At 69.8% G+C, this 57671-nt stretch carries 47 protein-coding genes and 1 tRNA gene (1 of these 48 running past the window's edge); 31 read left to right on the top strand and 17 right to left on the bottom strand.

Features of this window, described 5'->3' with window-relative positions; translation table 11 throughout:
• The first annotated feature begins 96 nt into the window (after positions 1-96).
• The 12 genes from bldG to ACH4TV_RS39505 all read left to right on the top strand — a co-directional run bounded on the left by bldG (position 97) and on the right by ACH4TV_RS39505 (position 17529).
• A complete protein-coding gene (gene bldG / locus ACH4TV_RS39450) occupies positions 97-438 on the top strand; it encodes an anti-sigma factor antagonist BldG (protein ID WP_009189842.1) in 342 nt (113 codons plus the stop codon).
• Between the two features lie 124 nt (positions 439-562).
• Entirely contained in the window at positions 563-997 is a 435-nt protein-coding gene (locus tag ACH4TV_RS39455) for an ATP-binding protein (RefSeq protein WP_398406162.1), read from the top strand.
• A 314-nt stretch (positions 998-1311) separates the two neighbouring features.
• A complete protein-coding gene (locus ACH4TV_RS39460; protein ID WP_398406163.1) occupies positions 1312-3714 on the top strand; it encodes a sodium-translocating pyrophosphatase in 2403 nt (800 codons plus the stop codon).
• 229 nt (positions 3715-3943) lie between these two features.
• Positions 3944-4540: a small secreted protein gene (locus tag ACH4TV_RS39465; RefSeq protein ID WP_398406164.1), complete on the top strand. Its 597-nt coding sequence runs from the start codon at positions 3944-3946 to the stop codon at positions 4538-4540.
• A gap of 117 nt (positions 4541-4657) precedes the next feature.
• Entirely contained in the window at positions 4658-6181 is a 1524-nt protein-coding gene (locus ACH4TV_RS39470) for a methyltransferase (protein ID WP_398406165.1), read from the top strand.
• 530 nt (positions 6182-6711) lie between these two features.
• A complete protein-coding gene (locus ACH4TV_RS39475; RefSeq protein ID WP_398406166.1) occupies positions 6712-6909 on the top strand; it encodes a hypothetical protein in 198 nt (65 codons plus the stop codon).
• Between the two features lie 269 nt (positions 6910-7178).
• The gene (gene topA / locus ACH4TV_RS39480) at positions 7179-10031 is read left to right on the top strand and encodes a type I DNA topoisomerase (RefSeq protein ID WP_398406167.1); all 2853 of its coding nucleotides are present in this window, start codon (positions 7179-7181) and stop codon (positions 10029-10031) included.
• Between the two features lie 200 nt (positions 10032-10231).
• Positions 10232-13516: a dTMP kinase gene (tmk, locus tag ACH4TV_RS39485; RefSeq protein ID WP_398406168.1), complete on the top strand. Its 3285-nt coding sequence runs from the start codon at positions 10232-10234 to the stop codon at positions 13514-13516.
• A gap of 111 nt (positions 13517-13627) precedes the next feature.
• Positions 13628-14833, top strand: coding sequence for a DNA polymerase III subunit delta' (locus ACH4TV_RS39490; protein ID WP_398406169.1), 1206 nt, complete (start codon positions 13628-13630; stop codon positions 14831-14833).
• Between the two features lie 94 nt (positions 14834-14927).
• On the top strand, positions 14928-16508 hold the full coding sequence (locus tag ACH4TV_RS39495) for an alpha/beta hydrolase (RefSeq protein ID WP_398406170.1): 1581 nt from the start codon (positions 14928-14930) through the stop codon (positions 16506-16508).
• 137 nt (positions 16509-16645) lie between these two features.
• Positions 16646-16719: transfer RNA gene (locus tag ACH4TV_RS39500), tRNA-Thr, on the top strand.
• Between the two features lie 288 nt (positions 16720-17007).
• Positions 17008-17529 carry a hypothetical protein gene (locus ACH4TV_RS39505; RefSeq protein ID WP_398406171.1) on the top strand — a complete coding sequence of 174 codons (522 nt, stop codon included), beginning with the start codon at positions 17008-17010 and terminating at the stop codon, positions 17527-17529.
• Positions 17530-17602: 73 nt separating this feature from the next.
• Here ACH4TV_RS39505 and ACH4TV_RS39510 read toward each other — a convergent pair whose 3' ends face one another.
• The 3 genes from ACH4TV_RS39510 to ACH4TV_RS39520 all read right to left on the bottom strand — a co-directional run bounded on the left by ACH4TV_RS39510 (position 17603) and on the right by ACH4TV_RS39520 (position 20632).
• Positions 17603-18193, bottom strand: a complete 591-nt coding sequence (locus ACH4TV_RS39510; protein WP_398406172.1) for a tyrosine-type recombinase/integrase — start codon at positions 18191-18193, stop codon at positions 17603-17605.
• Positions 18194-18390: 197 nt separating this feature from the next.
• Positions 18391-20295, bottom strand: coding sequence for a tachylectin-related carbohydrate-binding protein (locus ACH4TV_RS39515; protein WP_398406173.1), 1905 nt, complete (start codon positions 20293-20295; stop codon positions 18391-18393).
• A complete protein-coding gene (locus tag ACH4TV_RS39520; RefSeq protein WP_398406174.1) occupies positions 20285-20632 on the bottom strand; it encodes a hypothetical protein in 348 nt (115 codons plus the stop codon). The genes ACH4TV_RS39515 and ACH4TV_RS39520 overlap by 11 nt, the downstream gene beginning before the upstream one ends.
• Positions 20633-22407: 1775 nt before the next feature.
• Between ACH4TV_RS39520 and ACH4TV_RS39525 the strand changes: the two genes are divergently transcribed.
• Both ACH4TV_RS39525 and ACH4TV_RS39530 read left to right on the top strand, forming a co-directional pair.
• Positions 22408-26037 (top strand): LamG domain-containing protein, encoded by a 3630-nt coding sequence (locus ACH4TV_RS39525; protein WP_398406175.1) that lies wholly within the window; start codon positions 22408-22410, stop codon positions 26035-26037.
• Between the two features lie 146 nt (positions 26038-26183).
• Positions 26184-32702: an RHS repeat-associated core domain-containing protein gene (locus ACH4TV_RS39530; protein WP_398406176.1), complete on the top strand. Its 6519-nt coding sequence runs from the start codon at positions 26184-26186 to the stop codon at positions 32700-32702.
• Positions 32703-32810: 108 nt separating this feature from the next.
• Here ACH4TV_RS39530 and ACH4TV_RS39535 read toward each other — a convergent pair whose 3' ends face one another.
• The 5 genes from ACH4TV_RS39535 to ACH4TV_RS39555 form a co-directional block, all read right to left on the bottom strand.
• Entirely contained in the window at positions 32811-33362 is a 552-nt protein-coding gene (locus tag ACH4TV_RS39535; protein WP_398406177.1) for a hypothetical protein, read from the bottom strand.
• 202 nt (positions 33363-33564) lie between these two features.
• Positions 33565-34113: a hypothetical protein gene (locus tag ACH4TV_RS39540; RefSeq protein WP_398406178.1), complete on the bottom strand. Its 549-nt coding sequence runs from the start codon at positions 34111-34113 to the stop codon at positions 33565-33567.
• Between the two features lie 429 nt (positions 34114-34542).
• Entirely contained in the window at positions 34543-35178 is a 636-nt protein-coding gene (locus tag ACH4TV_RS39545) for a hypothetical protein (protein WP_398406179.1), read from the bottom strand.
• Positions 35179-35282: 104 nt separating this feature from the next.
• Positions 35283-35954 carry an SDR family NAD(P)-dependent oxidoreductase gene (locus ACH4TV_RS39550; RefSeq protein WP_398406180.1) on the bottom strand — a complete coding sequence of 224 codons (672 nt, stop codon included), beginning with the start codon at positions 35952-35954 and terminating at the stop codon, positions 35283-35285.
• A 140-nt stretch (positions 35955-36094) separates the two neighbouring features.
• Positions 36095-37138, bottom strand: a complete 1044-nt coding sequence (locus tag ACH4TV_RS39555) for an NAD(P)-dependent alcohol dehydrogenase (RefSeq protein WP_398406181.1) — start codon at positions 37136-37138, stop codon at positions 36095-36097.
• Positions 37139-37349: 211 nt separating this feature from the next.
• On the opposite strand from ACH4TV_RS39555, the gene ACH4TV_RS39560 reads away from it, so the two are divergent.
• The 7 genes from ACH4TV_RS39560 (at position 37350) to ACH4TV_RS39590 (ending at position 43012) form a co-directional block, all read left to right on the top strand.
• Positions 37350-37700 carry a DUF2255 family protein gene (locus tag ACH4TV_RS39560; protein ID WP_398406182.1) on the top strand — a complete coding sequence of 117 codons (351 nt, stop codon included), beginning with the start codon at positions 37350-37352 and terminating at the stop codon, positions 37698-37700.
• A 217-nt stretch (positions 37701-37917) separates the two neighbouring features.
• Entirely contained in the window at positions 37918-38274 is a 357-nt protein-coding gene (locus ACH4TV_RS39565) for a PRC-barrel domain-containing protein (protein ID WP_398406183.1), read from the top strand.
• Between the two features lie 36 nt (positions 38275-38310).
• Complete coding sequence (locus ACH4TV_RS39570) at positions 38311-38481, top strand: hypothetical protein (protein WP_398406184.1); 171 nt, start codon at positions 38311-38313, stop codon at positions 38479-38481.
• A gap of 75 nt (positions 38482-38556) precedes the next feature.
• Complete coding sequence (locus ACH4TV_RS39575) at positions 38557-39387, top strand: DUF1206 domain-containing protein (RefSeq protein ID WP_398406185.1); 831 nt, start codon at positions 38557-38559, stop codon at positions 39385-39387.
• 173 nt (positions 39388-39560) lie between these two features.
• Positions 39561-40802 carry a hypothetical protein gene (locus tag ACH4TV_RS39580; RefSeq protein ID WP_398406186.1) on the top strand — a complete coding sequence of 414 codons (1242 nt, stop codon included), beginning with the start codon at positions 39561-39563 and terminating at the stop codon, positions 40800-40802.
• Between the two features lie 61 nt (positions 40803-40863).
• Positions 40864-42312, top strand: a complete 1449-nt coding sequence (locus ACH4TV_RS39585; RefSeq protein ID WP_398406187.1) for a histidine kinase — start codon at positions 40864-40866, stop codon at positions 42310-42312.
• Between the two features lie 46 nt (positions 42313-42358).
• Positions 42359-43012: a response regulator gene (locus tag ACH4TV_RS39590; protein WP_398406188.1), complete on the top strand. Its 654-nt coding sequence runs from the start codon at positions 42359-42361 to the stop codon at positions 43010-43012.
• Between the two features lie 252 nt (positions 43013-43264).
• Here the strand turns inward: ACH4TV_RS39590 and ACH4TV_RS39595 are convergent, their stop codons facing one another.
• The 4 genes from ACH4TV_RS39595 to ACH4TV_RS39610 form a co-directional block, all read right to left on the bottom strand.
• Positions 43265-44074, bottom strand: a complete 810-nt coding sequence (locus ACH4TV_RS39595; protein ID WP_398406189.1) for an NAD(P)-dependent oxidoreductase — start codon at positions 44072-44074, stop codon at positions 43265-43267.
• A 105-nt stretch (positions 44075-44179) separates the two neighbouring features.
• Positions 44180-44647: an SRPBCC family protein gene (locus ACH4TV_RS39600; RefSeq protein ID WP_398406190.1), complete on the bottom strand. Its 468-nt coding sequence runs from the start codon at positions 44645-44647 to the stop codon at positions 44180-44182.
• Positions 44629-46518 (bottom strand): SpoIIE family protein phosphatase, encoded by a 1890-nt coding sequence (locus ACH4TV_RS39605; protein ID WP_398406191.1) that lies wholly within the window; start codon positions 46516-46518, stop codon positions 44629-44631. Before ACH4TV_RS39605 ends, ACH4TV_RS39600 begins: the two co-directional genes overlap by 19 nt.
• 89 nt (positions 46519-46607) lie before the next feature.
• Positions 46608-47621 carry an Lrp/AsnC family transcriptional regulator gene (locus ACH4TV_RS39610; protein ID WP_398406192.1) on the bottom strand — a complete coding sequence of 338 codons (1014 nt, stop codon included), beginning with the start codon at positions 47619-47621 and terminating at the stop codon, positions 46608-46610.
• Positions 47622-47894: 273 nt separating this feature from the next.
• Between ACH4TV_RS39610 and ACH4TV_RS39615 the strand changes: the two genes are divergently transcribed.
• The 7 genes from ACH4TV_RS39615 to ACH4TV_RS39645 all read left to right on the top strand — a co-directional run bounded on the left by ACH4TV_RS39615 (position 47895) and on the right by ACH4TV_RS39645 (position 54256).
• A complete protein-coding gene (locus tag ACH4TV_RS39615; RefSeq protein ID WP_398406193.1) occupies positions 47895-48380 on the top strand; it encodes a flavin reductase family protein in 486 nt (161 codons plus the stop codon).
• 139 nt (positions 48381-48519) lie between these two features.
• A complete protein-coding gene (locus ACH4TV_RS39620) occupies positions 48520-49074 on the top strand; it encodes a nucleoside 2-deoxyribosyltransferase (protein ID WP_398406194.1) in 555 nt (184 codons plus the stop codon).
• 48 nt (positions 49075-49122) lie between these two features.
• Complete coding sequence (locus ACH4TV_RS39625; protein WP_398406195.1) at positions 49123-50007, top strand: dihydroorotate dehydrogenase; 885 nt, start codon at positions 49123-49125, stop codon at positions 50005-50007.
• Positions 50004-50843, top strand: a complete 840-nt coding sequence (locus ACH4TV_RS39630; RefSeq protein ID WP_398406196.1) for a creatininase family protein — start codon at positions 50004-50006, stop codon at positions 50841-50843. The genes ACH4TV_RS39625 and ACH4TV_RS39630 overlap by 4 nt, the downstream gene beginning before the upstream one ends.
• A complete protein-coding gene (locus tag ACH4TV_RS39635; protein WP_398406197.1) occupies positions 50840-52153 on the top strand; it encodes an NtaA/DmoA family FMN-dependent monooxygenase in 1314 nt (437 codons plus the stop codon). Before ACH4TV_RS39630 ends, ACH4TV_RS39635 begins: the two co-directional genes overlap by 4 nt.
• 129 nt (positions 52154-52282) lie before the next feature.
• The gene (locus ACH4TV_RS39640; RefSeq protein WP_398406198.1) at positions 52283-53821 is read left to right on the top strand and encodes an MFS transporter; all 1539 of its coding nucleotides are present in this window, start codon (positions 52283-52285) and stop codon (positions 53819-53821) included.
• Positions 53822-53875: 54 nt separating this feature from the next.
• Complete coding sequence (locus ACH4TV_RS39645) at positions 53876-54256, top strand: antibiotic biosynthesis monooxygenase family protein (RefSeq protein WP_398406199.1); 381 nt, start codon at positions 53876-53878, stop codon at positions 54254-54256.
• Positions 54257-54265: 9 nt separating this feature from the next.
• Here ACH4TV_RS39645 and ACH4TV_RS39650 read toward each other — a convergent pair whose 3' ends face one another.
• From ACH4TV_RS39650 to ACH4TV_RS39660, 3 genes are read right to left on the bottom strand one after another with little or no spacing between them, the layout of a single operon-like run.
• On the bottom strand, positions 54266-54553 hold the full coding sequence (locus ACH4TV_RS39650) for a hypothetical protein (protein WP_398406200.1): 288 nt from the start codon (positions 54551-54553) through the stop codon (positions 54266-54268).
• Positions 54546-54761, bottom strand: coding sequence for a DUF397 domain-containing protein (locus ACH4TV_RS39655; RefSeq protein WP_398406201.1), 216 nt, complete (start codon positions 54759-54761; stop codon positions 54546-54548). The genes ACH4TV_RS39650 and ACH4TV_RS39655 overlap by 8 nt, the downstream gene beginning before the upstream one ends.
• Positions 54758-55624, bottom strand: a complete 867-nt coding sequence (locus ACH4TV_RS39660; RefSeq protein WP_398406202.1) for a helix-turn-helix domain-containing protein — start codon at positions 55622-55624, stop codon at positions 54758-54760. The genes ACH4TV_RS39655 and ACH4TV_RS39660 overlap by 4 nt, the downstream gene beginning before the upstream one ends.
• 190 nt (positions 55625-55814) lie before the next feature.
• Here ACH4TV_RS39660 and ACH4TV_RS39665 point away from each other — a divergent pair, with 190 nt between their 5' ends.
• Genes ACH4TV_RS39665 through ACH4TV_RS39675 form a run of 3 tightly spaced genes read left to right on the top strand, consistent with a single transcriptional unit; the run spans position 55815 to position 56918 of the window.
• On the top strand, positions 55815-56252 hold the full coding sequence (locus ACH4TV_RS39665) for an ATP-binding protein (RefSeq protein ID WP_398406203.1): 438 nt from the start codon (positions 55815-55817) through the stop codon (positions 56250-56252).
• On the top strand, positions 56240-56533 hold the full coding sequence (locus tag ACH4TV_RS39670) for a hypothetical protein (protein WP_398406204.1): 294 nt from the start codon (positions 56240-56242) through the stop codon (positions 56531-56533). The genes ACH4TV_RS39665 and ACH4TV_RS39670 overlap by 13 nt, the downstream gene beginning before the upstream one ends.
• Before the next feature lie 46 nt (positions 56534-56579).
• A complete protein-coding gene (locus ACH4TV_RS39675; protein WP_398406205.1) occupies positions 56580-56918 on the top strand; it encodes a hypothetical protein in 339 nt (112 codons plus the stop codon).
• Between the two features lie 236 nt (positions 56919-57154).
• Here ACH4TV_RS39675 and ACH4TV_RS39680 read toward each other — a convergent pair whose 3' ends face one another.
• Positions 57155-57478: a hypothetical protein gene (locus ACH4TV_RS39680; protein WP_398406206.1), complete on the bottom strand. Its 324-nt coding sequence runs from the start codon at positions 57476-57478 to the stop codon at positions 57155-57157.
• On the bottom strand, positions 57479-57671 hold the 3' portion of the coding sequence (locus tag ACH4TV_RS39685) for a hypothetical protein (protein WP_398406207.1). It continues 35 nt past the right edge of the window; only the last 193 of its 228 coding nucleotides appear in the window; the start codon falls outside the window, past its right edge — the gene reads right to left on this strand; the stop codon is at positions 57479-57481.

Consider the following 57671-nt stretch of genomic DNA (forward strand, 5'->3'; position numbering starts at 1 on the left):
AGTGATTGAATGCCATCGCGGCTGGCGAACCGTCCTGGGGACTCTGCCGAGGTGTCCCTTGGGATGACCGCTCGATAGCAAGGTGCTGGAGGATCCGTGGACCTGTCCCTGTCGACCCGTACCGTCGGCGATCGTACGGTCGTCGAGGTCGGTGGCGAAATCGACGTATATACCGCGCCCAAGCTGCGTGAGCAGCTGGTCGAGCTGGTCAACGACGGGAATTTTCACCTCGTCGTCGACATGGAGGGCGTCGACTTCCTCGACTCCACCGGGCTCGGCGTTCTGGTCGGCGGCCTGAAGCGGGTGCGTGCTCATGAGGGCTCGCTCCGCCTGGTGTGCAACCAGGAGCGCATTCTGAAGATCTTCCGCATCACCGGTCTCACCAAGGTGTTCCCGATTCACACCTCGGTCGACGAAGCGGTGGCGGCCACCGACTGACGGCCGTTCGGGACGCATGTGCGGTCAAACGTATGTGCGCCCGTGACGGAAGAAGTTAACGAGGGGGGTCCGGGTCTCGGCGGCTCGGCCCCCTGATCGCACGCCCGTATTCCGAGGGGGATGCATGGCCACCGTTGAACTCCGCTTCAGCGCGCTGCCCGAGCACGTCAGGACCGCCCGACTGGTGGCGGCAGCGGTGGCGCGCAGGGCCGGAGTGGACGAGGCCGTACTCGACGAGGTGCGACTCGCTGTCGGCGAGGCCTGCACCCGTGCCGTCGGACTGCACCAGAGCAACAGCATCCTGGCGCCGGTGTGGGTGACGCTGATCGAGGAGGAGAAGCAGTTCTCCATCGAGGTCGGCGACGAAGCACCCCGCTCGGTTCCCGGTGACAAGGCTCCGGGTGCGGACGGCGACGTGGACGTGGATGCCGAGGAGGACGAGATGGGCCTCGCGGTCATCAGCGGCCTCGTCGACGACGTCGAGGTCACCGCAGGGGAGAACGGCGGATCGATCCGCATGAGCTGGCCGACCACGCCGCCGGTCACGCTCCTTCCCTGACCCCGACCTCACCCCCGTACAGCCTCAAGGGCCCTGCTCAGGCAGGGCCCTTTGGCGTTTTTGCCGGCGGGTTCCGGAATTCGTGAAGGTATTCACGATGACTTCGTGAAGGTATTCACGATCATTCGCGCGATAATTCGATCAACAGTCAATGTGCCTGCGGCATTACATCATCCGGGCCATTGGATCTCCAGCCGATCATTTGCTGAATAGCATGGGGCGATCTATTCCGTTTCCGCGTACTGTTTTGATCAGCTTGCGGTACCTACAATCCGTCCACATCTTGAGCTCAGCCCAAGCGTCAAGGAGGACGAATGGCGGGGCTTTCTACCCCTCATCGGTTCGACCAACCCACAACCTTCGCAGCCGCAGTACTGACCGACGACAACCGTCTGATCGTGATGGTCATCGGGGTCGTCGCCCTGGCGGCGCTCGTGGTCGCCGGGGTGCTGGTGCGCCAGGTGCTCGCGGCGGGCGAGGGCACCGACAGCATGAAGGAGATCGCGGCGGCCATCCAGGAAGGCGCGAACGCCTATCTGGCACGGCAGTTGCGCACGCTCGGCGTATTCGCCGTGATCGTTTTCTTCCTGCTGATGCTGCTGCCCGCGGACGACTGGAATCAGCGCGCCGGACGGTCGGTGTTCTTCTTGATCGGCGCCGCCTTCTCGGCGGCCACCGGTTATGTCGGCATGTGGCTCGCCGTACGCAGCAATGTGCGTGTGGCGGCCGCTGCCCGGGAAGCGACTCCGGCGGAAGGCGAGCCGGAAAAGGATCTCACCGACGTCTCCCACAAAGCGATGAAGATCGCTTTCCGTACGGGCGGTGTCGTCGGCATGTTCACGGTCGGCCTCGGCCTGCTGGGCGCCTCCTGCGTGGTGCTGGTGTACGCGGCCGACGCGCCGAAGGTGCTCGAAGGCTTCGGTCTCGGCGCCGCTCTCATCGCCATGTTCATGCGGGTCGGCGGCGGCATCTTCACCAAGGCCGCCGACGTCGGCGCCGACCTGGTCGGCAAGGTCGAGAAGGGCATCCCGGAGGACGATCCGCGCAACGCCGCGACCATCGCCGACAACGTGGGCGACAACGTCGGCGACTGCGCGGGCATGGCGGCCGACCTCTTCGAGTCGTACGCCGTGACACTCGTCGCCGCGCTGATCCTCGGCAAGGTCGCCTTCGGCGACGCGGGACTGGCGTTCCCGCTGCTGGTGCCCGCGATCGGTGTGCTCACGGCGATGATCGGCATCTTCGCGGTGGCGCCCAGGCGTACCGACCGCAGTGGCATGAGCGCGATCAACCGCGGCTTCTTCATCTCCGCGGTGATCTCGCTCGTACTCGTCGCGATCGCCGTCTACGTCTACCTGCCGTCGTCGTACGCCGATCTGGACGGGGTCACCGACGCCGCCATCGCGGCCAAGGACGGCGATCCGCGGATCCTCGCGCTTCTCGCGGTGGCCATCGGCATCGTGCTGGCGGCCCTGATTCAGCAACTGACCGGCTACTTCACCGAGACCACCCGCCGGCCCGTACGGGACATCGGCAAGAGCTCACTCACCGGCGCGGCCACCGTCGTCCTCGCCGGTATCTCCATCGGGCTCGAATCGGCCGTCTACACCGCCCTGTTGATCGGCCTCGGCGTGTACGGGGCGTTCCTGCTCGGCGGTACGTCCATCATGCTGGCGCTGTTCGCGGTGGCGCTGGCCGGCACCGGGCTGCTCACCACGGTCGGTGTGATCGTGGCGATGGACACCTTCGGGCCGGTCTCCGACAACGCGCAGGGCATCGCCGAGATGTCCGGCGACGTCCAGGGCGCGGGCGCGCAGGTGCTCACCGACCTGGACGCCGTCGGCAACACCACCAAGGCCATCACCAAGGGCATCGCCATCGCCACCGCCGTCCTGGCGGCGTCGGCGCTCTTCGGGTCGTACCGCGACGCGATCACGACCGCGGCGCGCGAGGTGGGCGAAAAAGTCGGCGAGGGCGGGCCGATGAACCTGGTGATGGACATCTCGCAGCCCAACAACCTGGTCGGCCTGATCGCGGGCGCGGCGGTCGTCTTCCTGTTCTCCGGGCTGGCGATCAACGCGGTCTCGCGGTCGGCGGGGGCCGTGGTCTACGAGGTGCGGCGGCAGTTCCGCGAACATCCCGGGATCATGGACTACACCGAGAAACCGGAGTACGGGCGCGTCGTCGACATCTGTACCAAGGACGCGCTCCGGGAACTCGCCACGCCCGGACTGCTGGCCGTCATGGCACCCATCGCCATCGGGTTCACGCTCGGCGTCGGCGCGCTCGGCGCGTTTCTCGCGGGCGCGATCGGCACCGGCACGCTGATGGCGGTGTTCCTCGCCAACTCCGGTGGTGCATGGGACAACGCGAAGAAACTGGTCGAGGACGGCCATCACGGCGGCAAGGGCAGCGAGGCCCACGCCGCGACCGTCATCGGCGACACCGTGGGCGACCCGTTCAAGGACACCGCGGGCCCGGCCATCAACCCGCTGCTGAAGGTGATGAACCTCGTCGCGCTGCTCATCGCGCCCGCGGTGGTCAAGTTCAGCTACGGCGACGACGAGAACCTCGGACTGCGCATCGCCATCGCCGTACTGGCGTTCGCGGTGATCGTGGGCGCGGTGTACGTCTCCAAAAGGCGCGGGATCGCGGGCGACGACGAAGAGGAGGCGGAGCGGGCGGCCAAGTCGGCTGATCCCGCGGTGGTTTCGTAACCGGTTCCCCAGCCTGTTTCTGACCTCCGGTTTCCTACGGCTGGTCAGACCCGGCCAACGAGCGGGCGGGCGGCGCGTTTTGACGCGTCGTCCGCCCGCTCGGCGTGGGTTGCACACCATTTCCGTGAGCCTTCTCTCTCTTGGTGCAAATGGCTTCAACAGCACATCAAACGGATGTCCGTCACGCTGATGTCGCCCAGATGGCGTGTATGTTCCGGGGCCGAGAGCCATGGAAGGGACCAATCCGGTGAACAAGAAGCTCGCGGTCGCACTGTCCGGCGGTGCGGTACTGGTACTGGCGCTGTCGGGATGCAGCAGCGACGACGGCAACGAGAAGCTGGATGCCTGGGCCAAGCAGGTGTGCGACGCGGTGAAACCGCAGGCGCAGAAGATCGAGGCCGCCAACTCCGCGATCCAGAAGGAGACCTCGGACAACAGCACGCCGCAGGACGTCCAGAAGACCGACGCGCAGGCCTTCCAGGACATGGCGGACGCCTACAAGGCGATCGGGACCGCAGTGAACACCGCCGGTGCGCCCAACGTCGACGACGGCGAGACGAAGAAGACGAACGCGGTCAAGGAACTCAACGACATCTCGGCGTCCTACGCGAGCCTGAAGAAGCAGGTGGACGCGCTCGACGTCAAGGACCAGGCGAAGTTCGCCGACGGTCTCAAGGGCGTCGCCACGCAGCTGGACAAGCTCAGCCAGAGCGGGAACGACGCGCTGAAGGCCCTGGAAGAGGGCGACGTCGGCAAGTCGATGGCCAAGCAGGAGAGCTGCAAGTCGACGACCGTCACCCCCTCGGCCTCCTCGGCGGCCAGCTGACCGTTCGGGCCGGGCTTCCGGCACTCGGGCGCGAGTTTTCCACAGGCGTACGGGATGTCTGCCCGCGTCTGTCCACAGGCGTGCGCGGCGGAGCGGTAAGGCGGACACAATGGGGGCGTGAGTAACGCCAGCCTGCACGCCCTGCCCTCCGCCGACCGCCCCGACATCGCCAAGCGCCTCCGGGACGCCCTTCTGGCCGCCGACTTCACGGCCGACGGGCTGCTCGACCTGCTCGGCGCGCCCGCGTACGCCGCGCTGGCGCGCAGCGAGGCCGTGCCCGCGCTCCGGGCGACCCGTGGGGACACCCCGCTGGAACTGCTCGTACGGCTGTTCCTGTTGCAGCAGCCCGTGCCCCACGCGCGCGTGGGGGGCGTGCTGCCCGTCGACGACTGCCTGGAGACCGGGTGGCTCGTCACCGCCGACGGTGGAGAGGTGGCCGCCGCCGTCGACGTACGGCCGTACGGCGGGCCGGACGGCGAGGACTGGTTCATCGTGTCCGACCTGGGGTGCGCGGTCGGCGGGGCCGGTGGTATCGGCAGTCGCGATGAGGGGGTCGTGCTGGGGGTGGGCGGGGCCTCCACGACCCTCGCCGGCATCACCGTGCGTACGCCGGTCGCCTCCGCCCTCGACCTCGGCACCGGCTCCGGGATCCAGGCGCTGCACGCCGCTCAGCACGCCACGCGCGTGACCGCGACCGACCTCAACCCCCGTGCCCTGCACATCACCGCGCTGACGCTCGCGCTGTCCGGCGCTCCGGCGGCCGACCTGCGCGAGGGCTCGCTCTTCGAGCCGGTCCGCGAGGACGAGACGTACGACCTGATCGTGTCCAACCCGCCGTTCGTGATCTCGCCGGGCGCGCGGCTCACCTACCGGGACGGCGGGATGGGCGGGGACGATCTGTGCCGCACGCTCGTTCAGCAGGCGGGGGAGCGGCTGCGTGAGGGCGGATTCGCACAGTTCCTCGCCAACTGGCAGCACGTGGAGGGGGAGGACTGGCACGACAGACTGCGGTCCTGGGTGCCGCGCGGGTGCGATGCGTGGATCGTGCAGCGTGAGGTGCAGGACGTCACGCAGTACGCCGAACTGTGGCTGCGGGACGCCGGCGACCACCGTTCGGACCCGGCGGAGTACCAGGAGCGGTACGGCGCGTGGCTGGACGAGTTCGAGGCGCGCAAGGTGCGGTCCGTCGGGTTTGGCTGGATCACGCTGCGGAGGACGGGGGCGGCTGAGTCTTCGATCACCGTGGAGGAGTGGCCGCATCCGGTCGAACAGCCGCTCGGAGAGACGGTCCGGGCGCACTTCGACCGCGTGGACTACCTCCGCGGGCACGACGACGCGGCCCTGCTCGCCGCGCACTTCAGACTGGCGGGCGAGGTCGTGCAGGAGCAGGTCGGGCTGCCCGGGGCCGAGGACCCGGAGCACGTGGTGCTGCGTCAGAACCGTGGGATGCGCCGGGCCACCAAGGTGGACACGGTCGGCGCGGGCTTCGCAGGCGTGTGCGACGGCACGCTGAGCGCGGGGCGGATTCTGGACGCCATCGCCCAACTGGTCGGCGAGGACCCGGTGTCGCTGCGGGACCGGACGCCCGCGCAGATCCGGTTGCTGGTGGAGCAGGGGTTCCTGGAACCGTCGGGCAGGTGAGCGCTGCCGTGCGGTTGTCGTCTACGCCGTGACGACCACGCGAGAGGGGGTCGCCGCGGCCGATTCGGGTACGGCAGGTCCCGTACGCCTCGGCCATACGGCGGCGGGAGGTGCGGGGACGGCGCGGGAGGCGCGGGGAAGCCTGCGGGCGGCGTGGGCGGGCCGTGCGCTGACCACGTGTGACGCCGTGCCGACTTGTCGTACCGGCGGGGAGTGGTCGTATCGAGTGGGTGAGCGAGTGTCCGGGCGGCGCAGTTCGAGCCGGGGCGGCATATTCGCGTCGAGTTCGGGTGGCCGGTCCGGGCGGGTCCCACGTACCGGCTGTGAGATTCGTAGGTGCTCCGCGGCGACGGACCGTGGTCGGCCGGCCTGTTCGCTCAGGTGCTCCGAGGCCGTACGGCGGGTGTGCGCCGCGGCGCGTGGCTGCCGTCCGCCCGGCGTTCACCCTGGGTTCGCGCGGGCGCTTCCCTGGCGTGGCAGCCTCCCGGGTCCGGGGACTCCCGGGCGGGAGGAAAGGGGCGCGCAGGGCTATGGAGAGCGAACCGGCGATCTTCGCGGGAATGGTGTTCGCCCTGTTCGGGGGCGGACTGCTGGTGTGGACCGCGACCCGGGTGAGGCACCGGGCGCCCGTCGCCCACGGTGTGAGCCCCGTCGCATCGGCGGCCCTCGTGGGCGTCGCCGCGCTGATCGCTCTCGGGGTCGGCGCATGGTGCTTCACCCTGGTGTGAGGTGGGTGTCATGGGCGTAGGAGGCACCTGCGGCGGGGTGCCTCCGGTATTCGGTAGGTCACCCTCCGGATAGGTCCGAAGAGGCAGGTCGACACTCCGGGCGGCAGGAATGGCGGTAGTCGGGTTACCGTTCGAGTGGCCGTTGCGGGCTTTTCCCGTTTGACACGGGGGCGGGATGTACCGTCACACTCCGCAGCGTCAGCATGACCCGACCCCGGAAGCAAGGCAGCCGGGGGAAACCCCAGTGTCGACCGGAGAGAAGAGCGAAGTTGTCCCCGACCAGCGAGACCGCACACGGCGGCCGCCGACTCGTCATCGTCGAGTCGCCTGCCAAGGCGAAGACGATCAAGGGCTATCTCGGCCCCGGATACGTCGTCGAAGCGAGTGTCGGGCACATCCGCGACCTCCCCAACGGTGCCGCCGAGGTGCCCGAGCAGTACACCGGTGAGGTGCGCCGTCTCGGCGTGGACGTCGACAACGACTTCCAGCCGATCTACGTCGTCAACGCCGACAAGAAGGCCCAGGTCAAGAAGCTCAAGGACCTGCTGAAGGACTCCGACGAACTCTTCCTCGCCACCGATGAGGACCGCGAGGGCGAGGCCATCGCGTGGCACCTCCAGGAGGTCCTGAAGCCCAAGGTCCCGGTCAAGCGGATGGTCTTCCACGAGATCACCAAGGCCGCGATCCAGGCCGCCGTCGCCAACCCGCGCGAGCTGAACCAGAAGCTGGTCGACGCCCAGGAGACCCGCCGCATCCTCGACCGTCTCTACGGCTACGAGGTCTCGCCGGTCCTCTGGAAGAAGGTCATGCCGCGCCTGTCGGCCGGCCGTGTCCAGTCGGTTGCGACCCGACTCGTGGTGGAGCGGGAACGCGAGCGCATCGCTTTCCGTTCTGCTGAGTACTGGGACCTGACGGGCACCTTCGCGACCGGCCGCGCCGGGGACTCGTCGGATCCGTCGTCGCTGGTCGCCCGCCTCGCGACCGTCGACGGCAGGCGGGTCGCGCAGGGCCGCGACTTCGACTCCGTGGGACAACTGAAGAGCGCGAACACCCTCCACCTCGACGAGGCGAACGCCCGCGCCCTGGCCGCCGCCCTGGAGAGCACCAGCTTCGCCGTCCGCTCGGTCGAGTCGAAGCCGTACCGCCGCTCGCCGTACGCCCCGTTCCGTACGACGACGCTCCAGCAGGAGGCCAGCCGCAAGCTCGGCTTCGGTGCGAAGGCGACCATGCAGGTGGCGCAGAAGCTGTACGAGAACGGCTTCATCACCTATATGCGTACGGACTCCACGACCCTGTCGGAGACGGCGATCAACGCCGCCCGTGCCCAGGTGACGCAGTTGTACGGCGCCGACTACCTGCCGTCGTCCCCGCGGACGTACGCCGGGAAGGTCAAGAACGCGCAGGAGGCGCACGAGGCGATCCGCCCATCGGGTGATCGTTTCCGCACGCCTGCCGAGACCGGCCTGACCGGCGACCAGTTCAGGCTCTACGAGCTGATCTGGAAGCGAACCGTCGCCTCCCAGATGAAGGACGCGGTCGGCAACTCGGTCACCGTCAAGATCGCGGGCGCCGCCGCCGACGGCCGCGACGTCGAGTTCAGCGCCTCCGGCAAGACGATCACCTTCCACGGCTTCCTGAAGGCATATGTCGAGGGCGCCGACGACCCGAACGCCGAGCTGGACGACCGCGAGAAGCGTCTGCCCCAGGTGAACGAGGGCGACGCCCTGTCCGCCGAGGAGATCACGGTCGACGGGCACGCCACCAAGCCCCCGGCCCGCTACACCGAGGCGTCGCTGGTCAAGGAGCTCGAAGAGCGCGAGATCGGCCGCCCGTCGACGTACGCGTCGATCATCGGGACCATCCTCGACCGCGGATACGTCTTCAAGAAGGGCACGGCCCTCGTGCCGTCCTTCCTGAGCTTCGCCGTGGTCAACCTCCTGGAGAAGCACTTCGGGCGGCTCGTCGACTACGACTTCACCGCCCGGATGGAGGACGACCTCGACCGCATCGCCCGCGGCGAGGCCCAGTCCGTGCCCTGGCTGAGGCGCTTCTACTTCGGCGAGGGCGCCAATGGTGCCCCTGCCACCGCCGTCGGTGGCGCGGCCGAGGCGGGCAACGGCGACGGGGACCACCTCGGCGGTCTCAAGGAACTGGTGACCGACCTGGGCGCGATCGACGCCCGCGAGGTGTCGTCGTTCCCGGTGGGCAACGACATCGTGCTGCGCGTCGGGCGCTACGGCCCGTACATCGAGCGCGGCGAGAAGGACTCCGAGAACCACCAGCGCGCGGACGTGCAGGAGGACCTCGCTCCCGACGAGCTGTCCGTCGAGCTGGCGGAGGAGCTGCTCGCCAAGCCGAGCGGTGACTTCGAGCTGGGCGCCGACCCCGAGTCCGGCCACCAGATCATCGCCAGGGACGGCCGCTACGGCCCGTACGTCACCGAGGTGCTCCCCGAGGGCACCCCGAAGACCGGCAAGAACGCCGTCAAGCCGCGCACGGCCTCGCTGTTCAAGTCGATGACCTTGGACACGGTGACCCTGGCGGACGCGCTCAAGCTGATGTCCCTGCCCAGGGTCGTCGGCAAGGACGCGGAGGGCGTGGAGATCACCGCGCAGAACGGGCGGTACGGGCCCTACCTGAAGAAGGGCACGGACTCGCGGTCCATCCAGACCGAGGACCAGCTCTTCACGATCACTCTCGAAGAGGCGCTGGAGATCTACTCCCAGCCCAAGCAGCGTGGCCGGGCCGCCGCCAAGCCGCCGCTGAAGGAGCTGGGCACGGACCCGGTCAGCGGCCAGCCGGTGGTCGTCAAGGACGGTCGCTTCGGGCCGTACGTGACCGACGGGGAGAGCAACGCGACCCTGCGCTCCGGCGACAGCGTCGAGGAGATCACCCCGGAGCGCGGCTACGAGCTGCTCGCCGAGAAGCGTGCCAAGTCGCCCGCCAAGAAGACCGCGAAGAAGGCTCCGGCCAAGAAGGCCCCCGCCAAGAAGGCGGCCACGACGAAGACTGCCGCCGCCAAGAAGACGACGGCCGCCAAGACGACCGCCGCGAAGAAGACGGCCGCGAAGAAGGCTCCGGCCAAGAAGGCGACCGCGGCGAGGGCCGCGACCGAGGAGTGAGCTGCTGAACTCGGCTCGCCCGGGGGCCGGTTCGGTACTTTCAGCACCTTCAGCCCATTCGGTCGATCCCGGCGAGTGATCTTCACGTCGGCTTCGCGCGGACTTCGTGAAACGACCGCCCCGTCACCATCAGGTGTCGGGGCGGTCGCACGTCCGGACGGCCACTTCGGGCTGTCGGTGGCTGCCGATAGGCTGAAAGCATGACGCCAGCAGAGCAGCCAACGGCCACCCCACAGGCCCCCGACGACGCGTTGGTCGCGGACTCCCGCGAGCGCGCCGTCCGCGCCCTGCTGCGCCGGCCCCAGCTGAAGAGGCTGTGGAGCGCGCAGCTGGTGGGCGGTGTCGGTGACGCGCTCGCGCTGCTGGTCCTGGTCCTGCTCGTCCTTCAGGCGGCCGTCGCCGAGGGCTCGTTCGGCGGTGGTTACCGGGGCCTGGCGCTCGCTGTCGCGGCTGTCTTCGGGGCACGTGTTCTGGCCACGCTGCTCTTCGGAGCCGTTCTCCTGGGCCCGCTCACGTCGCTCACCTCCCAGGAGGGCCCGCTCGACCGCCGCTGGACCATGGTCGGCGCGGACGGCCTGCGCGCCGTCCTCATGATCATCGCGCCCTTGTGGATCGACTGGACGCCGGAGAACGCGCCGGCCGTCCTCCTGGTCACCGCCTTCGTGACCGGAGTCGCCGAGCGCTTCTGGGCGGTGTGCCGGGAGAGCGCGGCGCCCGCGCTGCTGCCCCCGCCTCCCCCGGAGGGGGCGACGGTCCGACCGCTGCCGGACCACATGGACGCCCTGCGGCGTCTGTCCCTGCGGACGACCTTCGTCGCGGTGCCGCTCGCGGCCGGGGCGCTCGTCGCCGCCGCGCTGTTCAACAACCTGCTGGGTACGGGCATCGACTGGTTCGCCCGGCATCAGGCGGCCTTCGGGTCGTACGTCGCGGCCGGGCTGTTCGCCGCCTCGCTGTCTGTGCTCACCGCCTTGGAACTGCCCGACGCCCGTACCCCGCGCGCGCGGTCCCCGCTCGAAGGCCTGCGCCGCCCCAAGTCGGGCACGAGCGCCGACACGGGCCGTACGGGCGCGATCCCGCTGCTCGTCCTGGCCTGCGCGGCCGTCTCCGGCGCGGTCGCCGCGTCCGTCTCCGTGGCCGTGCTGCACGCCAAGGACCTGGGCGGTGGCCCGGTGATGTTCGGGCTGCTGGTCCTCGCCCTGACCGGCGGCACGGTCGTCGGCATCCGTACGGCACCGAAGGTGCTGGTGTCGCTGTCGCGGCGCCGGCTGCTCGCGCTGGCCGTCGCCTTCACCGGGGTCGCGCTGCTCGCCGCCGGGCTGGTCCCGGACGTGACGACGGTGCTGCTGATCGTCGCTCTCGCAGGCGTCGGAGCCGGCGTCGCCGCCAACATCGGCCACACGCTGCTCGACCAGGAGACCGAGGACCAGCGGCGGACACGGCTGACCGAACATCTGCACGCGGTCGTCCGGGTGTCCGTGGCGCTGGCCGCGCTGATCGCCCCCCTGGTGGCTGCCCTCATCGGCCCGCACCGCCTGGAGAACGGCAAGTTCGTGTTCGCGCACGGCGGCGCCGCGTTCACGCTGATGCTGGTCGGCGCGCTGCTGCTGCCGGTGGCCGCGCTGGTCCTCGCCAAGGCCGACGACCGCTCCGGCGTACCGCTGCGGCACGATCTGCGGGACGCGCTGCGCGGCGGCGACGACCCCGTACAGGCCATCGCTTCGAACGGCTTCTTCATCGCCCTGGAGGGCGGCGACGGAGCCGGCAAGTCCACGCAGGCGAAGGCGCTCGCCGAGTGGATCAGGGCCAAGGGCCACGAGGTCGTGGTCACCCGCGAGCCGGGGGCGACCCCGGTGGGCAAGCGCCTGCGGTCGATCCTGCTGGACGTGTCGAGCGCCGGTCTGTCGCACCGCGCGGAGGCGCTGCTGTACGCGGCGGACCGCGCGGAGCACGTCGACACGGTCGTACGGCCTGCCCTGGAGCGGGGCGCGGTCGTCATCTCCGACCGGTACATCGATTCGTCGGTGGCGTATCAGGGCGCGGGCCGCGATCTCTCCCCGACGGAGATCGCGCGGATCTCGCGCTGGGCGACCGACGGCCTCGTACCGCACCTGACCGTTCTGCTGGATGTCTCCCCGGAGGCGGCGCGCGAGCGGTTCACGGAGGCGCCGGACCGGCTGGAGTCGGAGCCGGCCGAGTTCCACGAGCGCGTGCGGTCCGGTTTCCTCACACTGGCCGCCGCCGACCCGGGCCGCTATCTGGTCGTGGACGGGGGGCAGGAGCCCGAGTCGGTCACGACGGTCGTCCGCCACCGGCTCGACCAGCTGCTGCCCCTCTCCGAGGCCGAGGTGAAGGCCCAGGAGGAGGCCCGCAAGGCGGCCGAGGAGGAGGCCAGGCGCAAGGCGGAGGAAGAGGCCGCGCGCAAGGCCGAGGAGGAGCGCGTCGAGCGCGAGCGCCAGGAGACGCTGGCCCGGCTGCGCGCCGAGGAGGAGGAGCGCAAGCGGCGCGAGCTGGAGGAGGCGCAGCGCCGCGAGGCCGAACGCCAGGCGGAGGAGGCCCGGCAGCGGGCCGAGGACGCGCGCCGCCGCGCCGAGGAGGAGCGGGTCCGGCTGCTCGCGGAGGAGAAGGCCCGCGCCGAGGCGGACGCCCGCCGCAAGGCCGAGGAGGACCGCCGGCGCAAGCAGGCCGAGGACGAGGCACGGCTGCGCGCGGAGGCGGAGGAACGGCGGCTGGAGAAGCAGCGGAAGGCCGAGGAGGCCCTGGTCCGCGCGGAGAAGGAACGGCGGGCCAGGGAGGCGGCGGCAGCGGCTTCGGCGGCGAGGGCGGCTGCGGCGGTTTCGGCAGCTTCGGCAGCGGTGGCTGCTGCGGGGAGTGCGGCTTCGGACGCGGGTACGGGTGCGGGTATGGCTGAGAGCGCGGATTCCGGTGGGGGAGCCGGTGGGCGGTCCGGCGGTTCCGATTCGGAGGTGACGGCCAAGTTCCAGAAGCCGCCGATACCTTCGGGTGCGGCGGACGAGACCGCGGTGCTGCCGCCGGTTCCCTCGGGCGCCGCCGACGACACGGCTGTGCTGCCTCCTGTGGTGCCGGGTGCGGCGGACGAGACCGCGGTGCTGCCGGCGGTTCCTCCGGGCGCGGCGGACGAGGCGGCTGTGCTGCCGCCCGTGGTGCCGGGTGCGGCCGATGAGACCGCGGTGCTGCCTCCCGTACGGGAGGACAGCGCGGGTCGGCGGGGCGGTGAGCCCGCGGATCGGGTGCCGCCGGAGTTCTTCCGGGACGAGCGTGCGGGCGACCGGCCCGAGACGGGCGACGACCGTACGCGCGAGCTGCCCCAGGTCGGTACCGACGGCACCCCGCGTCGGCGCCCGCGCTCCGACTGGGCGGAGGAGACTCCGCTGGACGACCTGCCGACCCTGGCCGACGAACTGCTCGGGCCGCGGGACGACGAGGACCGCGACGAGGGATGGGGCCGGGGCGGGCGGCGCCGCTGAGGCGGGCCGGGAGCGGCTGCGGGGCCCGTTGTCAGTGGGGACCCGCACAATGGACTCCGCAAGGCACCGTGTGATGCGCGGGGCTGGGTGTGACGAAAGGGCGGTGTCCCCGTGCCGGTGTGGGACGACCTGGTGGGCCAGCAGAAGGTGAGCGCGCAGCTGGAGGCCGCCGCGCGGGATGCCGACGCCCTGGTCACCGCGGTCGCCGCGAGAGCGCCCCAGCCCGAGACGTCGAAGATGACGCACGCCTGGCTCTTCACCGGCCCGCCCGGCTCGGGCCGGTCCACGGCCGCCCGCGCCTTCGCCGCCGCCCTCCAGTGCGTGAGCCCCGACCGTGCGCTCGGCGGAGTGCCCGGCTGCGGGTTCTGCGACGGCTGCCACACGAGCCTGGCGGGCACCCATGCCGACGTGCAGATCGTCCGTACCGACCTCCTTTCCATCGGCGTCAAGGAGACCCGCGACCTGATCAGACGCGCCCAGCTGTCACCGGCCGTCGGACGCTGGCAGGTCATCGTCCTGGAGGACGCCGACCGCCTCACGGAGGGCGCGGGCAACGTCCTGCTCAAGGCCATCGAGGAGCCCGCGCCGCGCACGGTGTGGCTTCTGTGCGCCCCGTCCATCGAGGACGTGCTGCCCACGATCCGTTCCCGCTGCCGTCTCCTCATCCTGCGTACCCCGCCGGTGGACGCGGTGGCCGACATCCTCATCCGCCGGGACGGCATCGAGCCGGGCGTCGCGCACAACGTGGCCAGGGCCACCCAGGGCCACATCGGCCGCGCCCGCCGGCTGGCCACGGACGCGCGAGCCCGCGAGCGTCGGGCGGCCGTACTCAAGCTGCCGCTGCGCGTCGAGGACGTCGGGGGGTGTCTGAAGGCGGCCCAGGAGCTGATCGACGCGGCGTCGGAGGACGCCAAGCAGCTCGCCGAGGAGGTCGACGTGAAGGAGACGGAGGAGCTGAAGCAGGCGATGGGCGCGTCCCAGGGCGGCCGGATGCCCCGCGGCACGGCGGGCGTGATGAAGGAACTGGAGGACCGCCAGAAGCGCCGCAGAACGCGTACGCAGCGCGACACCCTCGACCTCGCCCTCATCGACCTCACCGGCTTCTACCGCGACGTCCTCGCCCTCCAGCTCGGCACCCGTCTGGCGATCGCCAACGCGGACGCCGAGGACACCCTGGAGCGACTGGCCCGCGCCGGCTCACCCGAGTCGACGCTCCGCCGCATCGACGCGATCGCCGCGTGCCGCGAGGCCCTGGACCGCAACGTGTCACCGCTGCTGGCGGTGGAGGCGATGACGCTGTCGCTGAGAGCGGGCTGAGGCCGGCGCCCTCGTAACTCGTAACCCGTAACTCGTACGAGTCATATTGGGGACGGAGAGTATTCGTCGCATGGCTCAGGGTTACGCTCGCTGAATGCATATCAGGCGCACCCCTCGTCCGGCCGGTCGGCCTCTGCGTACCGGTGGCACGTTGTTGGCCGTCGCCGCGCTGCTCGTCTCGGCGTGCTCCGCGGGAAGTTCGACGAGTGCGGCGAGTTCGTCGGCGGGCGCGTCGCAGACCGTGCTGCCGCAGGCCACACCTGCCGGACTCGCGCCGTACTACGCGCAGAAGCTGAACTGGCGCACGTGCGGGGTCCCCGGGTTCCAGTGCGCCACGATGAAGGCGCCCCTCGACTACGCGGCCCCGGCCAAGGGTGACGTCAGGCTCGCGGTCTCCCGCAGGAAGGCCGCCGGCGCGGGCAAGTCGCTCGGCTCGCTGCTGGTGAATCCGGGCGGACCGGGCGGTTCGGCGGTCGGGTACCTCCAGGCGTACGCGGGCATCGGTTACCCGGCCGCGGTGCGTACGCGCTACGACATGGTCGCGCTCGACCCGCGCGGAGTGGCCCGCAGCGAGCCGGTCGAGTGCCTGGACGGCCGCGAGATGGACGCGTACACGCAGACGGACGCGACTCCCGACAACGAGCGGGAGACGGACGAACTGGTCGGCGCGTACAAGGAGTTCGCCGAGGGCTGCGGCCGGAGTTCGCCCGACCTGCTGCGGCATGTGTCCACGGTGGAGGCGGCCCGGGACATGGACATCATGCGGGCGGTGCTCGGCGACCAGCGGCTGACGTATGTGGGGGCGTCGTACGGAACGTTCCTCGGGGCGACGTACGCGGATCTCTTCCCGGAGCGCGTCGGCCGGCTCGTCCTGGACGGCGCGATGGACCCCTCCCTGCCCGCGCGCCGGCTGAACCTCGACCAGACGGCGGGCTTCGAGACGGCGTTCGACGCGTTCGCCAAGGACTGTGTACGGCAGACCGACTGCCCGCTGGGTACGGAGGCGGGCGAGGTCGGCACGAACCTGAAGGCGTTCTTCGACCGCCTCGACGCGTCACCGATCCCGACCGGCGACGCGGACGGCCGCCGGCTGGGCGAAGCCCTCGCCACGACCGGCGTGATCGCGGCGATGTACGACGAGAGCACCTGGCCCCAACTCCGTGACTCGCTCACCACGGCGATGCGGGAGAAGGACGGCGCGGGCCTGCTCCTCCTCGCCGACAGCTACTACGAGCGCGACGCCGACGGTCGCTACTCGAACCTGATGTTCGCCAACGCGGCCGTGAACTGCCTGGACCTCCCGGCGGCGTACAGCACCCCCGACGAGGTGCGCGTTGCGCTGCCGTCCTTCGAGAAGGCGTCCCCGGTCTTCGGCGAGGTCATGGCCTGGGCCTCGCTGACCTGCGCGTACTGGCCGGTCCGGCCGACGGGCGAACCGCATCGCATCGAAGCGAAGGGTGCGGCCCCGATCGTGGTCGTCGGCACGACCCGCGACCCGGCGACCCCCTACCGCTGGGCTCAGTCCCTGTCCCGCCAGCTCTCCTCCGCCCGCCTCCTCACCTACGAGGGCGACGGCCATACGGCGTACGGCCGGGGCAGCGACTGCATCGACGACACGATCAACGCGTATCTGCTCCGGGACACCCCTCCGGCGGAGGGGAAGCGCTGCTCGTAGGGGTGCGGGGGTGCTTCGGCGGTGCTCCGGGGGTGCGTTGAGGGCGCCTCGGGGGTGCTTCGGCGGGTGTGCGGAGCACCCCCGGAAACTGTGTAGACTTACCCGCGTTGCTGATCGCACCATGGTGTGGACAGCGCGCCGCCTTAGCTCAGATGGCCAGAGCAACGCACTCGTAATGCGTAGGTCTCGGGTTCGAATCCCGAAGGCGGCTCTGTAGAAGCCCCAGGATTCTCACTCGCCGTGACCTGGGGCTTTTGCTTTTTTTCGTGATCTTCCCGATCTTCGGGAGCTTGCGGCTGCGAGGGCTCAGAGCCTCCGGCGTGAGCGATGAGTGGCTTCCGGGGACGTACCGGGGACACGGCGCTGAACGATCACTGATCCGGCGAGTGCGTCCTCTGTCTGCTGCTGATGAACCACCGGCCTCAGTTCCCCTCAGCCTGGCCGGGTAGGGTCGCGCGAGCGCGAGTGCATGTCTGGGTGGGTAGAGGGGTGGAGGACGGTGAGCGAGGCGGTGTCAGCCGGGGGTGGTTTCCAGCAGCTGGGGGCGGAGCGTGGGGGTGAGTTGGCTGCTCGTTGGTGGAAGTGGGCCCTGTCCGCGCCTGACGACCGCAGCCCCGTTCTGGATCAGACGGGAGAGTTCGCCGCCTGGCAGCAGCCGGCTGACGTCTGGTTCCTGGCCGGAACCTACGGCGGCCGTGTCGTGCGCCGCTGCTCGATGCCTGCGGGACGGCCGGTCTTCTTTCCGGTGTTCAACACCCAGCGGGCGCTGACGCCGTTCTCACGCGGGCCCATGCTGATGGGGGTCTCGGAGGCGAACGCGTTCCTGAACGGCGTGCCTCTGCCGGTGCAGGAGTTCACCTCGAAGCCCTTCCGCGCAACGCTGCTGCCGCGTATCGCCTGGGGGTTGTGGTGCTCGTTCGATCCACTTCCCGTGGGGCACTACGTGGTCGAGATCAAGGCGAGCACCACAGGTGGCTTCTGGGTGGATACGACGTACCACCTCACGGTGGTCGACGACTGAGCGCGGACCGGGCGACTGGGCGGGCTCTCGGAGACGGTGTCCATGAGCCCGCCCAGTCTGCTGCCGGTCTGTGTCACGCGGCTGCTGAGCCGTCTTCGTCCTCCTCGCCCCTCGTGCCCTCGGTTTCCGCTTGCTCGGCGGGCTGCCCCAGCTGCTTCTTCCGGTTCTTCCGGGCCCTTGGGACGGCGGTGAGGGTGGCCTCGGCGGCTTCCCTCTCGACCTCTTCGAGGACGCTGGTGCAGATGTCGCCGGTCACCTTGATCGAGGAGTGGCCGAGCTTCTTCTGGACGACCTTGATGTGGACGCCGGCGAGAAGGGCGATGGTGGCCGCGCCGTGGCGGAGGTCGTGCAGGCGGATCGGGCGCAGGTCGCGGAGCTTGATGTGGCCGAGCTGCGGGATGAAGTACAGCCGCAGACAGTCCTCGTAGCTGTGGCGGGTGGACCGCTTGATGCGCTGCTTGCCGTCGAGCCGGCGCCGCAGGTGCTGGCTCATGGTCGCGTCGGACAGGATGTCGATGCCGACCTGCGCGAGGTCCCAGACCTCCTGTGCCTTCTCCTCGGCGTCCTTCTTGGTGGCGAAGCCATCCTTGCGAGGTCTGCGCCGAGTTCTGCCGGGGCCGGGGCATTTCGTCCCGAGCTCGTCGGTCTTCTGAGTGCTGTCCACGTTGAGGACGGGTCTTCCCTTTGTGTCTACGCGTGGGACCTCGCATGTGGTGCATCGCTTGTGGACGGACCCCTTGAGCACGTTGCTTCGAGCGCAGCTCGACGGTCACGAGAGGGACTGATCCCGGCGGCCTTCGGCGGGGACGGTCCCGGCGTGCAGGACATGCCGTTCGGGCGTGCCGACGGCCCTGTGCGGGATCAGTGGGGGGCCGTGGCCCGGTCCCCTGGCTGGAGGAAGAAGCCGTCGGCGATCTGGATCGGCTTGCCGTTGTTCGCCCACGAAGGCCTGCGGGTCTCCTCGTTGACCGCGAGGAGCCGGTACCAGTACAGGAGGCCGTCGTCGCGGGCGGCGTAGATGACTCCTTGGGGCGCGCCGGTCACGGTGGTGTACCGGTCGAAACCCTCAGCGATCGTGGTGGGAGCCCCGTTGTCGGCCAGCCGGGGCGCGCGCGTGGGGTCGTCGTCGGCGGCCAGTTGGTACCGGGCGAGCCGGCCGTCCGGGGTCACTGCCAGAACGCTGTCCGGGGTTTCGCGCGTACGGTCGCCGTCGCCCCAGAAGACCTGACTGTATGGGTGGAAGCCTTCGCCGATCTGGCGCGGCTTGCCGTTGTTCGCCCAGGTGAACGTCCCGGCGATGTCGTTGATCCGCAGCAGCCGGTACCAGTCGAGCCGGCCGTCCGGGGTCACCGCCAGGATCTGCCGGTCGCTTGCGGCGAACACGTGGCTGTACTGCCGGAAGCCTCTGTGGACCACGGTCGGGCGGCCCCAGTTCGGCCAGTCTCCTCTCCCGTCCGGCCAGGTCCGCAAGAGGCGGTACCGGTGCAGGACTCCGCTGGGAAGTACGCCGTAGAAGGCGTCGGCGCGGTCGGTGAAGACCATGGAGTACTTCTGGAATTCGCTGCCGATCTCGGTGTACGAGCGGCTGTTCTGCCAGAGTTTCGCCCATCCCGTGGCCCCGGTATCAGGGCTCTTCCTCCGGTACTGGCGCAACCCTCCCCAGCTGTCCGTCACGAAGAAGAGGTAGCCGTCGGATCCGGCGAACACCACGGGACCACGCCTTGCCACCGCAGCAGACGTGGACGCGGCGTCGTCGGGACGGTCGCCGATGGTTCCGGAGGTGAAGTACGCACCTGCCGACCCGCCGGTGAGGGCCAGCCCGAGTCCGCCGCCGAGGAGCCCGCGCCGGGTGAGGCTCCGATGGGCCGGCTGCGCCGTGAGGATCGCTGTGGCAGGGGAAGCGGGCGGCAGCGGATCTCCGGGAGCGGGTGGCTTCGGGGCTGTTGCGATGGGCCGTAGCCCAGTGACTGTGGACACAGCACCGTAGTGCGTATCTCTGTCCTCAGGCGGGTTGGCGCCCGGATGCCATGCGTTCCTGGCGAAGACGAAGCGGTCGGCGAGGTCGGTGCCCCGTTGGTTGGGGCGGGGGAGGCCGCGTTCGGAGAGCTGGTTCCGCAGTACGGGGTAGATCGCGCCGAGGGTGAGGGCCGATGGACCGTACGGAATGCCGCTGCTGATCAGATCGGTGAGTTCGGCGGTGAACGATGTGCTCGCCGCTTCCTGCTCCTCCGGTGGCGGGACGTGCGCCGTGCGGTTTCGGGTTGTCGCGGTCAGTGTGTAGATGCCCTCGACGTGGACGATGTCGGCCACGGCGTCGCCTGCGAGCGCTTCGATGGCCTGCCCGGCGAAGCAGCAGTCGAGAATCGCGATGCGCATCCTGGCGGGGCTGCCGCGCAGGGCTTCGGCGATGTCCTCCCACGGGACGCCCGTGATCGTCGGCCGGGAGCGGTTTGTGGTGGTGACGGTCAGGCAGAGTTCGCCGCGGGGCGAGAGCAGGCCGTGGCCGACGTAGTAGAGGAGGAGTACCCCACGGGTCTGTTCCGCCAACTCACTGATTGTCAGGGCCAGTTCGCTCTGTGACGTCGGGTCGGGGATCACCCTGATCTCTCCGGACCACCCACAGAGCGCCGGATCCGCCAGGATGCTCTTCATCCGGCTCAGGCTGTTCCTGGCTGCGGCGACCGGCGTGAACGCCGGGTCGTCGTACCGGGACACACCGACCAGGATCGCCAGAGAGTCGTGCCTGCCTTCGGGCTCAGGGTTCATCGATGGCCGGGGTCGCAAGGTGCTGGAGGAGCGGAGTGATGTCTTCGACGGTGTCGATGTCGAGGGTGATCCTTTTGCCCTGCACTTCCACCGTGATCTTCGCTGTGGTCCGGCGGTTCTGGATCCAGGTGATGAGGGACCTCGCCAGAACGGTGCCGGCCCCGCCGGCGCCTACGGCGACGACCAGTAGGTCGGTAGCCCCTCCGAGTTCCGTTGGACCGAGGGGAGCAGGGATGCCGCGGACACGGCCGCGCAACTCGTGCTCGTCACTGAGCCACTGACCCAGCGCGGCGGCCTCTGTGCTGCCGTCGTCAGTCACCTGGACTCGTACGTCCACTTCCTGCTCCCCCTGCGGTAACGCCGCCCACGAGCTCACGGACGGCCCCTCCAGACATCACCGTCAGCGACGGTACAAGTCGGAAGGCCCCGGGGGAGACCGCTCCAAAACGGGATCACTCTTCAGGGTGACGTGCCTGGAACGGGCTTCAGGAATCTGTGCAGTTCGGTTACAACGGTCCTCCTTCGCTGATGGTGACTTTGCTATGGGAGCCCTGGGCCTCCAGCCGACGGCGGCTGGGTTCGTCGACCGACGCACCCGGAGCGAGGCAGCGGAGGACGGCCGGTGGGTGAACCGCCTCGGAATTCCGTGATCGCGTGACACGGAATGCCTGTGTCAGTAACCGTGGGTGACGTGATCAATGAGTCGTCAGTTGCTCGATTGCGGTCGTTGCGTCAGGCCCGTGGGCTGCCGTTGGCGGAACTGGCGAAAACGACCAGTTCGAGGAGCTGCTCACCACCGGCGAGGACGAGCCGGAACGTGGACGCTTCCTGGCTCTCATGGGCGCCGCCGTACCCCTCTGCTTGATCGCGCTGGGCATCAGCGGGCCTGTACGACCGTTGCCTTGGCCCGGCCCGGCTCGTCCGGCACTTTGCCGGCGCGCACCTGCCGCCCGGCCGGCTCGGCCCGGACGCGGTGCGCGCCGCGATCGAGCGACCCGCCACTGCTACCGGGCTGAGTGTCGAGCCCGGGGCGCAGCGCGCGTCGCATGCACTCAGGTAGCCCCGTCCTGCTGAAGACCGACCGGCAATTGGAGGGCGGCGTCGCGGGGTCCGGCACGCGCTCCCCCACTGCCTTAAGGGCGTGGGGGCCCCCAGCCGCGTTGTCGTCGGTCGCGATGGCTCCGCCATCACTCCCTCCTCCGCCTTGCAGCTGCACGCTCCCCCACGCTCGGCTTCGCTCGCGCGGGGGACCCCCATCGCCCCCGCTCCTTCTCCCACCCTCCAATTGCCGGTCGGTCCAAGTCGGCAGTCAGCCGACCTCGCAGACGGCGGCCCCAGCTTTCTCGACCCGAGTCGGCCTGAAGAGGAGGTTGAACCAGTCGTACACGCATTGCGGGTCTCCGGTCTCCAGGAGCAACGAGGTCGCGGCCCTCGATGAGCATGTGTGCGGCCATGAACCTGTCGCGGAGCGGACCGTCGAGGGCGGATGGGTCCATCTCCTCGATGTGCAGAGCGTGTTGGGCGATCAGAGGCGGGTACGTCCCGTCCGGGCCCGAAGCAGCTCTGGTCCGCGTGAGCCGGGTCGGTGTCGTGCAAGCCATCACAGCAGGCGAGATGGGGTTTCTCCGAGGGCCACCACGACGGTGCGGGAACGGTGCGCCGGGCCTCCGCTGCGGAGATGGCGGAGTGTTCCGCCTTGCGCTGGGCACGCTCGCCGGCGCTGCTGATGACCCGGCGAAAGGAAACACCGGCACAACGCCATCGGCCACGTCGGCCAGGGCGTCCGCAGCACCCGCGTGGCTCGCTGAACCACCCCGCCCGGACATCGACGTCGCGCAGTTCCTGGTCACGTTCGCATGGGGGCGATGGTGTGCCCGCCGGTGTGGCATTGCGGTGCGGAGCGTCAAACTCCCATGCCTTGGCTTGACCATCAAAACCCCACCAAGGAGGGATCTTTGTGCGGTTTTTAGTAATTCCGGACCGGTTATCGGTCGCGGATCCACCTTCTGCGGGAGATCGTTTGACCGATTCGTTCTTGGTGCTCTGGGGTGGGGACATATGGGGTGGGCTGACGCATGTCGTCGCACAGGTGCGCGGAGGAGAAGCGGGCGGGTGACCGTTGCTGCCCTGGCCGCGGGGGCGTTGCTGGCGGCACTGCCGGTTATGGGTGGCACGGGTTCCGTCGCGCGTGCGGATGCGAGTGGTCCGGACTCCGGGGCGCGGGCCGCGTCGCAGCAGGCTGTTGCCGCTGGTGAGCCGGTGGAGGTAACCGGTGAGCGGACGGACTACTCAACGACCTACGCCAATCCGGACGGTACGTCGTTCACGATGGAGCAGTCGGCGGTGCCGGTGCGCGTCAAGGCCGCTGACGGCTCGTGGACCGATCCGGACGCGACGCTCGTGGCGAGGTCGGACGGCACGGTGGGGCCGCGGGCGGCCGTAATGGGCCTGTCGTTCTCGGGCGGTGGTGACGGCTCGGGGCTGGTGGACATCACCGATGCCGGCCGCTCACTGGAACTGGGCTGGGCCACAGCTCTGCCGAAGCCGGTCCTGGACGGGCCGAACGCCACCTATCCCGATGTTCTGCCCGGCGTCGACCTGCGGATGACGGCCACGACAGAGGGCTTCCGCGAGCTGCTGATCGTCAAGACCCCGCAGGCAGCGGCGAATCCGGCACTTCAGCGGGTGACGTTCTCACTGCGGTCGGAGGGCCTGACGGTCCAGGCCGTCGGCGGCGGGGGCATGACGGCAGTCGACGAGAACGCCCGTCCGGTGTTCTCCGCTCCTGCCGCGGTGATGTGGGACTCGCAGGGTGACGCCTCCGGGCAGGCTGCCCGCACGACTGACGCAGACAGGGAAGCCCGTGAGGCGGACAGTCCGGCTGTGGTGACCCCCGACGCTGCCGGGGACGATCCCACGCCCGGTCCCGGTGACGGCGACGCTTCCAGTGTGCTGCCGGTACAGGTGGGTGACGACTCGCTGTCGGTGGTGCCGGACTCGACCATCCTGTCCAACACCGATGCCGATGCCTTCCCGGTGTACATCGACCCGAGTGTCGGGCTGAGCCAGACCGCCCGCACTCAGATGCGCTCGGACGGGGTCACCGACTTCGAGTTCGACAACGGCGACAACAATGAAGGCAAGGGCGTGGGCCACTGCTCGTCGTACGACGGCTACTACTGCGGCACCGACTACACCGAGCGGATCTACTACCAGTTCTCACCGGCCACCCTGGTGGGCAAGAAGGTGCTGGACGCGACGTTCCGAGACACCGAGTCGTGGTCGTTCACGTGCGACGCGTCTTATGTGGACCTGGAGCGCACCAGCAATATCACCTCGTCCACGACGTGGGCCGGTCGGCCGACCAACCTGGGTACGGTGGCCAGCCGGGACGTGTCGGCTGGCCGCGGCTCGGCGTGCAGCCCTTCGCAGCCGGCCGCGCCGATCGAGTTCCACGACTCCCGGCTGACCACGCAGGTCGCGAACTTCGCCGCAGGCGGGTTCTCCAGGTTGACGCTGCTGGTCAAGGCACGGGACGAGACCGCGACCAGTGACTGGAAGAGGTTCCGCAATGACGCGGTGCTGTCGGTGACGTACGTCGGCGTGCCGGCGGCGCCCACGGCGGCGGGGCTGGTTTCGGGCACGGGGGTGACCTGCGAGACCAGCGCATCCGATCCGCAGGTGATCGGCGACCCGACCCCGACCCTGACCGCGAAGGTGAGCACGGCGTCGGGCGGCGGCAGCGGAGCGAGCCTGCGTGCACATTTCTACGTACAGAAGCAGAACAGCGACGGCAGTTGGGCTGTGGCGACAGAGCCGATCCGTCCGCTGAGCGGCTATATCGGCAGCGGCACGACCGAGACCGATCCGTCGCCGATCACGCTGACGGAGGGTCCGCTGTACCGGCTGGCGGTGTTCACCCAGTCCTATTACGACGGCAGCAGCTTCCTGGAGTCGCACAGCACGGTGACGACGACCGGATGGTGCTACTTCAGAGTCGATACGACCGCGCCGAAACCGCCGAAGATCACCGTCGGCACGCCCTACACACCCTGCGATGCGACGGCGTGCGTCGCCGCCGGCGGTCCGGGCGTCGGCGCGACGTTCACATTCGGCCCGGCGACCGGTGACGTGAACAGCGCGTACGAGTACAAACTGGCATCCTCCGCGGCCTGGTCGGCGGTGCACGCGGGGGCGACCTGGCAGGTGAAGATCACCCCGCAACTCGCCGGCACTCAACTCCTGTTGGCGCGGGCGCAGGACGGGGCCGGCTGGGGCCAGACGGCGAGCGTGAAGTTCAACGTCCAGGAGGGGCAGACGGCGGTCGGCCGCTGGCACTTCGACGACGCGGCACCCGGTTCGGCAGTGACATCGGCAGCTGATACCGGCACCGTGGGCACGCGCCACAACGCGACCCTGAACACCGGCGGTGCGGGCTGGTCGTCGTTGGCCCGCCGGGGCGACAGCGACCGCTCGCTGTGGCTGAACGACACCACCGTCACTGCCGACCAGCAGGGATACGCGGCCACGTCGGCGCCGGTGGTGAACACCGAGTCGTCGTTCACGGTGTCGGCCTGGGCCTACCTGTCCGACGAGTCGGATTTCCGTACTGTCCTGTCGCAGACCAGCAGCGACAACACCGGCTTTTCGCTGTACTACTCGCCGAGTGCGAACCGGTGGGTGTTCCTGTGGAGCTGGTACGAGAACGGTGTCCGCGAGTACGCCGGGGCCAATGCCGCCGCCACAGGCGTGCCGCTGAAGGTCTGGTCCCACCTGACCGGCGTGTACGACGACACGGACCGCACGATCAGCTTGTACGTCAACGGTCACATGCAGGGCACCCCCGTGGCACTGCCGAGCACGGCAAATGCCACGGCGTCCGACGGTCCACTGGAGTTCGGCCGGGCCGGAACAACGTTCGGCAGCTTCAACAACTACTTCCGGGGCAGGGTCGACGAGGTCGCCGTGTGGCAGCGAGCTCTGACCCCGGACGAGATCGCCACCGAGGACCAACTGCTGGACTCGGCGAACGCGTCGGCGACCGAGCTGATGGCGGACTGGAACCCCGATGGCGCCGCCGGCACCACGCTGACCGATTCCGTGTCCGGGTACGGGCGGACGCTGACCCTCTCCGGCGCAGCGTCGCTGGACAGCAACGCGATCACCCTCAACGGGACAAGCGGCGCGGCCACCACCCCCGGACCGGTGGTGGACGACACGGCTTCCTTCACCGCCACCACGCTGGCAGACCTCGACACGACCGCCCTGGCGGCCAAACCGGTCGGCTACACAGCCCAGGTGGTCGGGCAGCGCAGCGCAACCGGCTCGTCCTGGGGCTTCTGGTACCAGCTGACCGGCACCGAGACACAGCCGGACCCGGACGGAGGCCCCGACCTCACCGTGCCCGTGGGCAAGTGGTATTTCGGACGGCTGAAGGCCGACGGGAGCTTCGACGGAGTGGTCTCCGACGAACCCGCCGACCTGGGCAGCGCGGTGCGGCTTACCGGCACCTACGACGCCCCCTCGGATGCTGTCCACCTCTATCTCGGCTCCGACGAGAACGGCGCCGACAACGTGCACCCCTACACCGCGGACCCCGGCACCGGCCTGTTCGCCGCAGGGGAGGGCCAGGCTGCCGGTGACAGCGGCGTCGGCCACTACCTGCCCGGCCGGATCAGCGATATCCGGCTGTGGGCCGGTGCGATGAACCCGTCGCAGATCGTCGACACCGTCGGCGACTGACGGGTCTTCCGACTCAGCGGCGGAACCTCTCCGACGAGGTTCCGCCGCAACAACTCCCCGATCCCGACGTGCACGCGGGCTGCCGAACGAGGCCGTCCGCGCGTACGGCGGTGCTCTGTGCCTACCGACTGCTTGGAGGACGTGCCGTGAGTGCTCGTAGGAGAGCCGCGTGGCAGAGGGACACCCTGCTGCGCGGAATCCTTTTCCCGCGTAGGCCCGGCGCCGAGCGCGAGCGCCGTCGCAGACGGACGGCGGTCGTCGCCGCGGTCTGCCTGGCGGTGTTGGTGCCGACGGGGTTCGTCGCGTCCCCGGCTGCCGCCGGCACCGGCGGCGGGCTGGGGCGGCCCGCGCTGCCCGAGGCGCGGGCCGACAAGGTCGACCCGGTCACCGGGCTCGGAGCGGCGGCGGAGCGCAACAAGGTCGCGAAGGCCAGGGCCGTCAACGCGTCGCAGGCCAAGGCGGCGCGCGCCCAGCAGAAGGCCGTGTGGCCGGGGGCCGGGCAGGCGTCGGGCACCTTGCCGGCCAAGGGCGCGCTGAGGGTGACCGCCGGAGGGATGCCGGTCACCCTCACGCGCGGTGTGAAGGGCGCCGCCGCGGGCCGGGTCGTCGTCCGCGCCCTGGACCAGAGGCACGCGCAGGCGGCGGGAGTCGACGGTGTGCTGCTGTCGGCGACCGCGGAGAGCGCCGGTTCCGCGCGGCTGAGTGCGGACTACGCGTCCTTCGCGTCGGCCTACGGAGGCGGCTGGGGCGGCCGGCTGCGCCTGGTCGAACTCCCGGCATGTGCCCTGACCACACCGGGCAAGGCCGCCTGCCGCACGCAGACACCGCTGAAGTCGGCCAACGACGCGACCGGTCAGTCGGTCAGCGCCGATGTCACTCTGCGGGCGGCGAGTGCCGGACCGGCCACGGTCCTGGCCGTGGCCGCAAGTCAGGGTGAGGCGTCCTCGGGTTCGGGCAACTACAGCGCGTCCTCGCTGTCGTCGTCGTCCACCTGGTCCGCGGGGGCCTCCTCGGGGTCGTTCACCTGGTCCTACCCGATGGCCACGCCTCCGGACGCGGCAGGGCCGGCCCCGTCACTGTCGCTGTCCTACGACTCCGGCAGCATCGACGGCCGCACCGCCTCGACGAACAACCAGGGCAGTCAGGTCGGCGAGGGCTTCGACCTGACCGCCTCCTCCTACGTGGAGCGCTCCTACGGCTCGTGCGACGAGGACGGCGAGACCGGCACTTTCGACCTGTGCTGGAAGTACGACAACGCCACTCTCGTGCTCGACGGCGAAGCGACCGAGCTGGTCAAGGACGACACCACCGGCCAGTGGCACCTCAAGGACGACGACGCCTCCACCGTCACGCACTCCACCGGCGCGGACAACGGCGACGAGGGCGACGGAAGCGTCGACGGCGCCGGCGAGTACTGGACGGTGACCACCGGCGACGGCACCAAGTACGTCTTCGGCCTGAACAAGCTCCCCGGCGCCGACACCCAGCGCACCGACTCGGTGTGGACCGCCCCCGTCTTCGGCGACGACGACGGCGAGCCCGGCTACAGCGACGGCACCAGCTTCGCCGGCCGAGCCAAGAACCAGGCGTGGCGCTGGAACCTCGACTACGTCGTGGACCTGCACGGCAACGCCATGTCGTACTGGTACACCCCGGAGACGAACTACTACGCCAAAAACGGCGCCACCACCGGCACCGCCCTCTACACCCGCGGCGGTTACCTCGACCACATCCTGTACGGACAGCGCTCCGACACCCTCTTCAGCAGCGTCAACGCCTCCGACAAGGTGCAGTTCACCTACGACGAGCGCTGCACCGCCGCGGACTGCTCCTCGCTGACGCAGACCACAGCGCCCAACTGGCCGGACGTCCCCTTCGACTCGATCTGTGCGAAGGACGCGACCTGCCACGGCGACAGCCCGGAGTTCTTCACCCGCAAACGCCTGACGAAGGTCGAGACGTTCGCCTGGAACGCTGCCGCCGCCCCGGCCGCGTTCACCCCGGTGGACTCGTGGGCGCTCAAGCAGGAGTACCTGGACCCGGGCGACATCGGCAACAGCACCGACCAGACCCTGGTGCTCGACAGCATCACGCACACCGGTGAGAACGGCACCGCGATCACGCTGGCCCCGGTCACCTTCACCTACCAGATGCGGGCCAACCGGGTCGACGCACCCACCGACGACGTCCTCCCGCTGAACCGGCCCCGGATCCAGTCGGTCACTTCCGAGACCGGCGCGATCACCACCGTCACCCTGTCCGACCCCGAGTGCGTACGCGGCTCGAACATGCCTGCGGCCGAGGACGACGACACCACCAGCTGCTATCCGGTGTACTGGCACGTCAACGGCGCCGATGACGCCACGCTGGACTGGTTCAACAAGTACCGGGTACTGGCCGTGGTCACCTCCGACCCGACCGGCCACGGCGAGACCATGGAGACCTCGTACGCGTACTCCGGTCCCGCCTGGCATCACAGCGACGACCCGCTGACTCCGGCCAAGGAGCGCACCTGGTCCGAATGGCGCGGCTACGGGACGGTCACCGCCTACATCGGCTCCGCGGCCGGCACCCGCTCCAAGACCACCACCGTCTACCTCCAGGGCATGGACGGCGACAGCCGAAAGGACGGCACCAGACGCACGGTGTCGGTACCCGGTGTCAGCTTCGCCGGCCTCACCGTCCCGGGCCAGACCGACAGCGACCAGTACGCCGGCTTCGCCCGCGAGCAGCTCGGCTACGACGGCGCCACACCGGTCTCGGTCAGCGTGAACAACCCCTGGTCGAGCCTGACGGCAAGCCAGCAGAAGTCCTACGCCGACGTCTCCTCGTACTACGTCCGCACCGGCAGGACCGAAACCGCCACCTACCTGACGGCCACCGCCGGATGGCGCACCCGCACCGTCGGCACCTCCTACGACGACCACGGCATGGCGGTCTCACAGGACGACTCCGGCGACAACGCCAAGAGTGGCGACGAGACCTGCACGCGCACCTGGTATGCCCGCAACGCCGCCGAGGGGCTGACCTCGCTGGTCTCCCGCACCCGCGTCACCGGCAAGCCGTGCACCACCGCCGAGACCGACCTCGTCCTGCCCACGTCCTCGGCGACCCGCGGCGACGTGCTGTCCGACACCGCGACCGTCTACGACAACACCTCCGCGACCGGGTGGAGCGCCACGCAGACCCCGACGCTGGGCGAGGCCACCTGGACAGGCCGTGCTTCGGCCTACCCGGCCACCGCCACCGGTGGAGAGCGCCCGCCATCCTCCTGGCAGACCGTCAGCAAGATGACGTACGACGACACCACCGCCAAGCTCGGCCGCGCGCTCACGGTCGCCGACGCGGCAGGAAACACGACCACCACCGCGTACGTCCCGGCAGCCGCCGGCCCGGTCACCCGCGTGCAGGTCACCAACGCCAAGTCCCAGATCACCTACACCTACCAGGACTTCGCGCGCGGCAGCCCGGTCAAGGACTACGACGCCAACAGCAAGATCACCGAGACGGCCTACGACGCACTCGGCCGGGTCACCGCCGTCTGGCTGCCCAACCAGTCCCACGCGGCCGGATACGGCGCCAACTACACCTACGCCTACCACGTCAGCAACAGCGCCCCGTCGTGGACCTCGACCTCCTCGATCATCGCCGAGGGCTCGTACAACACCACGTACAGCATCTTCGACGCGCTGATGCGGCCACTCCAGACGCAGTCGCCGACCCCCAACGGCGGTCGGCTGCTGACCGACACCCGCTACGACAGCCGCGGCATGGCCTACGAGACGTACGCCGACGTCTTCGACTCCACCGCCACCCCCTCGGGCACCTACACCCGGGCGGAGTACGGGCGGGCCCCCAAGCAGACCGACTTCGTCTTCGACGGCGCAGGCCGGGTCACCAACAGCACGTTCTACGAGTCCGGCGTCCAGAAGTGGTCCACCACCACCGCCTACACCGGTGACTCCACAGCCACCAGCGCCCCGGCCGGAGGCAGTGCCACCCGCACCCTCACGGACGTCTTCGGCCGTACCACCGAACAGCGCCAATACGCCGGCACCAGCCCGGCCGACACGCAGTACGGCTCCGGAGTCGGCACCCCGTACCTGTCCACAGCCTTCACCTACAGCGGGGACGGCCAGAAGAGCACCGCCACCGGTCCGGACGGCGCCGCGTGGTCGTACGGCTACGACCTCTTCGGCCGCCAGACCTCGTCCACAGACCCCGACAAGGGGACCACCGCCACCGGCTACACGGCACTGGACCAGATCGACTCCACCACCGACGCCGGCGGCACCACCCTGCTGTACGGCTACGACGTCCTCGGCCGTAAGACCGACGACTGGAAGACCAGCCGTACCGACGCGAACAAGCTCGACCACTGGGCTTACGACAGCCTGGCCAAGGGCCGACCCGACTCCTCCACCAGCTACACCGGCGGTGTCACCGGCAGCGCCTACACCCGCAAGACCACCGCCTACGACAGCCTCTATCACCCCACCACCAGCGAACTCGACCTGCCCGCCGCCGACCCGCTGGTCACTTCGGGCGCCGTCGCCGCACAACTTGTCACCAAGACCTACTACAACACCGACGGCACCCAGCAGTACGTCTCCGACCCGGCCGCCGGCGGCCTTCCCGCGGAGACCATCACCACCTCCCACAGCACCCTCGGCCTGCCCACCAAGGTCGAAGGAGGTGCCGGCGCGTACCTGCTCGCCGCGGCCTACACCAACACCGGCCGACCCCAGCAGCTCACCCTCGGCACCTCCGACGCCGCGGGCACCCTCAAGGCGTACGTCACCGACGTGTACGACGAGGGCACCGACCAACTCACCCAGTCCACCGTCACCGACCAGACCCACGGCTACGAGCTCCAGGAACTCAACTACGGCTACGACGCCGCCGGCAACGTCACTAACATCTTCGACACCGCCACCCTGGGCGGCACCGGCGCGGCCGACAACCAGTGCTTCGCGTACGACGGTTACCGCAGACTGACCGAGGCGTGGACCCCGGCCGGTGCCGACTGCTCCGCCACCGGCCGCACCACCGCCGACCTCGGCGGCGCCAGCCCCTACTGGACCACCTACGCCTACACCGACGGCGGCCTGCGCTCCACAGAGACCGACCGCACCCCCGCCGGCGCCGCCGTCACCACGACCTACTGCTACGACGCCGCCCGACCGCACGCCCTGGCCACCCTCCTCACCACGGCCGGAGCCACCTGCACAGGCGCGGCGAAGACCTACGACTACGACACCACCGGCGACACCAAGACCCGCCCCAACAGCACCGACACCCAGTCACTGACCTGGAACCCCCAGGGCCAACTCGACACCCTCACCGAGAAGTCCGCCGCCGGCACCGTCAAGAGCACCACCAGCCACGTCTACGACGCCGACGGCAACCTGCTCATCCGCCGCGCCACCACCGGCGACATCGTCCTCTACCTCGGCGACACCGAGGTCCACCTCAAGACCGGCACCACCTCCTCCTGGGCGCAGCGCTACTACAGCGCCGGGGGCACTGTCATCGCCCTGCGCAGCAACCAGACCGGCACCAACACCCTCACCTGGCTGGCCGGCGACCCGCACGGAACCGCCACCCTCGCCGTCGACGCCACCACCCAGAAGACCACCAAGCGCTACACCACCGTCTTCGGCGCGCCCCGCACCGGCGGCACCGGAACCTGGCCCGACGACAGCGGCTTCCTGGGCAAGACCACCGACGCCACCACCGGCCTCACCTACCTCGGCGCCCGCGAATACGACGCGATCACCGGCCGCTTCCTGTCCGTCGACCCCCTCCTCGACACCGCCGACCCCCTCTCCCTCAACGGCTACACCTACGGCGACAACAACCCCCTCATCGGCTACGACCCCACTGGGACCGACAACTGGTGGGCCGACCCCACCATGAACAAGCCGGTGCACAAGGGCGACAAGCCCATAAGCCAGCACCTGGCCAACGAAGAGGGGCTCGGCAACAACTGCAACGCCCACAACTGCTCCGACTACGACCCGAAGGCCAAACCCAGCTACTTCGCCGAGGCGGCCGAAGACGCGGTAGAAGCGGAGGCCAACTATGCCGAAGACGAACACATCAAGGCCATCACCGGTAAGAACACGGTTTCCGGTGCCATCGCCGTAGAAGACGAGAAATGGCAGACACAGGAGTACCTGGACGCGTCCCGACGCGTACGCGGCGCGGTCATCGCCCGCCTGCAGCAACTCAATGCCGACGGAGAACTGAGCAACAGGGGGCTGAACAAGTTCTCCACGATCAGCGTTGCCTGGGACGAGAAGAAGAGGATGTTGTATTGGGCGGCGCACAGAGCGGCTACGAGCGGAAACTCCGGGGTCTGCTCGGAGGACAGCTGCGACGAGGAGGCGGTGAAGAACGGCTCGGCGAAGGAAGACCTCCAGTACACAGAGACTCACGGTCCGCGTAGAGACAAAGAGATCAGCATCTGCACCCGGTGTCAGGAGAGCCGCGAAATCGAGCAGTTCAAGGCGTCAGGGGCCAAGATGCGTGAAGGTGGACGTCTTTGGCTGCAGTCACAGGCCGATGCCGGCGCCGAGGCTCAGGCGGAAGCGGCGGCACAGGCTGAGGAAGAGGCGGAGGGGCTGGAGTTCGGACTCTCGCAGGCGATCGAGGACGAGTAGCGACCGTCGCCCGGCGGCTGGTTGAAAACAGGTGCCGGGCGTTCTGGAATTTCGCGGGCAGCGACCTTTCCGGGGCGCTGCCCGCGGTTTAAGGGGGGGCGTCGTCGGTCATCCCGTTCCGGGCTCGTTGCGGGCCCAGCGATGTCCGGGCGGTAGAGCCGTGCCGGGGGTAACGGAGTACCACCTTCCCGGAGGGCTCGGTGCGTGGATGACGGGGCGGCGGGCGATCTCTTCGAACCAGTCGGCGGCGATCCGCCCCAGTTCTTCCGGTGATCCGGTGGCGTGCAGTGGCTTTACGTCCCTGCTGGGCTCCGGCCAGAAGGTGTCGCCGCGTTCCATGCAGATGAGACTGTTGCCGACGAAGGTAGCGCCCAGGACTTTGAGGCGAAGGTTCTCTCCGAAGTCGATAATTTCCACGATCGCCGTGAGGACTGATTCCTTGCTGGCGAATGCCTGCTCCATTACGGTGTCATACTCCGTGTACCCGCTCGGTTTTGGTGCGATGTATTCATCGTCTTCATCTTCCGGGTCTGGATACAGGAGCACGAAAGTCATATCGGGGGGGCACTCGGGCCATGAGCGCGCGGACTCTCGAACGACGTCCAGGAAAGCCTTCTGTTGGCTGTTCACGTCGTCGTCATCGAACCAGTCGTTATGCATGGGTGCAGTATATAATCTTAATACGGCTGTGGTGTATCAGGGCGTAAGCCCAGGCAGAGGCGGAGTGACTTCTGTAAGCGTTCGAGCACGAGTAGTGGCCGGCGGTCGGACGGAAACGGGTGCCGGGCGGTCTGGGATCTCGCCGGCGGCGACCTTTCCGGGGCGCTACCCGCGGTCTATAGGGGCGTAGGGGTGTCCTCGGTCATCCCGTTCCGGGCTCGTTACGGGCCCAGCGATGATCGGCCGGCAGGGCCGTGCCGGGGGTAACGGAGTACCACCTTCCCGGAGGGCTCGGTGCGTGGATGACGGGGCGGCGGGCGATCTCTTCGAACCAGTCGGCGGCGATCCGCCCCAGTTCTTCCGGCGATCCGGTGGCAGTCAGTGTCTTCACGTCCTTGCTGGGCTCCGGCCAGAAGGTGTCGTTGCGTTCCATGCAGATGAGACTGTTGCCGACGAAGGTGGCGCCCAGAACCTTGAGGCGAAGATTCGCTCCGAAGTCGATAATGTCCACGATCGCCGTGAGCACTGATTCTTTGCTGGCGAATGCCTGCTCCAGTGCGGCGTCATACTCCATGTATCCGGTTGGTTCTGGTGCGGTGTACTCCTCATCTTCTTCCGGGTCTGGATACAAAAGCACGAAAGTCGCATTGCGGGGGCATTCCGGCCAGGAGCGTGCGGACTCCCGGACGACATCCAGGAAAGCCTTTTGTCGGCTGTTTACGTCGTCATCATCGAACCAGTCGTTATACATGAGTGCAATATATAATCTTAGTACGGCTGTGGTGTATCAGGGCCCGGCAAAGGAATTGCTTCGGCAGGCGGGGCCGATCGCGTGCGCCGATAAGGAGACCGACGTCTGCGCTCGGTGTCAGGAGTCGCGAACTCGAGCAGTTCAGGCATCAGGGCCAAGATTCGGAAGGCGGCCGGCTCTGGACGCAGGAGATGTCGGAGGTCGAGGCCGGCGCGGAGGCCCGGGGAGAAGCTCGGGCAGAAGTCCGGGCCGAGGCGGAGGCGGTGGGCTTCAGCCAGGGTCTGACACAGGCGTCGGAAGACGAGTGACAGTCGGCCTCTGAGGGCTGGGCGGGACGCGGACCGTCCGGCCGTCCCGGGCCACGCGGGCGGCATCCGACAGGGTGCCGCCCGCTCGTCTGCCTGGTCCGGGCAGTCGCACGCGACCGGCTCAGACAGCGGCGGGGCCGTTGCGGACCCAGCGGTGCCCGGCGGGCAGAGCAGCACCCGGGGTGACGAAGTACGCCGGGCCTCGACCAGGCGGGGCGATGACGGGTCGGCGGACGATCTCCTCGAACCAGGCGGCGGCAATGTGACCCAGCTCCTCCGGCGATCCAGTGGACTCCAGCGGCTCCACGTCCTCGCTCGGCTGCGGCCGGTAGGTGGTGTCGTCCCGCTCGCCACAGAACAGACGGTCACCGGCCACCGTCGCACCCAGCGTGCGCAGGAGCAGGTTCTTCACCGGGTCGGACAGATCGACGATCAGCACAAGGACGGACTTTCCGTCGGCGAATGCCCGCGCCGTAGCGACGTCGTACGACGCGTGACCATCGTTTGCGCCGCTCCCGCTGTCGTCGGCCGCCTCTTCCGGAGAGAACAAGAGGACAGCCGTCTCACTCGGTGGGCATGCGGGCCAGGAGCGCGCTGAACCCCGCACGACATCGATCAGAGCCGCGTGCTCGCCGCTCAGCTCGTCATCGTCTACGTCGAACCATTCGTCATCCACCGCGTCGATATCCACCGCGTCGATTTTAAGCTGCGGACCACGCTGCCGGTGGCCGGACGCCTTTGGGGAACGAGACGTCACGAACGCTCACGGTCTCGTGATGCGTAGGTCTCGGGTTCGAATCCCGAAGCGGCTGTGTAGAAGCCCCAGGATTCTCACTCGCGCTCCCGTTCCGCCCGGACGGATCAGGCCGCGTCGAGGTCGTCGGCGAAATGGCGGAAGCCGTGGCGGTCGCGGTGCAGGGCCCACAGGGTGTCCGCGAGGGCGCCGGGGTCCTTTCGCGGGTGTCCGGCGATGATCGCGCCGGGGACGATCAGCTGGGCGACGTGGATGCCGTCGGCGGCGAGAGTGTCGTGCAGCAGGTGGCCGTACGCGCTCTCGGCGGCGAAGGCGATGGAGGTACCGGCGCGGTCGGGGTGCGGGACGACGGCGGTGCCGCCGTTGACGAGGAGGACGGTGCCGCGGCCGAGGCGCTGCATGCCGGGGAGTACTTGGCGTACGGCGGTGACCGGGCCGTAGACCGAGAACTCGATCGGGCCGTGGAGGTCCTCAGGGCCGGTCTCCAGGACCGGCCGCATGAAGTCGGGCTGCGGGACCGGGCTGTACTGCAGGACCTCGATCGGGCCCAGGGTCGCGGTCGCCGCGTCCAGGGCCGCTTCGAGGGTCTTCGGGTCGCGTACGTCGGCGGCGAAGCCGCGTGCGGTGATGCCTTCGGCGGCCAGCTCGGCGGCGAGGGCGGTGGTGCGTTCGAGGCTGCGCGAGACGAGGGCGACGTCGAAGCCCTCGCGGCCGAACCGACGGGCGACGGCGGCGCCGAGACCCGGTCCGGCTCCGATGATGGCGATGGTGGTGGTCATGGGTCACTCCTATAGCAGAGCCGCAGGGGACGCAGGGGCCGCAGGGGCCGCGCACGATGCCTGCGGCCGACGTGGCGGCACCCCGTACGAGGGCTTCGGGGGCGCGGCTCCTCGTACGGGGTGGTCTCGTGCCGGTGCGGTCAGTTCAGCGTCGAGGTGTCGATGACGAAGCGGTAGCGCACGTCGGAGGCGAGCATCCGTTCGTACGCCTCGTTGATCTTGTCGGCCGGGATGACCTCGATCTCGGAGCCGATGCCGTGTTCGGCGCAGAAGTCGAGCATTTCCTGGGTCTCGCGGATGCCGCCGATCAGGGAGCCGGCGAAGGACCGGCCGCGCAGGATCAGGGAGAACACCTGGACCGACAGGGGCTCGGCGGGGGCGCCGACGTTGACGAGGGTGCCGTTGACGGCCAGCAGGCCGAGGTAGGCGTCGAGGTCGAGTTTCGCGCTGACGGTGTTGATGATCAGGTCGAAGGTGCCGGCGAGTTCGTCGAAGGTGGCCGGGTCGCTGGTGGCGAAGTAGTGGTCGGCGCCCAGGCGTAGGCCGTCGTCCATCTTCTTCAGGGACTGGGAGAGGACGGTGACCTCGGCGCCCATGGTGTGGGCGAGTTTGACGGCCATGTGGCCGAGACCGCCGAGGCCGATGACGGCGACCTTTTTGCCGGGGCCGGCGCCCCAGCGGCGCAGTGGGGAGTACGTGGTGATGCCCGCGCAGAGGAGCGGGGCCGCCTCGTCGAGGTCGATGCCCTCGGGGATGCGGACGACGAAGTCCTCGGTGACGACGACGTGGGTGGAGTAGCCGCCGTGGGTGAGGGTGCCGTCCTTGTCGACGGAGCCGTAGGTGAGGGTGTTGCCCGGCAGGCAGTACTGCTCCTCGCCCCGCAGACAGGGCGCGCACTCGCCGCAGGAGTTGACCACGCAGCCGACGCCGACCCGGTCGCCGACCGCATGCCGGGTGACCTCGGCGCCGACCTCGGTGACCACGCCGGCGATCTCGTGCCCGGGGACCACGGGGTAGGTCGAGGGCCCCCACTCGCTGCGGGCGTTGCTGATGTCGGAGTGGCAGATGCCGGTGTACTTGATCTCGATGAGGATGTCGCGCGGGCCCACGTCCCGGCGCTCGATGGTCGTGGGGGTGAGGGGGTCGGTGGCGGACGTGGCGGCGTAGGCGGGGACGGTGAGCATGGGCTGTTCTCCTTCTTCGGCCGGGTGGTGGCCGAGCTGGGGTGAGCGGGGTTCGTCAGGAGCAGCGGCCGCCCTCGGGGGCGGGCAGCGCGTCGGGTTCGGCCAGGTCACCGGCGCCCGCGTTGTCCGCCAGGTACTTGGGCGTCGCCTTCCCCGGTGACCGGATCAGCTGTGGTCATTCCATGTCGGTCTATGGCGATCTATATCGATCATGTCTCTCGGGTCGGCTTCCAGCCTGTTGGACGAGCTCGCGGGGTGGCAGGGCGGGCTGTGCCAGGGAGTGGTGTTCCGGGGGGTGACAGGGCCCCTCATTCTGCGAAGGAGGCTGCTGCGAAGGGGGCTGTGTCATACCCCCGCTCGTGGCTCCCCGGAACAGTGCCGCCAGGGGCGGGTCAGTGCGGGCGGCGTGCGCAAGGACGTCACCTTCCAGGACGCGGACCCCGGCGACTGGTCCGGCGTCGACGCCGCCTACCGCCGTAAGTACGGCTCGTACAAGGGCATCGTCGACCACGTCCTCACCGAGAAGTCCCGCGAGTCCACGACCCGCCTCGTCCCGCGCTGACCGCACCCGGGACACGGCCGGCCTCCTCCGGGGGACAGCCCCGCTGCTCACAGGGGGCGAGTCGCGCCGGTCGCAGTAATCTGGAGGGAGGGTCGGCCCACTCACCGTGCGGCGGCCCGGAAGGGCGACTCCGGCGGGTTCCACCGGAGTCGCTGTCACGGCCGTACCGGTGGTTTTGGCCCGTGTCGACGGGTGTCCCACACAGGAGGGGCAGCGCATGATCCAGGCAGCCGACATCCGCGAGTGGCGCACCCATGACGTCGTCGACGCGAAGGGGCGCAAGATCGGCATCCTCGAAGCGGTCTACGTGGACACCGCGACCGACGAACCGGCCGTGGTCACCGTACGGACCGGGCCGCCGACCCGTCGGCGCCTGGTCTTCGTGCCCCTCGACGACGCGCTCCTCGGGCCGGGCTACGTGCAGATCTCGTACAGCAGGAGCCTGGTCAAGAAGGCTCCCTCGATCGGCACGGACGACATCCTGCCCGCCGAGCAGGAGGAAGCGATCTTCCAGCACTACGGCATGACCTACCGGCCGGGCGCGAACGGCGAACGGCAGCTCGCTCGCCGCTGAGCGACGGCAGGGCCCACCGAGGGAGGTGTCCGAGGCGTGGCGTTGTTCCTTCTGCTCGTCCTTGTCGCCGTCGTCCTGGGAATCATCGGCGCGACAGCCGACGGCCTGGGCTATCTGCTGGCCGTCGGGATCGTGGTTCTCGTGGCCGATGTGACCCTGGGCGTCGTGTGGCTGATCCGCCGCGCCCGACGGCGCCCGCTTCGCTGAGCGCATCAAAAGCCCGGCCCTGGGCACTGGGAAGCGGTGCACGCGCATCGCACGTCCACGCCGAGGGAGGACATCGTGACGTCGTCCGACACGCAGGGTCGCGGCCGGCACGCGAAGGTCGCCGCCCGTTCCACGGAGCGCGAGACGCTGACCGCCGCGGGGCGGGCCGGCTTCGTCGCGCGCGGCATCGTCTACGTACTGGTCGGGGTGCTGGCCGTCCGGATCGCCGTCGGGAACGGCGGCCAGGCGGACCGGCAGGGCGCGCTGCGCGAGATCGCGACGCAGCCTTTCGGGAAGGCGATGCTGTGGGCGCTGGTGGTCGGTTTCGCGGCCATGGCGCTGTGGCGCGGAGCCCGCGCCGTGGGCAGGAGGGGGCCTCGGCGGAAGGTGGGTTCGCGGCTCCTCGACGGCGGGCGGGCGGTCTTCTACGCCGCCGTCTGCTGGGCCACGGCGGTGTACGCGGCCGGCGGCGGCCAGGGCTCCAGCAGCGACGAGCAGTCGCAGGACTGGACGGCGTCGGCGCTCGAACTGTCGTACGGCCAGGTGCTGGTGGGAGCCGCGGGCTGCCTGCTGATCGGCATCGGAGTGGTCCTCGCCGTCCGGGCGGCCCTGCGGCGCTTCCTGCGGCAACTGGACACCGGCACGATGAGCCACCGTACGAAGCAGGCCGTCACCGCGCTGGGCGTGGGCGGCGGGGTGGCGCGCGGTGCGGTGTTCGCCGCGGCCGGGATCTTCGTCCTGGTGGCGGCTGTCCGCTTCGACCCGGACAAGGCCAAGGGCGTGGACGCGACGCTCCGCAGCTTCGCGCAGACACCGGCGGGACCGTGGCTCCTGGTCGCCGTCGCCGTCGGGCTGATCCTCTTCGGCGTCTTCTCCTTCGCCTCGGCCCGCTGGCGCCGCCTGTGAACGGCGACCCGAGGGTCCGCCTTCTCTGATGCCTGGTCGATCGGACCGGGAGTGTGGCCGGTCGGCCGACGCGGTGGTCCGGGGAGTGCCCCTAGCGTCGTGCGTACCAGGCAGGCAGTCAGGTACGTACGTATGTACGGATCGAGGGGGCGTTCGCTATGGATCAGCGGTCGATGACGGGAACACACGCCGACGACACGGCCACGGCCGCGGGCGGTGCGACCAGGGAGTTCGAGTTCGATGTCATGGACCTCCTGGTCGCGGCGCTGCGGCACGCGGTCAAGCACGAGGCGCCGGTCGTGGGGACGGACACCCTGCTGGCGGCGCTCGTCATGGGGGACACGGACGCCGGTGCGGCGATCGCCCCCGGGATGCGGAAGGCCGGTGCGCTCAGCGGGGTGATCTCCGGGCGGGCCGGCCGGGGTTGGGCGAGCGATGACGACGAGGGGGACGGCGGGCAGGCCGGGGTCGGCGCCGACGAGGCGGAGGTCGCCGCCGCCTGGCGTGAGGCGCGGTGGCGTCTCGGGCTCGGGGCGCGCGAATCGGCCCCGGAGAGCGGGCGGGTGCTGCCCGGGATGTCCGGGGCGCTGCGTGCGTGTCTGCTCCTCGCGCTCACCTCGGCCCGTGCCGAAGGCGTGATCTCGGTGCGCTGCCGGCATGTGGCCCGGGCTCTGCTGGACCTGCCGGGCAGCCGGGCGCGGGAGGCGCTGCTCCTGCGGCGGCTGGACACGGGCGCCGCGGCGACCGCCCTCGACGGAGTGGACGCGAAGGCCGCGACGGAGACCGAGGGGCCGGAATCCCGGGGCGTCACCCTGCTCCGCCGGGCCGGCACCCTGGGCCGGAAGGGCAGCGGCAACAAGCTGTCGCGGGCGATCACTTCCTGGACGTCCGGGGCTTCTCTGGACGGCTCACCGATGCTGTTCGCGGTGACCGGCGAGGCCGTGCGGCAAGCCGTGCGGTGCGGGCGCGGCGCGGTGGAGCCGGTGGACCTGCTGCTGGGAGCCCTGGCCCTGGACCGGGCGCTGCCCGTCGCCGGGCGTTCGCTCCTCGCGAGCCTGGCCGCCGCCAACTCCGCCCCGGACCTGCTGCGGCGGCACGGAGTACGGCAGACTTCCCTGGTCCACGCGGCGACCGCCGCCGAACCGGTTCCCGAGAGTGCCTGGGAGGACGGCGGCGTGTGGCTGTCCGCCGACGCCGAGCGGGTCCTGGCCCGCGCGCGGCTCTCCGCCGCCGAGCACGGCTCGCCCACGGTCGGTACGGTCCACCTGCTGGCCGCGCTGCTCGACGAGCCCGCGACGGAAGCGGGGGCCGAGGGGGCCGAGGGGGACGGCGCCACGGTCGTACGGCTGTTGGTGGCCGACCGGGTGGACGTCGCCGCGTTGCGGGCGGAGCTGCTGCCCCGGCTGGGCGCGTGATGCGCGGGGGCGAGCACGAGTACGGTACGAGCTCGTGGTGGCCGGGGAAACAGGAGTGAGCGTGCGTCAAGTGCCCGGAGGAATACCGGAGTTGGCGCCGCGAGTGACAGGGCGGGTGCGTCGCGCCGTCGCCGGGGACTGGGGTGGGGTGCGCGCCGCTGAACGCCGTACCGTCGTCGCCGAGGCGCTGCTCTGTGCGCTGACGGCGGCCTTCGGACTCGTACCGCTGGCGCTGGTGCCCCCGGAACGGCCGGCTCTGGCGGTCCTGGAGGCGCTGTGGGCCGTGCTGCTCGTGCCCGCCCGGCGGGGCAGGCCGGTCGCCGCGGTCCTGGGCGCCTCCGTGCTGCTCGTGGGGGACAACGTATGGACGCTGGCGGTGGTGCCGTTGGTCGTCCTGTCCGCCACCCGCCGGATCGCACCGCCCCGGCGCGCCTGGCAGGTCGTCGGGGTCGCCTGCGCGGTCGTGGGGATCCTGACCGTCGTACGGGCGCTGGTCGGGTCCGGGTCCGGGTCCGAGTCGCTGCCGCTGGCGCTGGCCGGCAACGCGGTCTCCGTGGTGCTGCTGCTGGTGCTCCCCGCGCTGGCCGGGACGCTGCTGGGGCGCCGACGGCCACTGGTCAGCCTGTTGCGGGAGCGCAACGCCTACCTCGAACAGACCCGCACGCTCACCGCCGTGGCCGCCCGCATGGAGGAACGGAACCGGATCGCGGGCGAGATGCACGACCTCCTGGGACATCGGCTGAGCCTGATCTCGGTGCACGCCGGGGCGCTCGAACTCGCCGCCGCGCGCAAGGCACCGCCCCTCGTCGGACAGGCCGAGCTGCTGCGGACGACAGCCGGGACCGCCATGGAGGAACTGCGGGAGATCCTCGGGGTGTTGCGGCACGCGGACCTGACGGACGAGACCGGGGGCGGGAGCGGGGGCGGGGGCGACCGTGGGACGCGGGCGGACATCACCGACCTGGTGACGGAGTCCCGGCGGACGGGCGGCACGATCGAGCTGGACTGGTCCGTTGACGACTCGGCCGAGGTGGACGTCCGCACCCGGCAGGCGATCCACCGGGTGGTCCGCGAAGGGCTGACGAACGTGCTGAAGCATGCGTCGGGCGCGCCCACCCGGGTCGAGGTCAGGGACACGGGCAAGGGGATCGAGGTGTCCGTGACCAACGAGGCACCGCGTACGGCGGACCACTCGGGCGGGGGAAACCACAGCGGGCTGGCGGGACTTCACGAGCGGATCTCGTTGCTCGGAGGCACCTTCGAGGCGGGCGTTCCGCTGAACGGCGGTTTCCGGGTGGCGGCCTGGCTGCCGGCCCACGGGGACCGTCCCGTGCCGGTACTGCCGGTGGCCTCCGTCCAGAACCCCGGGCCCGGCGGCGCCCGCGCCCCGCTGTCCGACGAGGTCCTGACCTGGCCGCGCGTCCTGGGGTCGGGCTGTGTGGCGCTGCTCGTGGTCCTGCCGACGGTGGGCTTCCTGGTCGTACTGCTGACGCTGGCCGCGCTGAAATGACCTGCGGCGGCGCTGAGTTGACCTGCGGCAGCCCTACGATGAGCCGATGATCCGAGTTCTGGTCGCCGACGACGAGGCGCTGATGCGCGCGGGAATCCGGCTGATCCTGGAGAACGGCGAGGACATCGAGGTGGTCGCCGAGGCGGGCGACGGCCGGGAAGCGGTCGAGGCGTGCCGCGCCCAGGACATCGACGTGGCCCTGCTCGACATCCAGATGCCGGGCACCGACGGCATCGAGGCCGCCGTGGACATCGCCCGGCTCGCGCCCCGCACCTGCGTCGTCATGCTGACGGCGTTCGGCGAGGAGGCCGGCGTGACGCGCGCTCTGCGGGCCGGGGCGAGCGGATTCCTCCTCAAGGACACCGGCCCCGCCGACCTGATCCGCGCCGTGCAGCTCGCCGCGCGCGGTGAGCCGGTACTGGCGCCCCGGATCACCCGGCAACTCCTCGACCGGCAGGTACGGTCCGGCCGGGACACCGAGGCCGCGCTGCGCAGGACCGACGAGCTGACCCCGGCCGAACGGGACGTCCTGCGGTTGCTCGGCACCGGCCTCTCCAACGCGGAGATCGCCGGTCAGCTGTATCTGAGCGCCGGTACCGTCAAGGCCCACATCAGCCGCATCCTGACCCGCACCGGCTGCGCCAACCGCGTACAGGCCGCCGTCCTGGCCCACGACGCGGGACTGCTCGGCGAGCGCTGAACCGTCCTTCGACCGCCGTCCCCCGAGCGCCGATCCGCCGACCTGTCGATCCGCCGTCCCCCGAGCGCCGATCCGCCGACCTGTCGATCCGCCGTCCCCCGAGCGCCGATCCGCCGACCTGTCGATCCGCCGTCCCCCGTCCCCCGAGCGCCGATCCGCCGACCTGTCGATCCGCCGTCCCCCGAGCGCCGACCTGTCGATCCGCCGTCCCCTGCCGGCCGACCGCCCCCCGGCCCCCGTCCCCGGATCGGGTCACTCGCGCCGCATCGCCGCGACGAAACGCCGTGCCACGTCCACGAGTTCGCTGCCGGGAGCGTCGCCGAGCAGCTCCGCCGTCAGCGTGACGTCCTTGGTGAGCGTCGCGTCGGCCGGCGATCCGGAGATCCCGGCCAGGGAGCCGGCCCGCAGCCGCACTCCGGAGGCGACGCAGGCCGAGCTGCCCTTCGTCAGGATGTCCGCGAGGCCCGCCGGGTCGACGCCCAGCGACTCCCCGGCCCGCATCGCGTCGTCCGCGAGGACGATCTGCGCGGCGAACAGGGCGTTGTTGACGAGCTTCGCGTACGACCCGGCCCCGACCCCGCCCAGATGTACGACGTGCTGCGAGAGCGCCGACAGCAGCGCGGAGACGTCGGCCAGGGCCTCGCCGTCGCCGCCCACCATGATCGTCAGCTCACCGGCGAGGGCCCGGGCGCCGCCCCCGCTCACCGGCGCGTCCAGGACACGGAGGCCGTACGGCGCCGCCCGGTCGGCGATCCCGCGTATCTGCGCGGGCGACAGCGTGCTGTGCACGAGCACCACACCGCCCGGTGCGAGGGCGCCTGCCAGTCCGTCCGGCCCGAACACGACCTCCTCCACGCCTGCCGCGTCGAAGACACAGACGCCGACCGCGTCGACCGCCGCGCCCAGCTCGGCCGGAGTCGCCGCGAGGCGTACGTCCGTACCGGCGAAGGGTTCGAGCGAGGCCGTCCGGCGGGCGTAGACGGTGAGTTCGTGGCCCTCGGCCCGGATGCGCTGCGCCATCGGCAGCCCTATGTTGCCGAGCCCGATGAACCCTGCCCTCACGATGCCCTCCGCTCCCGCATCGGGTTCTCCTGTCGGAGAAGCCCGTTCTCGTTTCTGTCCCATGGGACTGTAGCGAGGCGGCGCGAGTGGGAGAAGATCAAACGGTCAGACGGGTCGCTCGACGGTCCGGGCGAGGATGCCGAGCGTGGCGCGCAGCGCGGACTCCTGGAGGATCGGGAACACCCCGGCGGCCCGGTACCGCTCGTGGATGCGGCTCCAGTCGTAGTACGAGGTCACCTCGGTGCCGTTCGCCGTGGGCCGGAGACGGTAGCCGAAGTGGTGGTTGACGGAGGGCTGGAAGTGCGGGGACGTCGGGGTCCACTCGATGAGCGTGTCCTGCTCGAACCGGGTGATCTCCACGGTGACGTCGTACCGGCCCATCGGACGGTCGCCCAGCGCCTCGCGGTCCATGTGCACGACGAACGAGTCCCCGGCCGCGCGCACGGCGTCGCCGTCGGCCGACTGGAGCATCCCCGAACTGTCGATGTCCACATGCCCGTCGGGGTCGCAGAGCAGGCCGAATATCCGGGTCGCGGGCGCCGCTATGGAGCGGGTCACCTCGAACCGTTCCACGAGCTCTGTTCCGCCCGTTCCGCCCGTTCCGCCTGATCCGTCAGTTTGCTCTGCTCGCTCTGTTGGCTCCACGCGCGGAATCCTAATCTCCGGTTCTCATCCTCGATTCGAATCGGGTTCGATTCCGGTCTGCGGGCGGCCACCAGGGCGATGTCGTCCTCCGGATCGTCGGGGGCGACCTGGTCGAGAACGAGGTCGAGGAGTTCCTCGGGGGCCTGGCAACCCCGTACGCGGGTGAGGCGGCGCAGGGAGGTGTCGATGTCCTCGTGACGGCGTTCGATCAGGCCGTCGGTGTAGAGGAGCAGGGTGTGGCCGGGTTCGCAGGGGGCCGTGTACGACACGTACCGGCTGTCGCCCGTGCCCAGGGGCGGGCCGGGCGGGACGGGGAGGAGCGTGGCCCGGCCGTCGGGGCGGAAGACGACGGGTGGCAGGTGTCCGGCGCTGGCGTAGGTGCAGGTGCCCCGGCGGGGGTCGGCGACGGCGATCAGACAGGTCGCCGGGCGGTCGGCGGCGGTGGTGTGGAGCAGGTGGTCGAGTTCGAGCAGGATGCGGTCGGGGGCGGGTTCACGGGCGGCGACGACGCGCAGCATGGCCTGGTAGCGGCTCATCGCGACGGCGGCCTCCAGCCCGTGGCCCATCACGTCGCCCAGGGCGAGCAGGGTACGTCCGTCGTCGAGGGCGACCGTCTCGTACCAGTCCCCGCCGACGAGGACACCCCGCCCGGCGGGCCGGTAACGGTAGGCGACGTCGATGTCGGGGTGCGGTCGGCCCGGCTCGGCGAGCAGCGCGCGCTGCAACTGGACGACGGCGTTGTGCTCGGCGGTGTAGCGGCGGGCGTTGTCGAGGTTGATGGCGGCCCGGCCGGCCAGGTCCTGGGCGATCACGGCGTCGGTCTCGTCGAACAGGGGTGAGTCGCCCGCCCGGACCATGGTGACGGTGCCCACGTCGTGGCCGCGTGCCGTCAGCGGCACGATCAGGGCGGAGTGGATGCCGGCGGCCACGTAGGCGCCGACGTTTCCCGTGTGGGCGGCGGCGCGGCCCAACTGCTGCTCGTCCATCAGGTTGTCGATCACCGGACGTCCGCTCTCCAGGCAGCGGACGACGGACGAGCCGGGCTGGTGGTCGACGTACTCGCCGGGCCGGCCCAGCGGCCGCATCACCGTCTCCAGCTCGGGCACCGCCGCCAGCGCCGCCCGCCGCAGCCGCAGCGAGCCGTCCCGGGGCGCCCGGCTGGTGCCGTGCTCGGGGAGGACCTTCACGGTGGCCGCGTCGGCGAGCTTCGCCACCAGGAACTCGGCCAGCTCCTGGCAGGTGGTCTCCATGTCCAGGGTGGTGCCGACACGGGTGGCGGCCTCGTCGAGGAGCGTCAGCCGGGCCCGTACGCGCTCCAGTTCCCGCTGCTCCTGACGGGCGGCCGAGATCTCCAGCAGGATGCCGACGATCCCCACCGCGCGCCCGTCCCGCTCCAGCCGGTGGTAGGCGCCGTGCCAGTAGCGGCGTTCCAACGGGGAGTCGGCCTGGGTGTGGCCGCTGGAGACGGTCTCGCGGGGGATGCCGTCCGCGACGACGGCCCGCAGCACGTCCTCGCGGGCCTCGACACCGGGGACGACCTCGCTGATCGTACGGCCGAGGTGTTCGCCGGCCGGTACGCCGTTCATCCGGGCCAGGGTGGCGTTGACGTACCGGTAACGCAGCTCGGTGTCGAGGACGCCGATCGCCGCGGGCGTCCCGTCGAGGATCTGCCCGAGCAGCTCGCGCACCCGCGCCGGCCAGGCGAGCCAGAAGCCCGGACCGCCCTCCGGCGCATCCACGCCCACGTCCTCGCTCTCACCCGCGCCCGCGCCCTCGTCGCCGGCCCGCTGCCGGTCCACTCCAGCATCCGATCACGGCTGAGGGGCGAGCGCACGCGGAGCTGGGAGATTCCTCCGGGCGCCCTTCCCTTCGAGGGCATGATCTTCGGTCAGGTGACCGGAGCGACGGGAGTGACCGAGGCGACGGGAGTGTCGGGACCTCGCTTGTACGTGTGCGTGATGATCTCCGTGCTGTAGTCGAGGATGTGCGCGAAACCGCCGAGCTGTTCGACGGTGAACCGGTACAGGGCGCTCTCGTGCTCCAGGCACACATCGGCCAGCAGGTTGTGCCGTCCCGCGACGGCCGCGCAGTAGCGCACGGCGGGGGAGTCGGCGAGTGCGGTGCCGACCTCTTCGAGTGCCGTCGGATGCACTTTCAGCCGGATCCGCGCCTCGACGGGACGGCCGAGCAGGGCCGGTTCGACCACCGTGTACAGGTGGAGCAGCCGGCGTTCCAGCAGGGAGGCCACCCGACGCCCGGACGTGGCCGTCGAGAAGCCCAGTTCCTTCGCGAGGTCGGTCAGGCTGATGCGCGCGTTGTGCGTCAGGGCCGCCACGACGAGTTCGTCGGTGGGGGAGAGCGTGTAGCGGTCGGCGAGGCCGGACAGTGGCTGGACCATGCTGGCCCGCAAGCGCTTCTCCTCCTCCTCGGTGAGGACCGGGGCATGCCACTGCGGCCCCGTGGTGAACGGGCGCAGCGTGACATAGGTGTTGAGCACATCGGCGTTGTCGAGGCCGGGAACACCCTCGGCCGTCCACGAGTGCAGGAGCGGACGGGACCGCACGACGACCTCGCACCACAGGAGGCCACCGCCGCCGCTCACCGCCGAGACACCAAGCACTTCGTCGCGCTGTGCCAATGCCCCGGCGATCTCTTCCAGACACCCTCGCGGCGCTCTCAGCCGTACCTGGACCGAACTGCCCAGCCCGCACCGGACGTGGTCGGGCACCGCCGTGCTCCGGATCAGACCTGCGGCGGTGAGGCGTTGGACCCGCCGGGCGACCGTCCGTTCGTGCTCGCCGAGAATGCGGCCCATCTCTCCCGCACCGGCCCGTGGATGGACCTGGAGGGCCGCCACGATCCGCTGATCATCCCGCTCAAAGATGTCTGAATCTTTCACCATGACGGCATGATGGCAGGATTTTTGTCGGCCAAAACCGGGTTGTTGTCGTGATCGATCACGTAGGGCATAGTGGTCTAGTCATCACCGGCAGCGAAGAACAACGAAGAACAGCGAAGAAGAGCGAAAGAACAGCGAAGCGCGATGGGCTTGTTGTAGCCGACTGGCCGTTACCGGCCGAGAGGACAGAGCTTGTTAGGCGAGGGCACTTCCGGAGCATTCTCCGCAGCAGTCGCAGCAGTCCAGGATCACGTCACCTCGAACATCACGCCGAGTGTGTTCCGCTCGGTCATGGGCCACTTCTGTACCGGGGTCACGGTCGTCACCGGCCGGGGGCCGGACACGCCCAGGGGACCGGGCACGCCGATGGGCTTCACCTGTCAGTCGTTCTCCTCCCTCTCCCTCCAGCCGCCGCGCGTCGTGTTGTGCGTGAGCCGCACCTCGTCGAGCTGGCCCGTCATCAGGAGCAGCGGGACGTTCTGTATCAACGTGCTGGCACAGCACCAGCACGGGCTCAGCGAACGTTTCGCGCATTCCGGCGGCGACAAGTTCGCGGGCGTCGAATGGTCGGCCGCGCCGAGCGGTTCCCCTCGGCTGGCGGGCGCGTCCGCGTGGATCGACTGCTCGCTGCACGCCGAACTCGACGGCGGTGACCACCTCATCGTGGTCGGTGACGTGCACCGGCTGGGCGCGTCGCCCGATGCGCCGGCGCCGCTTCTCTACCACCGCGGCCGCTACACGCGAACAGCGGACGTCGGCTGACCCTGCCCCGGCAGCCCTCCCCCCTTCCCTTTCCCCCCTCCCGTTCTCTCCCCGTCTTTCCCTTTCTCCTCTTCCTCCCTCGTTCCCTTTGTCGTTCCCTTTTCTTCTCAGCGACCCCAGAAACCGGAGTGGTGTCACCATGTCGGAAAACTCCCCGCGTACGACCGGACTGCTCGCGGGACTCGACGTTTTCGTCGGCGGCCCGATCCAGCACGCCATCCTCGACAACGGCAACGGCTTCGTGAGTCACCTGCAGGACGCGATCACCACCGCGATCGACCTGGTGAAGGAGAACGGCGCGAACGTCTTCTCCGCGCACGTGGTCGAGAAGTTCGGCGCCGAGACCGCGGCCTTCACTCCCGAGCAGGTCTCCGTGCGCGACTTCCGCTGGATGAAGAAGTGCGACGTCTTCGTCCCCGTACTGCCCGTTCTCGACGACGAGACCTTACGTCGGACCGACGGCACCCACGTGGAGCTCGGCTGGGCCACGGCCCTCGGGCGGCCCATCGTCATCATCACGAAGCAGCCGTTCGTCGACTCGGCGAGCCACCTGCTCAAGGGACTGCACCGGGTCGGCGCCGTACAGGTCATCGACTTCGACGAGTTCACCGAGAAGCCGAGTCTGCTCGTCGACGCGGTCCTCGCCGCCACCGACAACCAGCGAGAGGCGATCGGCGCGAGCCTCGTCGCGTAGCGGCACCCCATCCCCGTTCATCACCGCATCCGCCGGACGGAGAGACCAGTGCCCGACGTTTCCATCCTGGACCTTCAACTCGACAACCCCGTGATCGTGGGATCGGGTCTGCTGACGGACCAGGAGCGCAACATCCGCAGGCTCATCGAAAGAGGAGCCGGAGCGGTCGTCACGAAGACCATCCACCCCAACCCGCCGCAGGGACTGGACGAGCGCATCGTGCGGCTCCCCGTCGGCATGCTGAACAGCACCACGTACTCCAAACGGTCCGTCAACCACTGGCTGGACGTGCTGCGTTCGTTCGCCGCCGACCGGCTGCCCGTCATCGCCTCCCTGCACGCCGACTCGCCGGCCGAACTCGCCGCGCTGGCCAAGGACGTCGAGGCGAGCGGCTGCCGGGCGCTGGAGCTGGGCATCTCGTGCCTCAACGAGGAGGACGGCCTGGAGGACGACAACCCCGACCGGGTCTACGCCTACACCTCCGAGACCCGCGGCCGGACCTCCCTCCCCATCTCCGTCAAACTGGCCATCGGCGAGGGCCTGCACGACCGGGTCCGCGCCGCCATCGCCGGCGGCGCGAACGCCGTCACCGTCAGCGACACCATCTCCGGCGTCGCCGTGTCCCCGACGACCGGCGGGCTCGAACTCGACGGCGCGTACGGCTACTCGGGCCCCGGCATCAAGCCGCTGGTCCTCGCCGCGGTCTGGCAACTGCGCCGACGGGGCTTCGACGTGCCCGTCCTGGGCTGCGGAGGCGTGAGCAGCGGCCGGGACGTCGCCGACTACCTGCACGTCGGCGCGAACGCGGCCCAGGTCTACACGGCCCTGCACACCGAGATGTACGACACCCTCGACCGCATCCTGGCCGAGACCCGGGAGATCCTCGACGACCGGCACGAGGCGCGGCCCGAGGTACAGGGAGTCGCGACATGACGGACCGGCACCAGCACTCCGGACGACGGCGACAGCTCACCGATCTGACCAGCGCCCAGGTCGTCGAGGCCCTGAGCGGACGTACCGTCGTCTGGCCCATCGGGGCGATCGAGCAGCACGGGCCCCATCTGCCGCTCTCCGTCGACCTGTTGCTGGCGGAGGCGTTCGCCGGCGAGATCGCGGCCGAACTCGACGCGTTCACGCTCCCCGCACAGCCCATCGGCGCGCGGTCGCTGCCACAGAGCGGCGGCGGGCTGCACTTCCCCGGCACGGTGTACGTCGGCGGTGACACCCTCGTCCGCTTCCTGCGCGAGACGCTCGCCTCCCTGGCGGCACTTCCGTCGGCCCGCCTGATCGTGGTCAACGGGCACTACGAGAACGAGCCCTTCCTCTTCGAGGCGCTGGACCAGGTACGTCAGCAGGGGCTGCTGGACGGCAAGGAGGTGTTCGCGTTCAGCTGGTGGAGTCTCGTACGGGACACCTGGACCGACGCGGAGGTCCCCGACTTCCCCGGCTGGCACGCCGAACACGCGGGCGTCACCGAGACGAGCCTGATGCTCCACCTCCACCCGGACCTCGTCACCGAGCTGCGCCCGGACCACGACAGGCCGCCCCGGGCGGGCGTCTACCTACATCCCGTCGACGTCGGGCAGACCACCAACCAGGGTGTCCTGTCCTCGACTTCGGGAGCGAGCGCGGCCCTGGGCGAGAAACTCCTGCGCCATGTCGTCGACGAGGCGACGGCGATGGTGCGCGAGGGCGAGGGGCTGCTGTTCGCCCGTACGAGCCCGGATCGCCGTACAGCCAAAGACGCAAAAGACGGGAAAGAATCGTGACGCGGAAGTTCCATCTCGCCTTCATCTTCAACTTCACGCCCGACGACTGGCAGGGCCCGTTCGGCAGCGGAGGGCTGCCCTGGGACGGCAAGTTCCACACGGAGGTGGCCCAGGCGCTGGAACGTGCCTGCTTCGACTACGTCATCGTCGAGGACAAGCTGATGGTCCCGGAGAGCTACGGCGGCTCCTCGGAGGCGGCGCTCAAGCAGGCGATGGTCGTCCCCAAGCACGACCCGGTCCCGCTCGCCGTCGCCATGGGGCTGGCCACCTCCCGGATCGGGATCGTGGCGACGCTGTCCACCATGGCCTATCCGCCGTTCATGACCGCCCGGCTCTCCTCGACGATGGACAGCATGCTCGGCGGCCGGTTCGGCTGGAACATCGTCACCAGTGCCGAGGACCTGGCCGCACAGAACTTCGGCCTGGACGAACTGCCCCCGAGGGACGTCCGCTACGAGATGGCCGACGAGTACGTCGACGTCGTCCGTCAGCTCTTCGACTCCTGGGACGCGGACGCCGTCGTACTCGACCGGGACAAGGGCGTGTACGTCGATCACACCAAGGTGCGGCCCGTCCACTTCAGGGGCAAGTACTTCAGTGTGCGCGGGCCGCTGAACACCGTGCCCTCGCCGCAGCACCGGCCCGCGTTCGTGCAGGCCGGCGCCTCGCCCAGGGGCAGGGCCTTCGCCGCGCGCAACGCGGACTCCATCATCGCCATCGCCAGCGGGGTGGAGAACATGAAGGCGTTCCGCGAGGACGTGCGCGAGCACGCGCGGGCGCTCGGCCGCGATCCGGACGAGATCAAGGTGCTGTTCTGCGTCACGCCGGTGCTGGGTGAGACGGAGCAGGACGCGCGTGACAAGCAGGCCCGCATGGTGTCCTCCCCGCAGTTCATCCAGGACATCCTGGCCCAGGTCTCCGCCCTCACGGAGATCGACTTCGCCCAGTTCTCCCTCGACGAGCCGCTGCCGCACCGGCTGACGACCAACGGCGAGCAGGGCACCCTCGACAAGTTCCAGCAGTGGGGCAGCGGCAAGTCCCTGCGGGAACTGGTGATCGACGGGGCGGGCGGGCTGGTGTCGTCCGTCGATCTGGTCGGCACACCGGACCAGGTGGCCGAGCGGATGGGCGAGATCATGGAGGAGGTCGGCGGCGACGGCTTCATGCTCACGACCCCGCTGCTGCGGCTGAACCGCCACTACATCGCCGACGTCACCGACGGCCTCGTACCGGCACTGCAACGCCGCGGCCTGACCCGGACCGCGTACACCCCCGGCCAGACGCTCCGCCAGAACCTGGCGGAATTCTGAGCCGGAGGACGGCCCGAGCTCACGCGGCCGGGGGCATACCCCCCGGCCGCGTGCCGTCGTCGCGCACGCTCCAGGAGACATCAATGACCGTACTTGTGACACCTGTCTGTACGTCCGGAGACTGAGCCCATGACAACAGGGTTGGAGAAGGAGGAGACGCCGGTCTCCTCACCACAACGATGGGCAGTCCTGGCGGTGGTCTCCGGCAGCCTGCTGCTCTGCGGCATCGACCTGACCGTGCTGCACGTCGCCGTACCGAGCATGAGCCGGGATCTGCGGCCCAGTGCCGCGGAGCTGCTGTGGATCGTCGACGTGTACTCGCTGACCCTGGCCGCCCTGCTGGTGACCTGCGGCACGCTGGGCGACCGGATCGGCCGCCGGCGCATGGTGCTGAGCGGCTTCCTCGCCTTCGGCCTCGCCTCGGCGGCGGCGGCCTTCGCGACGTCGACGCCCCAACTCATCGCCGCCCGCGCGGCATTGGGCATCGGCGCCGCCATGATCATGGCTTCCACGGTGGCGATCATCCGGGTCGTCTTCCCGGACGACCGCGAGCGGGCACTCGCGCTGGGTGTCTGGACGGCGGCCCACAGCGTCGGCGCGACGATCGGCCCGCTGGTGGGCGGCCTGGTCACGCAGCGATGGGGCTGGGGCGCGGTCTTCCTGGTGAACGTCCCGGTCATCGTCGTCCTCCTGGCCGTCGGCGCCCGGGTGATCCCCGAGTCCAGGAACCCCGTCCCGCGCCGATGGGACCTGGCGAGCGTGGTGCTGTCGGTCACCGGCCTGGCCGCCGTGGTCTACGCGCTCAAGCAGATCGGCGAGCACGCCGGCGTGAACACGGTCATCCTCATCACGGCCACCGCCGGAAGCGCCCTGCTGTACGTCTTCGTCCACCGCCAACGCCGCCTCGCGGAACCGCTCCTGGACTTCTCCCTGTTCCGCGAACGCCGTTTCAGCACCGCCACCCTGTGCGTGATCGTCTGCTTCGGCAGCTACGTCGCCCTCCTCTTCTTCCTCACCCAGTGGCTCCAACAGGTCGGCGGATACTCCCCGTTGATGGCAGGCCTGGCCCTCATGCCGCTGGCCGGCGCCAACGCGGTCGGCGCGGTGACGGCCCCCTGGGCAGCGAACCGCTGGGGTAATCGCGGCTCCCTGACCGGAGCGCTGGCCCTCTTCTCGGCCGCCCTAGCCGTCGTCGCCCTCGTCGGCGACGCCTCCCACTACACCGTGCTCCTCGCCCCCCTCCTGGCCGCGGGCTACGGTGCCGGCATCGTCATGACCTTGGGTGCCGACTCGATCATGGGCGCCGCCGAGCCCGAGCGCTCCGGAGAGGCCGCAGCCATCCAGGAGACGTCCTTCGAACTGGGCGCCGGCCTGGGCGTCGCCTTCCTCGGCACGGTCCTGACAGCCGCCTACCGCACAGGCCTGCCCTCGGTACCGGGCCTCGACGCCGACGACCACCGGGCGGCCGAGGACTCCTTCGCGGCAACGGAGGACGTGATGACCCACGTCCCCCCCGACACGGCCGCCGACCTCCTCCGGGCAGCGCAACAGGCGTACGACGGCGGCTTCACGGCGGTGGCGGGGATCGCGGCGGCGGGGCTGGCGGTTACGGCGGTGATGGCGGCGGTGCTGTTGCGGGCGGGGGCGGATTCCCAGGCCGGCGCCTGACTCACCTGGGAAAGGCGCTGGAACGTTGGGCGTATCCCGCCCTACGGTGACGTCATGAGCGATCACTCGGAAGCGCCTGTCGCACCAGTCGAGGCCCATGAACCCCCGTACTACGTGGCTGTTTTCACCACCGTGCGAACCCAGGAGCAGCACGGCTATAGCGAGACCAACGCACGCATGGAAGACCTGGTGCAGAACCTCCCCGGGTACCTGGGGATGGACCACGCCCAGACGCCTGGCGGGCTGGGCATCACCGTCAGCTACTTCCGCGACGCCGAGGCCCTCACGGAGTGGCGGACCAACGCCGAGCACCGAGCGGCGCAGAAGCGCGGGCAGGCCGAGTGGTATCAGAGCTACACGCTGCACGTGGCGAAGGTGGAACGGAGCAGCGGCTTCATCCGAGCGGAGGACCCGCAGAGCCCGACAGCAGACTGACCGGCCCAGTCAGCGCCACTCAGCCGGAATGTGGGTCACCTGGTCGAGGAGGTCCCAGCCCTTCGGGCGGCAACTCGGTGAGCGCCACGGGGCGCCCTGGCCGAGCCAGTAGCCGCGGTAGTCGCGGATCCCCATGACGCTGACATCGCCCATGCTGGGCTCGTTGCCGCAGCACGGGCAGATGGCACCCTCGTTGGGCCAGCCCTGCTCCCAGAAGGGCTCCACACCGTCGTCGTACCCGCAGACACGGCAGACGGTCTCCCACTCGGGGCCTGGTGGACTCCCAGCACTAGCCACGCGTGGAGCGGCCGAACTCCTCGGTCCGGGCGCACACGAGGAAGGCCTGCCAGCCGCCGGGGGCGAAGGTGAGGATCGGGCCGGCGCCGGTGGCGTTCTTGCTGTCGCGCACGGCACGGCCGCCCACGGTTGTGGGGGCCACTTCTATGCAGTTGCCTTGCTGGCCGGAGTACGACGACTTCCGGAAGGGGCCTACAACCTCGGTCACGATGCGTCCTCGCTGCTCCGCAGTGCGCGCCGGACGAGTGTCGCACTGGCGTCCGGTGTCAGTGCTGCCGAGCGTAGTAGGTCGTACGCATTGGCGTAAGCCGCGAGGTCTTCGGAACTCTCAAGAACCGACGTGCCCCTCAGGTTTTCCAGCGTCACGGCTTCGACGGTTGGCTCCGAGTCGAAACTGAAGGAGGAGAAAGCCGAGGCTGAGCCTGCCAACGCCCCTGCGGCGAACGGCAGTACCTGCACGGTCACGTTCTTCCGCTTCCCGGTCTCAAGGATTGCGGCCAGCTGGCTTCGGTGGATTTCGGCGTCCACCAACGGGTGGGTGACGACGGCTTCCCAGATGATCGCGGTGTAACTGGCCCCGCCTTCACTGATCTTCGCCTGCCGTTCCTCGCGCACCTTCACCAACTGGGCGACCAGCTCAGGCGCGATGTAGTCGGGCCCTGAGGTGATGCTCGCTTCCGCATAGGCAGCGGTTTGCAGAAGGCCGGGGAAAAGGACGGGCTCCCAATCCCTGATGTAGGTCGCGTCGTCCTCCAGCGTGATGTGGTCGAGGTAGTCCGGCCGCAGGTGCGCGGCGTGTTCGAGCCACCAGCCGCGACGGTTGGCGTTCTTCGACAACGCCTCAAGTTTTGTACGGACTTCCGGGTTCCCGATGCCGTACGCGTCCAGCAGCGTACGGATCTCCAGCACGCGCGCGGTGACGTGGCCGCTCTCGATGCGGCTGACCCTGGTCTGATGCACGCCGAGCAACTCGGCCGCCTGCGGCTGATCGACTTTCGCGGCGCGCCGGTACTCCTTGAGCGCTGCGCCAAGTCGCCTGCTGCGCACGGTCGGACGTCCCCCTGTGGGCATCGGATCCTCCCCTTCTCCTCCGGTAACCCCGTGTCATGCGATCACCACTCTAGGGCTATGAACCAGCACCACAGGGTTCAGCATATATGCGTAACCGTTCGATTGCTGTTCAGGTTACTTGTGTCCTAGCCTTCTGGAGGACGCGCCGCTCAGGGGCGCCGACTTGACGACATGTCAGAGGGACACCGCCATGCCCGAACCCACCTCACCCCAGCCCCACCAAGCCACCATCTTCCGCATCCCCAAGCACCCCAGAAACGTCCCCGACGCCCGCACCCAGGTCCGCAAAGCCCTCGCCGACTGGGGCCTGCCCACCGACCTCACCGCCGACATCACCCTCGTCGCCACCGAGTTCGTCACCAACTCCGTACGCCACTGCGAAGTGACCTACTCCCTCGTCGAGATCTCCCTGACCCTCCACGGCGACCACCTGCTCCTGGAGGTCTCCGACCCCGACAAGGACAAACTCCCCACACCCCGCACCGCCGGCCAACACGACGAAGACGGACGCGGGCTGGCCGTCATCGCGGCACTGACCAGCCACTGGGGATACGACCTGCGCCGCTACACCAAGCGCTCCTGGGCCACCTTCCCGCTGCCGGAGATCGCCCCCGCATGTTCCGGCTGACCGCCCGACTGGCCGCCGCACTCCGCCCCCGCCGGCCAACCCCACCAGCCCCCGTCGACCAACCACCCCGCACGCCGGACCCGTACGTCTGGACCCTCCCCAACCCCCACACCGCCCGCTGGCGACGCTGGCACCGACGCAAAGACCGCACCACCCCACCCCTCCCCGAAGAAGCCTGCTGGCAGCCACCCGCACTTCCACCACCCCGCCCCTGGCACCAGACACCGCACGACGACCCCGTACGCCTCTACGTCCACCAGGCCATGCACGAGGAGCGGTGATCCGTCCCGCTGATGTCAGTGGCGGGATCTAGGGTGTGCCCACGACATGGGGAGGCAGGTCGACGTGGGTTTCGAGGGTGAGGTCTGGCGGCTGGAGCGCGACGACGCGCTGGTCGGCGAGATCGTGATCGAGGATGCCGACTTCCCCTGGCTGAGCGGCCGGTTCGTGCCGGAACCGGCGTTCGTGGAGGTCGAACCATGGTTCGCCGAGTCGCTCGCGCTTGTCGAGGCGGAGGAGTACGAGCGGTTCGAGGACGCGTACGACCGGATCGCCCACGGCCTCAATCTAGTGTCCCCGGAAGGCCCCGTCGCCGAGTTCCTGCTGCACATCCGGGACGGCCACGCATGGTTCCGCTGGAGTGACGAGCCCTTCGAGAACCCGTAGGTGAAAGCGGTGCTGTATGGCGGGAATCCGCTGTTCACCGCGCAAAGGCGCGTCCCGCAGTAGAGGCGAAATCGTAAGAAGGGTTCATGGGCACGACGCCCTGCCCGACATCGCATCGCGGCGGCGGGACTGGCGGTCACGGCGGTGCTATTGCGGCCGACGCGCTGATCGTCAGCAGTACGACGAAGGCGGGCCCGCGTGTTGTCACGCGGGCCCGCCTTCATTCGAGTGGACGGTCAGCGCCACTCGGGCGGGATGTGGGACAACTGCTCCAGCACGTCCCACTTGTTCGGCTTGCGTTTCGGGTCGTGCCACGGGGCACCGACGGCGACCCAGTAGCCCCGGTTCTCACGCACCTGCGGCAGGTTGGTGTCGCCGAGGCCCGACTCGATCCTGCAGCAGTCGCAGATTACGTACTGCGGAGCGCCGTGCCGGTCCCAGAGGAGCTCTCCGTCGTCCAGGCCACAGATGCGGCAGACAGTCTCCTCCAGGTTCTTGTCGGAGGTTTCCGCGTTTCGAGAGGCTGCCGGGTCTGCTGGGTTCTGGTCTGCCGGTGGCATCTACCCGAGCTCCGTTCCACGTCCGGGGTCCCGGAGCCAGTCTTCCAGCGTGCCCTCGCATCCGTTCGGGTTGGTCGCCGCGTCGTACGGCTTGGGCTTGTACATCGTCTGCGGAACCCCGTCCGGGGCGTATGCAGACCAGGTCTTGCTGATCTCGTCGAAGACCGCCACGGATCCGCCGTTCTGCTGGTAG

Origin of the sequence: Streptomyces sp. NPDC020898 (assembly GCF_044333925.1) — a bacterium.
Classification (GTDB): Bacteria; Actinomycetota; Actinomycetes; order Streptomycetales; family Streptomycetaceae; genus Streptomyces.

What these genes read in the sequence shown, in the direction of transcription:
- ACH4TV_RS39610 (WP_398406192.1), bottom strand. Translation starts at nt 47,621, where the DNA reads ATGGTGAAAGATTCAGACATCTTTGAGCGGGATGATCAGCGGATCGTG.
- ACH4TV_RS39560 (WP_398406182.1), top strand. Translation starts at nt 37,350, where the DNA reads ATGTCTCTCGGGTCGGCTTCCAGCCTGTTGGACGAGCTCGCGGGGTGG.
- ACH4TV_RS39495 (WP_398406170.1), top strand. Translation starts at nt 14,928, where the DNA reads ATGCATATCAGGCGCACCCCTCGTCCGGCCGGTCGGCCTCTGCGTACC.
- ACH4TV_RS39475 (WP_398406166.1), top strand. Translation starts at nt 6,712, where the DNA reads ATGGAGAGCGAACCGGCGATCTTCGCGGGAATGGTGTTCGCCCTGTTC.
- ACH4TV_RS39660 (WP_398406202.1), bottom strand. Translation starts at nt 55,624, where the DNA reads ATGCCCACAGGGGGACGTCCGACCGTGCGCAGCAGGCGACTTGGCGCA.
- ACH4TV_RS39630 (WP_398406196.1), top strand. Translation starts at nt 50,004, where the DNA reads ATGACGGACCGGCACCAGCACTCCGGACGACGGCGACAGCTCACCGAT.
- ACH4TV_RS39540 (WP_398406178.1), bottom strand. Translation starts at nt 34,113, where the DNA reads ATGTATAACGACTGGTTCGATGATGACGACGTAAACAGCCGACAAAAG.
- ACH4TV_RS39455 (WP_398406162.1), top strand. Translation starts at nt 563, where the DNA reads ATGGCCACCGTTGAACTCCGCTTCAGCGCGCTGCCCGAGCACGTCAGG.
- ACH4TV_RS39590 (WP_398406188.1), top strand. Translation starts at nt 42,359, where the DNA reads ATGATCCGAGTTCTGGTCGCCGACGACGAGGCGCTGATGCGCGCGGGA.
- ACH4TV_RS39535 (WP_398406177.1), bottom strand. Translation starts at nt 33,362, where the DNA reads ATGCATAACGACTGGTTCGATGACGACGACGTGAACAGCCAACAGAAG.
- ACH4TV_RS39515 (WP_398406173.1), bottom strand. Translation starts at nt 20,295, where the DNA reads ATGAACCCTGAGCCCGAAGGCAGGCACGACTCTCTGGCGATCCTGGTC.
- ACH4TV_RS39550 (WP_398406180.1), bottom strand. Translation starts at nt 35,954, where the DNA reads ATGACCACCACCATCGCCATCATCGGAGCCGGACCGGGTCTCGGCGCC.
- tmk (WP_398406168.1), top strand. Translation starts at nt 10,232, where the DNA reads ATGACGCCAGCAGAGCAGCCAACGGCCACCCCACAGGCCCCCGACGAC.
- ACH4TV_RS39640 (WP_398406198.1), top strand. Translation starts at nt 52,283, where the DNA reads ATGACAACAGGGTTGGAGAAGGAGGAGACGCCGGTCTCCTCACCACAA.
- ACH4TV_RS39620 (WP_398406194.1), top strand. Translation starts at nt 48,520, where the DNA reads ATGTCGGAAAACTCCCCGCGTACGACCGGACTGCTCGCGGGACTCGAC.
- ACH4TV_RS39465 (WP_398406164.1), top strand. Translation starts at nt 3,944, where the DNA reads ATGGAAGGGACCAATCCGGTGAACAAGAAGCTCGCGGTCGCACTGTCC.
- ACH4TV_RS39665 (WP_398406203.1), top strand. Translation starts at nt 55,815, where the DNA reads ATGCCCGAACCCACCTCACCCCAGCCCCACCAAGCCACCATCTTCCGC.
- ACH4TV_RS39680 (WP_398406206.1), bottom strand. Translation starts at nt 57,478, where the DNA reads ATGCCACCGGCAGACCAGAACCCAGCAGACCCGGCAGCCTCTCGAAAC.
- ACH4TV_RS39675 (WP_398406205.1), top strand. Translation starts at nt 56,580, where the DNA reads ATGGGGAGGCAGGTCGACGTGGGTTTCGAGGGTGAGGTCTGGCGGCTG.
- ACH4TV_RS39670 (WP_398406204.1), top strand. Translation starts at nt 56,240, where the DNA reads ATGTTCCGGCTGACCGCCCGACTGGCCGCCGCACTCCGCCCCCGCCGG.
- ACH4TV_RS39565 (WP_398406183.1), top strand. Translation starts at nt 37,918, where the DNA reads ATGATCCAGGCAGCCGACATCCGCGAGTGGCGCACCCATGACGTCGTC.
- ACH4TV_RS39645 (WP_398406199.1), top strand. Translation starts at nt 53,876, where the DNA reads ATGAGCGATCACTCGGAAGCGCCTGTCGCACCAGTCGAGGCCCATGAA.
- ACH4TV_RS39460 (WP_398406163.1), top strand. Translation starts at nt 1,312, where the DNA reads ATGGCGGGGCTTTCTACCCCTCATCGGTTCGACCAACCCACAACCTTC.
- ACH4TV_RS39555 (WP_398406181.1), bottom strand. Translation starts at nt 37,138, where the DNA reads ATGCTCACCGTCCCCGCCTACGCCGCCACGTCCGCCACCGACCCCCTC.
- ACH4TV_RS39580 (WP_398406186.1), top strand. Translation starts at nt 39,561, where the DNA reads ATGACGGGAACACACGCCGACGACACGGCCACGGCCGCGGGCGGTGCG.